56 protein-coding genes and 1 pseudogene (1 of these 57 cut by a window edge) are annotated in these 56005 nt (G+C 59.6%); 31 read left to right on the top strand and 26 right to left on the bottom strand.

Annotation, left to right across the window (positions count from 1 at the left end):
* Both BUE09_RS08200 and BUE09_RS08195 read right to left on the bottom strand, forming a co-directional pair.
* A protein-coding gene (locus BUE09_RS08200) for an AAA family ATPase (protein WP_073300463.1) crosses the window boundary here: on the bottom strand, positions 1-575 show its 5' portion. Its footprint begins 271 nt before the window's first position; the window shows 575 of its 846 coding nt (coding positions 1-575); its start codon is at positions 573-575; the stop codon falls past the left edge of the window.
* Positions 576-719: 144 nt separating this feature from the next.
* Positions 720-1793, bottom strand: coding sequence for a DUF748 domain-containing protein (locus BUE09_RS08195; RefSeq protein WP_073300461.1), 1074 nt, complete (start codon positions 1791-1793; stop codon positions 720-722).
* Positions 1794-1931: 138 nt separating this feature from the next.
* Here BUE09_RS08195 and cysK point away from each other — a divergent pair, with 138 nt between their 5' ends.
* Positions 1932-2906: a cysteine synthase A gene (gene cysK / locus BUE09_RS08190; RefSeq protein WP_073300459.1), complete on the top strand. Its 975-nt coding sequence runs from the start codon at positions 1932-1934 to the stop codon at positions 2904-2906.
* Positions 2907-2930: 24 nt separating this feature from the next.
* Here the strand turns inward: cysK and BUE09_RS08185 are convergent, their stop codons facing one another.
* Positions 2931-3896, bottom strand: a complete 966-nt coding sequence (locus BUE09_RS08185) for a DMT family transporter (RefSeq protein WP_073300457.1) — start codon at positions 3894-3896, stop codon at positions 2931-2933.
* Positions 3897-4049: 153 nt separating this feature from the next.
* On the opposite strand from BUE09_RS08185, the gene aceK reads away from it, so the two are divergent.
* A complete protein-coding gene (gene aceK / locus BUE09_RS08180; RefSeq protein WP_073300455.1) occupies positions 4050-5771 on the top strand; it encodes a bifunctional isocitrate dehydrogenase kinase/phosphatase in 1722 nt (573 codons plus the stop codon).
* 178 nt (positions 5772-5949) lie between these two features.
* Positions 5950-6075 carry a PA1414 family protein gene (locus tag BUE09_RS20815; protein WP_303622817.1) on the top strand — a complete coding sequence of 42 codons (126 nt, stop codon included), beginning with the start codon at positions 5950-5952 and terminating at the stop codon, positions 6073-6075.
* Positions 6076-6100: 25 nt separating this feature from the next.
* On the opposite strand, the gene BUE09_RS08175 is transcribed toward BUE09_RS20815, so the two are convergent.
* Positions 6101-6772: a glutathione S-transferase family protein gene (locus BUE09_RS08175; RefSeq protein WP_073300453.1), complete on the bottom strand. Its 672-nt coding sequence runs from the start codon at positions 6770-6772 to the stop codon at positions 6101-6103.
* 82 nt (positions 6773-6854) lie between these two features.
* Here BUE09_RS08175 and BUE09_RS08170 point away from each other — a divergent pair, with 82 nt between their 5' ends.
* Complete coding sequence (locus BUE09_RS08170; RefSeq protein ID WP_073300451.1) at positions 6855-7439, top strand: tRNA-uridine aminocarboxypropyltransferase; 585 nt, start codon at positions 6855-6857, stop codon at positions 7437-7439.
* Between the two features lie 7 nt (positions 7440-7446).
* Here BUE09_RS08170 and BUE09_RS08165 read toward each other — a convergent pair whose 3' ends face one another.
* Both BUE09_RS08165 and BUE09_RS08160 read right to left on the bottom strand, forming a co-directional pair.
* A complete protein-coding gene (locus tag BUE09_RS08165; RefSeq protein WP_073300449.1) occupies positions 7447-7848 on the bottom strand; it encodes a YbaN family protein in 402 nt (133 codons plus the stop codon).
* 14 nt (positions 7849-7862) lie between these two features.
* Positions 7863-8450: a UPF0149 family protein gene (locus BUE09_RS08160; RefSeq protein ID WP_073300447.1), complete on the bottom strand. Its 588-nt coding sequence runs from the start codon at positions 8448-8450 to the stop codon at positions 7863-7865.
* Between the two features lie 245 nt (positions 8451-8695).
* Between BUE09_RS08160 and recQ the strand changes: the two genes are divergently transcribed.
* From recQ to BUE09_RS08145, 3 genes are all read left to right on the top strand, one after another.
* Positions 8696-10819, top strand: coding sequence for a DNA helicase RecQ (gene recQ, locus BUE09_RS08155; RefSeq protein WP_073300445.1), 2124 nt, complete (start codon positions 8696-8698; stop codon positions 10817-10819).
* A gap of 166 nt (positions 10820-10985) precedes the next feature.
* A complete protein-coding gene (locus tag BUE09_RS08150) occupies positions 10986-11423 on the top strand; it encodes a MarR family transcriptional regulator (protein WP_073300443.1) in 438 nt (145 codons plus the stop codon).
* Positions 11424-11735: 312 nt separating this feature from the next.
* Complete coding sequence (locus BUE09_RS08145; protein WP_073300441.1) at positions 11736-13700, top strand: FimV/HubP family polar landmark protein; 1965 nt, start codon at positions 11736-11738, stop codon at positions 13698-13700.
* A gap of 46 nt (positions 13701-13746) precedes the next feature.
* Here the strand turns inward: BUE09_RS08145 and BUE09_RS08140 are convergent, their stop codons facing one another.
* On the bottom strand, positions 13747-15927 hold the full coding sequence (locus BUE09_RS08140; RefSeq protein ID WP_073300440.1) for a patatin-like phospholipase family protein: 2181 nt from the start codon (positions 15925-15927) through the stop codon (positions 13747-13749).
* 75 nt (positions 15928-16002) lie between these two features.
* Between BUE09_RS08140 and BUE09_RS08135 the strand changes: the two genes are divergently transcribed.
* On the top strand, positions 16003-16290 hold the full coding sequence (locus BUE09_RS08135) for an Rdx family protein (RefSeq protein WP_073300438.1): 288 nt from the start codon (positions 16003-16005) through the stop codon (positions 16288-16290).
* Positions 16291-16479: 189 nt separating this feature from the next.
* On the opposite strand, the gene BUE09_RS08130 is transcribed toward BUE09_RS08135, so the two are convergent.
* The 3 genes from BUE09_RS08130 to BUE09_RS08120 all read right to left on the bottom strand — a co-directional run bounded on the left by BUE09_RS08130 (position 16480) and on the right by BUE09_RS08120 (position 19423).
* Positions 16480-17370, bottom strand: a complete 891-nt coding sequence (locus BUE09_RS08130; protein WP_073300436.1) for a DMT family transporter — start codon at positions 17368-17370, stop codon at positions 16480-16482.
* Between the two features lie 177 nt (positions 17371-17547).
* Positions 17548-18936 (bottom strand): adenylate/guanylate cyclase domain-containing protein, encoded by a 1389-nt coding sequence (locus BUE09_RS08125; RefSeq protein ID WP_073300434.1) that lies wholly within the window; start codon positions 18934-18936, stop codon positions 17548-17550.
* A 169-nt stretch (positions 18937-19105) separates the two neighbouring features.
* Positions 19106-19423 (bottom strand): Mpo1-like protein, encoded by a 318-nt coding sequence (locus BUE09_RS08120; RefSeq protein WP_073300431.1) that lies wholly within the window; start codon positions 19421-19423, stop codon positions 19106-19108.
* A gap of 287 nt (positions 19424-19710) precedes the next feature.
* Between BUE09_RS08120 and BUE09_RS08115 the strand changes: the two genes are divergently transcribed.
* A complete protein-coding gene (locus tag BUE09_RS08115) occupies positions 19711-20640 on the top strand; it encodes a DUF808 domain-containing protein (protein ID WP_073300429.1) in 930 nt (309 codons plus the stop codon).
* Positions 20641-20687: 47 nt separating this feature from the next.
* Positions 20688-21128, top strand: a complete 441-nt coding sequence (locus tag BUE09_RS08110) for a nucleoside deaminase (RefSeq protein ID WP_073300427.1) — start codon at positions 20688-20690, stop codon at positions 21126-21128.
* A 5-nt stretch (positions 21129-21133) separates the two neighbouring features.
* Here the strand turns inward: BUE09_RS08110 and BUE09_RS08105 are convergent, their stop codons facing one another.
* A complete protein-coding gene (locus tag BUE09_RS08105; RefSeq protein WP_073300425.1) occupies positions 21134-22585 on the bottom strand; it encodes a TrkH family potassium uptake protein in 1452 nt (483 codons plus the stop codon).
* 189 nt (positions 22586-22774) lie between these two features.
* Between BUE09_RS08105 and BUE09_RS08100 the strand changes: the two genes are divergently transcribed.
* Positions 22775-23146: a YkgJ family cysteine cluster protein gene (locus BUE09_RS08100; protein ID WP_073300423.1), complete on the top strand. Its 372-nt coding sequence runs from the start codon at positions 22775-22777 to the stop codon at positions 23144-23146.
* A gap of 94 nt (positions 23147-23240) precedes the next feature.
* Positions 23241-23807, top strand: coding sequence for a nitroreductase family protein (locus BUE09_RS08095; protein WP_073300421.1), 567 nt, complete (start codon positions 23241-23243; stop codon positions 23805-23807).
* 1 nt (position 23808) lies between these two features.
* On the opposite strand, the gene BUE09_RS08090 is transcribed toward BUE09_RS08095, so the two are convergent.
* From BUE09_RS08090 to ispZ, 6 genes are all read right to left on the bottom strand, one after another.
* Positions 23809-25158: a sensor histidine kinase gene (locus BUE09_RS08090; RefSeq protein WP_073300420.1), complete on the bottom strand. Its 1350-nt coding sequence runs from the start codon at positions 25156-25158 to the stop codon at positions 23809-23811.
* Between the two features lie 75 nt (positions 25159-25233).
* Positions 25234-25638 (bottom strand): Spy/CpxP family protein refolding chaperone, encoded by a 405-nt coding sequence (locus BUE09_RS08085; protein WP_073301008.1) that lies wholly within the window; start codon positions 25636-25638, stop codon positions 25234-25236.
* A 145-nt stretch (positions 25639-25783) separates the two neighbouring features.
* On the bottom strand, positions 25784-26461 hold the full coding sequence (locus BUE09_RS08080) for a response regulator transcription factor (protein ID WP_073300418.1): 678 nt from the start codon (positions 26459-26461) through the stop codon (positions 25784-25786).
* A 17-nt stretch (positions 26462-26478) separates the two neighbouring features.
* Positions 26479-26874 (bottom strand): hypothetical protein, encoded by a 396-nt coding sequence (locus BUE09_RS08075; protein ID WP_073300416.1) that lies wholly within the window; start codon positions 26872-26874, stop codon positions 26479-26481.
* Between the two features lie 99 nt (positions 26875-26973).
* Positions 26974-27273, bottom strand: a complete 300-nt coding sequence (locus BUE09_RS08070; protein WP_073300414.1) for a YciI family protein — start codon at positions 27271-27273, stop codon at positions 26974-26976.
* Positions 27274-27282: 9 nt separating this feature from the next.
* Entirely contained in the window at positions 27283-27864 is a 582-nt protein-coding gene (gene ispZ, locus BUE09_RS08065; protein ID WP_073301007.1) for a septation protein IspZ, read from the bottom strand.
* Between the two features lie 172 nt (positions 27865-28036).
* Here ispZ and BUE09_RS08060 point away from each other — a divergent pair, with 172 nt between their 5' ends.
* From BUE09_RS08060 to scpB, 5 genes are all read left to right on the top strand, one after another.
* Positions 28037-28903, top strand: coding sequence for a PHP domain-containing protein (locus BUE09_RS08060; protein ID WP_073300412.1), 867 nt, complete (start codon positions 28037-28039; stop codon positions 28901-28903).
* A 13-nt stretch (positions 28904-28916) separates the two neighbouring features.
* Complete coding sequence (locus BUE09_RS08055; protein ID WP_019341671.1) at positions 28917-29540, top strand: L-threonylcarbamoyladenylate synthase; 624 nt, start codon at positions 28917-28919, stop codon at positions 29538-29540.
* A gap of 46 nt (positions 29541-29586) precedes the next feature.
* Positions 29587-30792, top strand: a complete 1206-nt coding sequence (locus BUE09_RS08050) for a tryptophan--tRNA ligase (RefSeq protein ID WP_172830743.1) — start codon at positions 29587-29589, stop codon at positions 30790-30792.
* Positions 30793-30858: 66 nt separating this feature from the next.
* Positions 30859-31719: a segregation and condensation protein A gene (locus tag BUE09_RS08045; protein WP_073300410.1), complete on the top strand. Its 861-nt coding sequence runs from the start codon at positions 30859-30861 to the stop codon at positions 31717-31719.
* Positions 31716-32483 carry an SMC-Scp complex subunit ScpB gene (gene scpB, locus BUE09_RS08040; RefSeq protein WP_073300407.1) on the top strand — a complete coding sequence of 256 codons (768 nt, stop codon included), beginning with the start codon at positions 31716-31718 and terminating at the stop codon, positions 32481-32483. The genes BUE09_RS08045 and scpB overlap by 4 nt, the downstream gene beginning before the upstream one ends.
* On the opposite strand, the gene BUE09_RS08035 is transcribed toward scpB, so the two are convergent.
* Together BUE09_RS08035 and gap are read right to left on the bottom strand one after the other, a co-directional pair.
* On the bottom strand, positions 32480-32956 hold the full coding sequence (locus tag BUE09_RS08035) for a methylglyoxal synthase (protein WP_073300406.1): 477 nt from the start codon (positions 32954-32956) through the stop codon (positions 32480-32482). The two genes, scpB and BUE09_RS08035, sit on opposite strands and share 4 nt — an antisense overlap.
* A 35-nt stretch (positions 32957-32991) precedes the next feature.
* Entirely contained in the window at positions 32992-33993 is a 1002-nt protein-coding gene (gap, locus tag BUE09_RS08030) for a type I glyceraldehyde-3-phosphate dehydrogenase (RefSeq protein WP_073300405.1), read from the bottom strand.
* A gap of 125 nt (positions 33994-34118) precedes the next feature.
* On the opposite strand from gap, the gene edd reads away from it, so the two are divergent.
* From edd to BUE09_RS07980, 10 genes are all read left to right on the top strand, one after another.
* Positions 34119-35948 carry a phosphogluconate dehydratase gene (edd, locus tag BUE09_RS08025; RefSeq protein WP_073300403.1) on the top strand — a complete coding sequence of 610 codons (1830 nt, stop codon included), beginning with the start codon at positions 34119-34121 and terminating at the stop codon, positions 35946-35948.
* Positions 35945-36913: a glucokinase gene (locus BUE09_RS08020; RefSeq protein ID WP_073300400.1), complete on the top strand. Its 969-nt coding sequence runs from the start codon at positions 35945-35947 to the stop codon at positions 36911-36913. The genes edd and BUE09_RS08020 overlap by 4 nt, the downstream gene beginning before the upstream one ends.
* 34 nt (positions 36914-36947) lie before the next feature.
* Positions 36948-37688: a response regulator gene (locus tag BUE09_RS08015; RefSeq protein WP_303622822.1), complete on the top strand. Its 741-nt coding sequence runs from the start codon at positions 36948-36950 to the stop codon at positions 37686-37688.
* On the top strand, positions 37672-39132 hold the full coding sequence (locus BUE09_RS08010) for an ATP-binding protein (RefSeq protein ID WP_073300398.1): 1461 nt from the start codon (positions 37672-37674) through the stop codon (positions 39130-39132). The genes BUE09_RS08015 and BUE09_RS08010 overlap by 17 nt, the downstream gene beginning before the upstream one ends.
* A gap of 170 nt (positions 39133-39302) precedes the next feature.
* Complete coding sequence (locus BUE09_RS08005) at positions 39303-40553, top strand: ABC transporter substrate-binding protein (RefSeq protein ID WP_073300396.1); 1251 nt, start codon at positions 39303-39305, stop codon at positions 40551-40553.
* Between the two features lie 206 nt (positions 40554-40759).
* Complete coding sequence (locus BUE09_RS08000) at positions 40760-41668, top strand: carbohydrate ABC transporter permease (RefSeq protein ID WP_073300394.1); 909 nt, start codon at positions 40760-40762, stop codon at positions 41666-41668.
* Complete coding sequence (locus BUE09_RS07995; protein WP_073300392.1) at positions 41661-42506, top strand: carbohydrate ABC transporter permease; 846 nt, start codon at positions 41661-41663, stop codon at positions 42504-42506. Before BUE09_RS08000 ends, BUE09_RS07995 begins: the two co-directional genes overlap by 8 nt.
* A gap of 13 nt (positions 42507-42519) precedes the next feature.
* A complete protein-coding gene (locus tag BUE09_RS07990; protein WP_073300390.1) occupies positions 42520-43677 on the top strand; it encodes an ABC transporter ATP-binding protein in 1158 nt (385 codons plus the stop codon).
* Positions 43678-43913: 236 nt separating this feature from the next.
* Positions 43914-45137, top strand: coding sequence for a maltoporin (locus tag BUE09_RS07985; RefSeq protein ID WP_073300388.1), 1224 nt, complete (start codon positions 43914-43916; stop codon positions 45135-45137).
* Positions 45138-45224: 87 nt separating this feature from the next.
* Positions 45225-45416, top strand: a complete 192-nt coding sequence (locus BUE09_RS07980; RefSeq protein WP_073300386.1) for a DUF1289 domain-containing protein — start codon at positions 45225-45227, stop codon at positions 45414-45416.
* Here the strand turns inward: BUE09_RS07980 and BUE09_RS07975 are convergent, their stop codons facing one another.
* On the bottom strand, positions 45417-46280 hold the full coding sequence (locus BUE09_RS07975) for a MurR/RpiR family transcriptional regulator (protein WP_073300384.1): 864 nt from the start codon (positions 46278-46280) through the stop codon (positions 45417-45419).
* Positions 46281-46433: 153 nt separating this feature from the next.
* On the opposite strand from BUE09_RS07975, the gene zwf reads away from it, so the two are divergent.
* The 4 genes from zwf (at position 46434) to rluB (ending at position 50529) form a co-directional block, all read left to right on the top strand.
* Complete coding sequence (gene zwf / locus BUE09_RS07970; RefSeq protein ID WP_073300382.1) at positions 46434-47903, top strand: glucose-6-phosphate dehydrogenase; 1470 nt, start codon at positions 46434-46436, stop codon at positions 47901-47903.
* Complete coding sequence (gene pgl, locus BUE09_RS07965; RefSeq protein ID WP_073300380.1) at positions 47890-48603, top strand: 6-phosphogluconolactonase; 714 nt, start codon at positions 47890-47892, stop codon at positions 48601-48603. The genes zwf and pgl overlap by 14 nt, the downstream gene beginning before the upstream one ends.
* A 17-nt stretch (positions 48604-48620) precedes the next feature.
* Entirely contained in the window at positions 48621-49271 is a 651-nt protein-coding gene (locus tag BUE09_RS07960) for a bifunctional 4-hydroxy-2-oxoglutarate aldolase/2-dehydro-3-deoxy-phosphogluconate aldolase (RefSeq protein ID WP_073300379.1), read from the top strand.
* A 124-nt stretch (positions 49272-49395) separates the two neighbouring features.
* Positions 49396-50529, top strand: a complete 1134-nt coding sequence (gene rluB, locus BUE09_RS07955; protein WP_073300377.1) for a 23S rRNA pseudouridine(2605) synthase RluB — start codon at positions 49396-49398, stop codon at positions 50527-50529.
* An 83-nt stretch (positions 50530-50612) separates the two neighbouring features.
* Here the strand turns inward: rluB and BUE09_RS07950 are convergent, their stop codons facing one another.
* The 6 genes and pseudogenes from BUE09_RS07950 to BUE09_RS20600 all read right to left on the bottom strand — a co-directional run.
* The gene (locus BUE09_RS07950; RefSeq protein ID WP_073300375.1) at positions 50613-51545 is read right to left on the bottom strand and encodes a GGDEF domain-containing protein; all 933 of its coding nucleotides are present in this window, start codon (positions 51543-51545) and stop codon (positions 50613-50615) included.
* Positions 51546-51748: 203 nt separating this feature from the next.
* Complete coding sequence (locus tag BUE09_RS07945; protein WP_073300373.1) at positions 51749-52489, bottom strand: YciK family oxidoreductase; 741 nt, start codon at positions 52487-52489, stop codon at positions 51749-51751.
* A gap of 76 nt (positions 52490-52565) precedes the next feature.
* Positions 52566-53234 (bottom strand): N-acetylmuramic acid 6-phosphate phosphatase MupP, encoded by a 669-nt coding sequence (gene mupP / locus BUE09_RS07940; RefSeq protein ID WP_073300370.1) that lies wholly within the window; start codon positions 53232-53234, stop codon positions 52566-52568.
* Positions 53234-53932: a bifunctional 2-polyprenyl-6-hydroxyphenol methylase/3-demethylubiquinol 3-O-methyltransferase UbiG gene (gene ubiG, locus BUE09_RS07935; protein WP_073300368.1), complete on the bottom strand. Its 699-nt coding sequence runs from the start codon at positions 53930-53932 to the stop codon at positions 53234-53236. The genes mupP and ubiG overlap by 1 nt, the downstream gene beginning before the upstream one ends.
* Before the next feature lie 142 nt (positions 53933-54074).
* Positions 54075-55406 (bottom strand): TRZ/ATZ family hydrolase, encoded by a 1332-nt coding sequence (locus BUE09_RS07930; RefSeq protein WP_073300366.1) that lies wholly within the window; start codon positions 55404-55406, stop codon positions 54075-54077.
* Positions 55407-55809: 403 nt separating this feature from the next.
* A pseudogene (locus tag BUE09_RS20600) lies at positions 55810-56005 on the bottom strand (hypothetical protein); the annotation flags it as partial.

Raw genomic sequence — 56005 nt, 5'->3', positions numbered from 1 at the left:
TGCACGTCGACGATCCGCTGCAGCGTGTCGCGATCAGGGAAGGCGATGTAGTGGAAGAAACAGCGGCGCAGGAAGGCGTCGGGCAATTCCTTCTCGTTGTTCGAGGTAATGATGATGATCGGCCGCTGCTTGGCCTTGATGGTTTCGTTGGTCTCGTAAACGTAGAACTCCATCTTGTCGAGTTCTTGCAGCAGATCGTTGGGGAACTCGATATCGGCCTTGTCGATCTCGTCGATTAGCAGGATGACGCGCTGTTCGGACTCGAACGCCTCCCACAGCTTGCCCTTCTTGATGTAGTTACGTACGTCGTGGACACGGTCTGAGTCCAACTGCGAGTCGCGCAGACGACTCACCGCATCGTATTCGTAAAGGCCTTGATGGGCTTTGGTGGTGGACTTGATGTGCCAGGTGATCAACTGCGCGCCAAAAGATTCTGCGAGCTGCTCGGCCAGCATGGTTTTTCCGGTGCCCGGCTCGCCCTTCACCAGAAGCGGACGCTCGAGGGTGATGGCGGCGTTCACCGCAAGCTTCAGGTCGTCGGTGGCGACGTAGGACTGGGTGCCTTCGAACTTCATCGGAGTTTCCTTGCATCGGGCCTGGCACGCAGGCGCTTAACGTTGAATTAGGCGGTCGACTATAAGTGATGGGTGCACGAGTGTGAACGTGAGTGGATCATTCAGTCACTGAATGGGCAGCCGTTCCGTAGGTGTTCGTGCTTATTATTTATCTTCGCCAAGCGAGCGCTCGAAACGAGCTGAGAAGGCCTCGACAAAGGCATTGCGAAGAATTGCAACGAACGCCTGAAATGGGCTGACATCAGCATTTTTAGTGCTTCCATTCAGCTCAACGCGCGTAGCGAATTGTTCCTTGCGCTGGTTCTGCAGGACTTCCTCGCCACCGCCGACAACCGCTTCCCAGATGCCACGAAAAAATCCCTTGTCTTCATTCTCGATGTCCTGCTCGAAGTTGAACACTTCGACATTACGCAGCAATGGTTTGATATAGCCATCGAGCTGAGCGTCCTTGGCCTCGGCTTCTATTACCAGGTCGCCGGTACCGCCGGCGAAGTCAAAGCTTCCGTAGGCGTTGCTGAAATCATTCAGTTTGGTCAGATCGACATCTGTTACACGCAAGCTGAACTGGAAGTCTTCCCAGTCTGTATAGGGATCGAACTGCGCACTGGCCTCCATAGGGGCCTGATTGAAGAATTGAGCAGTGCCTTCGAAACGTGCGACGCGGCCCTGCTCCTGATTGGCAGTATTGGTCAGGTTGAAGAGGCTGGCATTGATGGCGCTGGCATAGACGTGGACGGGCGGGTCTGCCTGGAAGTTGCGAAACGAGACCTGTCCGTCGACCACTTTCAGTTCGTTAAGCGTGAACGGCATCAGCTCATCGAGGCGATCCCGCCATTCGACACCATCGCCGGTTTGCGAGCTTTCCTTTTCCTCACCATCCACGAAGTTCAGGTGCGGCTGTTCCAGCGTGATTTCGCCGACCAGCGCTTGGTCCTTCCAAAGCGCCTTCCAGCTCAGCCCAATATCGACGGCGTCGGTGGTGAACAGAGGCGCCTGGACCTGTTCGTTCTTTTTCTCTATCACCAGATCGTTCAGTCGATAGGCGCCACGCCACCAGGCTAGATCGACGTCTTCGATGTGGCCGCGATAGTCACCCATGTCCGCGAGCTTGCCGTTCAGGTAGTTGAGCACGACGTACGGCAGTGCAAGGTGAGCAACCAGCAGCAGTAGTGCCAGCAACAGCAAGATCCACAGCGGGCGTCGGTAACGTGTTTTCATCGGAGGCCTGGTTGGGTGGAGGCATGGGCGGCTCTGGTCCTGAATTGACCCTGCCCGCAGACCATGAGTTCGGCTGGACGAGTCGGGTGACTGCGCTTAGGCTCATCAGTCTGGTTTTTTCATCGCAGGGATACCGTCATGAGCCGCATCTTCGCTGACAACGCGCAAACCATCGGCAATACGCCACTGGTAATGATCAACCGACTGGGGCCCAAGGGCGTCAGCATCATGGCCAAGATCGAAGGTCGTAATCCCGCCTATTCAGTCAAGTGCCGGATCGGCGCGGCGATGATCTGGGATGCGGAAGAAAGCGGGCGATTGAAGCCGGGCATGACGCTGGTCGAGCCGACTTCGGGCAACACGGGCATCGGCCTGGCGTTCGTCGCAGCGGCGCGTGGCTACAAGCTGATGCTGACCATGCCGGCCTCGATGAGCCTGGAGCGCCGCAAGGTGCTGAAGGCGCTCGGCGCTGAGCTGGTGCTTACCGAGCCTGCAAAAGGCATGAACGGCGCAATCGAGAAAGCCGCCGAGATTGCAGCCTCCGATCCCGATACCTATTTCATGCCGCAACAGTTCGACAACCCATCGAACCCCGCCATTCACGAAAAGACCACCGGGCCGGAAATCTGGAACGACACCGAAGGCAGCATCGACGTGCTGGTGGCTGGCGTGGGAACGGGTGGGACTATCACCGGCGTGTCGCGCTATATCAAGAATACCCAGGGCAAGCAGATTCTTAGCGTCGCGGTGGAGCCAGTCAGCTCACCTGTGATCAGCCAGGCCATGGCCGGCGAAGAGCTCAAGCCCGGCCCGCACAAGATTCAGGGCATTGGCGCCGGCTTCATTCCGAAGAATCTGGATCTGTCGATCATCGACCAGGTTGAGCGTGTCGACGACGATGAATCGAAGGCCATGGCGCTGCGCCTGATGCGTGAGGAAGGCATCCTCTGTGGTATCTCCTGCGGTGCGGCGATGGTCGCAGCGGTACGCTTGGCCGAGAAGCCGGAAATGCAGGGCAAGAACATCGTGGTGATCCTGCCCGATTCCGGCGAACGCTACCTGTCGACCATGTTGTTTTCCGACGTGTTCGGCGAGCAGGAACTGCAACAGTAATCGGTACTGGGCGGGACTGAATCTTCAGTCCCGACGCAGCTCCAGATCAGCAGAGGATACGAGTGCCGCATTCGCCTGGTCGTGTTGGGTCTGAGGCGGCGCTATTGGGCTCGGCGCCTGCTTCAGCACGAGCCAGAGCGCCACAGCGATCAGTGCACCGCCGTAGGCATAGGCCCAGTCCAGCGGTTCGCCCAGAAACAGGGCGCCCCACAGCACACCAAATGGCGGAATGATGAACGTCACCGTCAAGGTTCGTACCGGGCCAATATCCGCAAGCAAGCGGAAGTACAGAATGTAAGCGAAGGCTGTGCAGACGATGCCGAGGCCAGCAAGGCTTAGCCAGACGGTGCTGTCGCCCCAGGAAACCGGAGGAACGATCAGCAGCGAAACGATGAACGGCGGCAGCAGACATAGGGCTGCTCCGGCCTGGCTTCCAAAGGCGACCAATTCGCTCGTCAGACCGCCATGTTGGTTGATCCAGCGTCGGGTCAGGAATCCGCCAAACCCATAGCACGCTGTTGCACCCAGGCACGCCAGTGCACCGATCAGCAATTGCAGATCGAAAGCCACCGGGCCGGTGCGCGTCAGCAAGGCTACGCCGCTCAGGCCAAACAGTACGCCGACCAGTTTCGCTGCGGTCAATGCTTCGGCGAAGAACAATGCACCGATGAGTACGCCCATCATCGGTGTGGTTGCATTGAAGATCGCCGAATAGCCAGTTGGCAGGAACTGCGCCGCCAAGGCATACAGCGCGAATGGCACGCCGGAATTTATCATCCCCAGGATCAGGCACAGCTTGAGCTTGCCGCGAAAGTCCCAGCGGGTCCGCATGATCATCAGAATCGTCAGCAGACCGATGCAGGCGAACAACACCCGAAAGAACGCCGTGGGGAGGGTGCCAAGCTCCGGCGCGATGATGCGCATGAAAAGAAAACTGGCGCCCCAGATAGCGGCAAGACTGAGCAGACGCAACAGGTCGAGAGGTCGCATGGCAGGGCTCCGGCGTACGGCTTATCAGTGTTGGCGAGGTAGGCTCTTCTGGCAACTCCGATCTGGCTTTCAAAACGCCCGTTGAGCTGTCCGGCTTTCATTGGGCATGGCCGGTGGATAAGCTCAAGGCTTTTACGCAGCGAGAGAAATGTTATGGCGCAGCATTCGCCGGACCTCGAGATCGCCCGACAGATCCTTCTGGGGTTCGATGACTACCGCGAACATTTCAGGCTAATCACCGTAGGCGCCAAGGCGCGCTTCGAACAAGCCCGGTGGCAGGAAGCTCAGCACGCATCGGCGGCGCGCATCAACCTGTACGAACAGAAGGTCGGCGAAACCGCAGCGGCCTTGCGCTCTGTTATGGACCCACAGGTTCTGCTCGACGTGAACCGTTGGCCGCAGGTCAAAGGCGAATACATTGGATTGATCAACCCGCGCTTTGACGATGAACTTTCCGAGACTTGGTACAACTCGATCTTCTGTACCTTGTTCAGCCATGACTGCATCAACGACAGCACCATGTTCATCCACACCACCCGACCCGCTAATCGCGCTCAACGGATGGCGCAGACGCGGCGCTACCAACCCGGCGGGGATCTGCATGGCGTGCTGGAGCAGATCCTCAGCGATTTCGCATTCGATGTGCCGTACGGTGACCGGGAGGGAGATCTGCGGCGGCTCGAGACGCAGCTGCAGCTGTCCTTGCCAGACTGGGTTTGCAAAGATCCGGAGCTCATCGTTGAGCTCTTCACTTCGGTGCTGTATCGCAACAAGGGCGCCTACCTTGTGGGGCGCATCTTTACCTGCGACGAGCAATGGCCGCTGGTCATCCCGCTGTTGCACCGCGAAGGTGATGGACTGGTTGCCGATGCCCTGATTACCGACGAGGCGGAAGTCTCGATCATTTTCTCCTTCACCCGTTCGTACTTCATGGTTGAAGTTCCGATCCCGGCGGAGTTTATCGGTTTCCTCAAGCGGATGTTGCCAGGCAAACACATCGCCGAGCTCTACACCTCGATCGGCTTCTACAAGCACGGCAAGTCGGAGTTCTACCGCGCGTTGATCAACCATCTGGCGACTACCGACGACAAATTTGTCATGGCGCCGGGCGTGCGCGGGATGGTCATGAGCGTGTTCACGCTGCCGGGCTTCAATACCGTGTTCAAGATCATCAAGGATCGTTTTTCCCATACCAAGAACGTCAGCCGCACGACAGTTGTAGAGAAATATCGCTTGGTGAAAAGTGTCGATCGAGTGGGGCGCATGGCTGATACCCAGGAGTTCGCAGACTTTCGCTTCCCCAAGGACAAGTTCGATCCCGAGTGCCTTGCCGAACTGCTGGAGGTTGCGCCCTCTACGGTCGAGGTTCAGGGCGATACGGTATTGGTGCGTCACTGTTGGACCGAGCGGCGGATGACGCCCTTGAACCTATATGTCGAAAACGCAAGCGAACAGCAGGTGCATGAGGCGTTGGAAGATTACGGGCTGGCCATCAAGCAACTGGCAGCCGCCAACATCTTTCCTGGAGACATGCTGCTGAAGAACTTTGGGGTGACCCGTCATGGCCGCGTCGTATTCTACGATTACGACGAGATCTGCTTTCTCACCGAAGTTAATTTCCGCCATATACCCGAGCCCCGATACCCCGAAGACGAAATGGCCTCCGAACCCTGGTATTCCGTTGGACCCAACGATGTGTTTCCCGAAGAGTTTCCTCGCTTTTTGTTTGCAGACATCCAGCAGCGCCGGCTGTTCGCAAAGCTGCACGGAGAACTCTACGACGCCAACTACTGGCAGGGCCTGCAACAGGCCATCAGCGCAGGCAAGGTGATCGACGTCTTTCCGTATCGTCGCAAGGCGCAGCCTGCCCAGTAGTCGCGCGACGCGAACGCTTCCATGCGATATGGGTCGCTATTGATAAGGGCCGGACGAACAGCGCGGCGGCTGCACACTCTGCAACACCTACCACAGGCGATGTTGCAGTTGTTGGGTTATGCTGATCTCGAAGTCCCATGGCTCCACCAAAACCCGTATCAGTAGGAGGGGTTAGACCATGAAAGCATGGCTCAATAGTGTGTGCTGGAATCTGGCAGTGGCGCTTGGGTTTGTCGAACCGCCTCGTTTGCAGCCTATCCCGGTCCGTGCGGAACGAGACAAGGTAGCGGCCCGGCGTCGCTGATCTTGGCGATGCCGGGCGTGGTGGCTTAGCGCCCCGGCATCACCGGACCACCTTTTTCAACGGCGCGCTGATAAGCGGGCCTGTCTCTTATACGTTTCAAAAACGCAGTCAAATTCGGTCGGCTGGAGTCCAGTCCTGCGCGCGACTGGGCGGCCTCCAGCGGAAAGCTCATCTGAATGTCCGCCACACTGAAGTGATCGCCGGCGAACCACTGCGTTTTGGATAACTCGTTCTCCATATAGTCCAGATGAAGTTTGAGCTGCGGGCCAATGAATGCCTGATTGGCCCCTTTTGCGATCGCCCGGGCCACGGGGCGAATGAAGAATGGCATCGGCCCGTTGGCGACGCGGTCGAAGACCAGCCGCAGCAGCAGTGGCGGCATCGCTGAGCCTTCCGCGTAGTGCATCCAGTAGCGAAAGCGATGGTGTTCCGGCGTCCCTGCAGCTGGCGCCAGCCGGCCTTCGCCATAACGCTCCATCAAATACTCCAGGACGGCTGCGGACTCGGCCAGCGCCAGATCTCCGTCTGTAATGACCGGAGACTTGCCCAAGGGGTGAACCTGCTTCAGTTCCGGCGGCGCCAGCATGGTTTTCGGGTCCCGGGCGTAACGCTTGATTTCGTACGGTACCTGCAGCTCCTCCAGCAGCCACAGCACACGTTGCGAGCGGGAGTTTTCCAGATGGTGGAGCGTGATCATTGGTGGATGTCTCCTAGGGCCCGATGAGTGCGACCAGCATAGCCTGCGGTATGGCAGACTGCTCCCTGTTATAGGAGAAGTCATGTCCCGCCCACAATGTTCTCGCTGCCAGCGTCCTGCCAGCCACTGTCTGTGCCCGTTGATCCCTTCGCTGACCAGCACGACGCGGGTACTGATCGTGCAACACCCCAGCGAAACCGCGCATGCGCTCAATACGGCTCGGTTGGCCGCCTTGGGGCTGCGCAGCGCTGAATTGTTGGTCGGTGAAATGGTCAGCCTTCCCGCTGACGAGCAGGATAACTATCTGCTGTTCCCTGGCGTCGACGCCATTCCGCTTGAGAGTCTGGCGAAAAGCGAGGCGCCGCTGCGATTGATCGTTCCTGACGGCACCTGGAAGAAAGCGCGCAAAATGCTGCATCTCAATCCAGCGTTGGCGACCTTGCCCCGCGTCTCGCTCCCTTCGGGGCTCGTTTCGCGTTACCGGCTGCGTAAGGCGCCAGCGCCGGGTGCGCTTTCAACGCTCGAGGCGATCGTCACGGCCCTGAACATGCTGGAGGGAGAAGGCCGATTCGACGGTTTGCTTCGTCCGTTCGATGCGCTGATCGAGTCGCAGATAGCTGCGATGGGTGCAGAAACTTACCAGCGCAATCATGGCCATGACGGCTGAGTGCGTCTCAGCGCGCAGGGAGCGTTTTCATGCGAAGGACATAGACGCTGACCAGGGTCGCGCTGGCCAGCATGCCGATACGCGCCCAGAACATCGGCACCAGCCAGCAGGAGACACCAATGCTGAACCACATGGTCGCGATGGCGTACACCTTGGCCTTGACCGGAATGCCGTTGCCTTCCAGGTAATCGCGGAACCAGGGGCCGAGCCGCGGATGTTTCACCAGCCAGTCGTAGAAACGTCGAGAGCTACGGACGAAGCAGGCGGCAGCGAGAAGGAGGAAAGGCGTCGTGGGCAGGACCGGCAGGAAAATCCCGATGATGCCGAGCGTGACGCTTAGCCAGCCGATCACCAGCAGTACATAGCGCGCTACTGGGTTGCGATACGTCGGAATATCGCGATGAGCCAAGAGGCTGTCCGACGTCAGTGCTTGCGCGGTTTGAGAAGCGCGGGCTTCTCTTCCGGCGCATGGCAGATCAGATACAGCGCCGTGAGGATCTCGGGAATCTGCTCGACCATCTCCGCAACCAGATCCTGGTCGGTGGCGATATCGCTGAACTCGGGTTGCTCGTCAAACAGCCCTGACCCAACCATGATTGGCAGGAGCAGCTCGCTGACTTCTTCCTCGGAATCTTCGAACCAAACCGACTCGCGCATGAACACGCCTTCCATGAAGCCGATGCACCAGCCGCGCAGGTCGGACTCGTCAGGCTCGTCACCCATGTCGAGTTCGCAAGGGAGCTCCATGTCCTCATCACTGGCCAGTTGCCGGGCAATGTGTGCCTTGAGCTGAATCAGCGTCGCCTCGATGGCTTCGCGCTCGGTGTCGTCCGCGTATTTTGGCGGCTCGGCAAACAGTGCGTCGATCCACTCGCGCTCGGGCACTTGTTCAGAGCAGATGCACAGGGCGGTCAGGTAGCCATGGGCGGCGATGTAATCGAGGGCTTCTTCGTGCAGATCATCTGCATCCAGAAACACTTGCAGGCGGGCGAGTTGCTCGGCGAAGGACATCGATGGCTACCTTGGAGAGAAAACAGCGCTGATTCTAGACGAGCTGCAGGCCTCCGGCTACCGCGCGCTTTGACGCCACGGCAGCCGAAGCCGTTTCCAGCCTCTGCGTCTTCGACTGATTGAAAAATCAGCGCGGAGTTCCGCGGCGCAAGCGTGGGTTACCCGACTATCGCGCAGCTGCGGTGTTCGGTCTGAACCGGGCGGCTGTGTCGCGTATACTCGCGCGTCTTGTTTCGGAGACCGGCATGCTCGATCAGGCACAGCGCATTCTCAAAGATGTATTCGGCTACGACGCGTTTCGTGGCAACCAGGGTGCGATCATCCAGCGCGTGGCCGACGGCGACGATGCGTTGGTATTGATGCCGACCGGCGGTGGTAAATCGCTTTGCTATCAGGTGCCGGCGTTGCTCCGCGAAGGCCTGGCTGTGGTGGTGTCGCCGCTGATCGCGTTGATGGACGATCAGGTGGCCACGCTTGAAGAGTTGGGCGTTGCGGCGGCGGCTCTCAACTCTACCCTGACGGCCGAGCAGCAGCGCGACATCGCCGACCGTTTGCGCCGAAACGAAATCAAGATGCTCTATCTGGCGCCCGAACGGCTCGTTCAATCGCGCATGCTGGCCTTCTTGCAGCGCTTGCAGATCGGTCTGTTCGCCATCGACGAGGCGCACTGTGTATCGCAGTGGGGACACGATTTTCGTCCCGAGTACCTGCAACTCGGCCAACTGGCTGAGTTTTTCCCCAGTGTCCCGCGGATTGCGCTGACTGCCACGGCTGACAAGCGCACGCGGGAGGAAATCGTTCAGCGCTTGCATCTGGGGAACGCCGAGCGATTCCTGTCGAGTTTTGATCGGCCGAACATTTTTTATCGCATCGTGCCGAAGGAACAGCCGCGCAAGCAGCTGATGGGGTTCCTTGCTGAGCGGCGTGGTGATGCCGGCATCATCTATTGCATGTCGCGCAAGAAAGTTGATGATATTGCCGCCTTCCTCACCGAGCAGGGCTTTCCGGCATTGCCTTACCACGCCGGCTTGCCGAACGATTTACGGGCTTTTCACCAGAAGCGCTTTCTCAACGAGGAAGGCCTGATCATGGTTGCGACCATCGCGTTCGGCATGGGCATTGACAAGCCCAACGTGCGTTTCGTCGCGCATCTGGATCTGCCGAAGTCGCTGGAAGCTTATTACCAGGAAACCGGCCGCGCAGGCCGGGATGGTCTGCCTGCCGATGCCTGGATGGCGTATGGGTTGCAGGACGTGATCTTCCTCAAGCAGATGCTCAACAGCTCCGAAGGTGACGAGCGACATAAACGCATCGAGCAGCACAAGCTCGACGCGATGCTCTCGCTGTGCGAAGAAACCCGCTGCCGGCGCCAGGTGTTACTGGCCTATTTCGATGAGCAGATGCCAGAGCCGTGCGGCCATTGTGACAATTGTGTCGACGGCGTGCAGACCTGGGATGCCACCGAACCGGCTCGGCAAGCACTGTCGGCGATTTACCGCAGCGGCCAGCGCTACGGTGTTGGCCACCTGGTCGATATCCTCCTCGGGCGGGACAACGAAAAGGTCCGCAGTCTCGGTCATCAGCATTTGTCGGTGTTTGGCGTAGGCAGAGCCTTTTCCGAAGGAGAGTGGCGATCGCTGTTTCGTCAGTTGGTTGCGCGGGGCCTCGTTGACGTCGATCTGGATGGTTTCGGTGGGCTGCGTCTGAGCGACACTTGCCGTACCTTGCTCCGGGGAGAGGTGACCCTTGAGCTGCGTCGCGAGCTGCCCACCAAGGCGCCAAAGTCGGCTGCCAGCGCGGCGAGTCAGTTGGTGCGCAGCGAGGAACGCGAGACCTGGGAAGCATTGCGCACACTGCGGCGCAAGCTGGCCGAGGAGCACGGCGTGCCACCTTACGTCATCTTCCCGGATGCGACCCTGCTTGAGATGCTGCGCAGCCAGCCCGCCACGCTCAGCGATATGGCGCGCATCAGCGGCGTGGGCGCGCGCAAGCTGGAGCGTTATGGCGAAGCGTTTCTCGAAGTCCTGCAGGGTACGGCACCGTTGGCCAAGTCGCCCGCGGATGTTCGTCATGAGCTGATCACGCTGGCACGTGCCGGAATGACGCCTGCTCAGATCGCACGGCAACTCGACTGCAGCGAAAAGAACGTGTACGCCATGCTTGCAGAAGCCATAGGCCAACAGCAGCTGAGCCTCGAGCAGGCGTTGGATCTGCCTGAGGAGCTGCTCGGCGAGATTCAGGAGGCCTTCCTCGACGGAGAAGGGGAGTTGCCACCGGTCGCAGCAGTCGCCGAACAGTTTGCCGGGCGTGTTCCGGAAGCGGTGCTGTTCTGCGTGCGCGCCTCGCTGCAAGCGGAATTCGAGCTCTAGCGCCAACTCTTGCGATGCGGCGCGTCGTCGCTACGCGTGCTTGCCGAGGGGCCTAGCATGGGGGCGCCGCAACACAGGGTTACGTACCGATCCGATGGTAGCCTTGCCAGTCTTTCGGTGCTGTGGTTAGCTCGCTAATAATTAGTTTTTCCGGAAAGATCGCTCCATGTATCCCGACCAACACCGCTTCGCCATGCAGCTGGCTCAACTTTCGCGTGGCTGGCGCGCTGAGCTGGACCGCCGTCTGGCAGATCTTGATCTTTCTCAAGCCCGATGGTTAGTGCTGCTGCATCTAGCCCGGTTCGATCACGACCCTACCCAACGTGAGCTTGCACAGAGCGTTGCGGTCGAGGGGCCAACATTGGCGCGGTTGCTGGACAGCCTCGAAGCACAAGGGCTGGTACATCGCCAGCCGGCTCCCGGTGATCGCCGCGCCAAGCTGATCACGCTCGGTGCCCCGGCGCGCCCGCTTATCCAGAGAATCGAGGCGATTTCCACTCAGGTTCGCCACGAGCTTTTCGACGGCATCGAGGAAGAAGACCTGCGCAAGTGCCAGCAAGTGCATGAGCGGATTCTGGCGAACCTGGTTAAAGCCAAGCGTTAACGGCAGCGCTGGCTCGCTCGCGTTTGATGCAAAGGCGACGAGGGATTTGGCCATAACCTAGGTGTGCGATGGCCGCGCCATATGCGACTTTTAAGCTCGTCTGGATAAACGCCCGATTTCAGGCACTGCCTTTCTATACCGTTTGTCTTTTGACGCTAGGCGATGCTTTGTCGATAGTGGCACAATGCCTTTGCGCGTAAACCGACGAACTGCCTCTAATTTCTGCCGCATCAGTCGATAACCGCGTCACAGTTCAGTAATCGAACCGTGGACCGGCGAGGAAGTGCGCCGAGCGCCACCAGCGGAGGTTTCATGGCACTCGGTCGTCGAGTCTTGTTCACAGTGGCCTCTGGCTCGCTGATCTATTCGGGCATGGTTTCCGCCCTGGGGATGGGCAATATCACGCTCAACTCCGCTCTGAATCAGCCACTGAGTGCCGAAATCGAGTTGCTGGACGCAGGCGATCTCAGCGCCGATGACATTCGCGTCGTATTGGCTTCCAGCACCGACTTTGCACGGGTCGGTGTCGAGAGGCTGGCGTTTCTGCAGGATCTGCGATTCACGCCGGTGATCGACGGTAACCGCAGCCGGATCCGCGTTGCGAGCAATAAGCCAGTCCGCGAGCCTTATCTGAACTTTCTCGTCGAGATCACCCGGGCGAAGAGCCGGATGCTCCGGGAATACACCGTTCTGCTCGACCCGATGCCAAGCCCGTCTGAAGTCCCCAGCAGCTTTGTCGTCGATAATTCGCAAGCCGTGGCTTCGCCGGTACCTGCCGTGCCGGTGCGTTTCGTGCCGCCTGCCGAGCTACCTCAAGCGTCTCAGGGTAAACGCCACCGGGTGACAAGTGGCGAGAGTTTGTGGACGATCGCCGGTGCGTATGCCGATGGCTCACAGACGTCACAGGCGCAGTTCATGCGCGACATTCAGGCGTTGAATCCAGATGCCTTTGCCGGTGGTAATGCGGCGCTTCTCAAAGCGGGTGCGCATCTGCTGCTGCCCGATGCAGCAACACAAGCCGCCCCGGCGCCCATCGAGCCCGCTGCGGCGGCGCCGGTCGCCGAGACCATCGTACAGAGCGAGCGGACGCCGGATGCCAATCCAGCTGAGCCCATCACTGCCGATCCGGCACGTGTTGACGATCAGGTAGCCATGCTGCGCCGTCAGCTGTTCGAAGAACTGGCCGCCAGCCGTGAAGAGAATCAGCAGCTCAAGCAGATGCTGATCGACATGCGGCTTCAGCTCGAAACCGTTACAACACAATTGGTCGAGCAGGGGCGACCGCAAGCGATTGATTCGACGGCTGCACACCAATCAGCACCGACGATTACGCCGGAAGAGCAGCCGGTTGCGCAGCCAGTGGAGTCGACCCCAGCCGGGCCTGCGTCGTCGTTCCGATGGCAGGACTGGGCATTGCCCGGCAGTGGAGTATTGATTTCCATGCTGCTGGGTGGCTTGTGGTTCGGTCGGCGTAAAAAAACACAGAGCAAATACCCAGATGCGACGCCCCTGGCCGCGGCGCAGCCGAAGCGCGTACCGCCGGTGGCGGTTGCTGTAGCCGCGGAAATGCCCCGCCAGCCGGCGCATGCATCTGTCAGCGAAACCGACGCGCTCGAAGCGGCCGCCATCTACATCACCTATGGCCGTCGTGATGAAGCGATCGACGTGCTGTCGCGCGGAATCGAGCGGGCACCCGCACAACTTGATATTCGGCTTCGCCATCTCGAGCTTCTTGCTGAGGCCGGCGACATTGCCAGTTACTGCGCGGCTGCCGATGCCTACCTGCACGCGGGTGGCGAACAGGCACAGCTCGATCGGCTGCTCGCGTTGCATCCCGCTTTGGCTTCGGCTGTTGCTGCATCCGCACCAGTAGCATCTGAGACGTTCCTGGATCCGGACATCACGTTTGTTTTGGAGGAATCATTGGCAGCAGCTTCTCTGGAAGCAGCATCCAACCCCGCCAAGAAAACGTCAGTGATGGAATCCGGGCAGGCTTACCCCGCGCAGCCGTTGATTGATGGTTTCGATGAGGTACTGACGCTTGGCGAGCTGACATCGTTGCTCGGCAATGCGGAGCCGGTGGAGTCGAAACCAACCGCGGAGGAGTTGCGACAGCTCGAGCCGAATCCCGAGCACCTGGTCCGCCTCAACCAGGCCGTTGCGTATATCAAGCAGGGCAATATGGAAAGTGCATGCGCCATTCTAGAAACCCTCGCGACTGAGGGTGATGAGGCGCAGCGGCAGCAGGTCAATGAGTTGCTGGCGCAGATTGCCTGACCGTTAGGTACGCTCTAAAAGGCCGGCCGCAGCCAGCCGCAGCGCTTCAGAAGCTGCGGCCGAGATTCATGTACAGCGCGCGCTCAGCTTCGTCATTCAGACCGTAGCTGAAGTTCAGCGGCCCGAGCGGCGTCTCGTAACCGATGAAAACGCTGCCGGCGTTGATATAACCACTGTCGAACGCGTTGTCGTTGTTCCAGGCACGACCGCGTTCCAGCGACGCCCCCAGGTACAAGGGAAAGTCCAGCGGCAGAAACGAACGGGGCGTCATTCGGCGGAAGTAGATCATGCGGGCCAGGCTGATATTCTGACCGGAGACGGCATCCTGCCTGAAGCCCGACAATTGCCGCGCACCCCCAAGTAAAAAGCTTGAGGTGACGATCTCTGCGTCATCCAGGGTGCGTCCGTAGCGTCCGCCAAACACCCACGTATCCAGTCCGAAGCTGACGGCCTTGTCCAGGCGGAACTCCCACTGGCGATAACGCCCATCAGAACCCAGGCTTGGGTCGTACTGGCGAACGGACAGACCGATATCTTCTCCCTCACGAGGGAAGTCGACGTTGTCCACCGTGTCGAACGAATACTGCAGCTGGTAGTAGCCTTCCTCGAAGGAAAAGTCCGGCAGTTGCTGGTCACCGACGCGAACATCGGCTTCACCCCAGGCCTGCCCAACACCGAAACGGATTTCACCGTTATTGGCGATCTGGCGACCCAGGCTCAGCCCATAGCCATAGCGCTGCAGCCGGTACTCGGCGATAGGGTCGTTGTCCAGGATCGCCTCGACATTTTGCGCTTCGGCAAAAAGGTTGGGCGCGACGAACCAGCGCGAACCCGCATCCAGCGGTTGATAGAACTCGCTGAAGAATTCCTGTCGGTCACCAAGTTGCAGGCGCGTCAGCCATTCGGCGCCGAGCTCGTTGATGCCGTTCTTGCGGAAGCTCGCACCGATATTGAAAGCGCTGTCACCGCGAAAATCATCCGAGAGGTTGATACCCAGGCGTAGATAGTCGGTGCCGGAGCGTTTTTCACGGGTGGTGATAACGAGCGTATTGCCTGGATTACCGTGCACGACGCGGTATTCGACCTGCTCGAAGTAGTCCAGGCCGTACAGGGTGCCCATGTCTTTCTGCAGGTCCTGAAGATCCAGCCGCTTGCCCAGCTGCTGACGGATGTGCCGGCGAATCACTGCGTCACCGACTTTCGAGTCGTTCTCGATCCGCACAGCGGTAATCAGCGGGGTACGAGGCTCGGCTGAGCGGGCAAGGCTCAGCGCAAGGCTGCCGCCGCTCTCGCTGCGCATGGCGTTCAGCCGAGCGTCCAACGCGGTGGCCGCACGATACCCGGCGTCGATTAGCGCTTCCGTGCGACCGAAATCGGTCGAACCGAATCCGGCCAGCATCGGTTGCACCAGCAGATCTTCCGGGCGGAGTGTCGCCAGCTGCGCTTCGGAGTTACGTCGGGTCATCATGGTGATCGACTGATTGAGTACATCGACGACAGTGAGCAGTTGCTCACGAGGCTGCAGTGGCGTGCCAATGTCCACCACGATCAGCCGGTCCACGCCCATTTCGCGGGCGACGTCCATGGGAATGTTGTCGACCATACCGCCATCGACCAGCAGACGGCCTTCGATTTCGACCGGGGCGAACACCGCGGGGATCGACATGCTGGCGCGAATGGCCTGAGGCAGATGGCCGCTGCGGAAGATGACTTTCTTGTCGTTGGCAATATCCGTTGCGACCGCGCGGAAGGGGATTGGCAGACGATCGAAGTCACGGGTGTCGCTGGTGTGCACGAGAAGGCGCTCGAGCAGCAGCGCGAGGTTCTGCCCCTGAATGACGCCAAGCGGCAATCCGAGACTGCCGTCGTCGCGAAAGCTGAGTTTGCGCTTGACCAGAAAGTCACGGTCGTCCTGCTTGCGTCGGAAAGGCACATCCTGCCGCGGCGGGTCGTCAGACAGTACCTGCTGCCAGTCGAGGCCGAGTGCCAGCTCTTCCAGTTCTTCCACGCTGTAGCCCGCCGCGTAGAGCCCACCGATGACTGCGCCCATACTGGTACCGGCAATCGCGTCGATGTGCACGCTGTGCTCTTCCAGCGCTTTCAGCACACCGATGTGCGCTAGCCCCCGTGCCGCACCGCCGGAAAGCACCAGCCCAGTACGTGGTTGGGTATCGGCATAGCCTGCCAGGGGCACGAGCAGGATCAGCAGAAAAAGCAGACGAGACATGAAGGCGCATACCGGGCGGAGGAACGTGAAATGGCAGCTATTATAGGCGCCCCGTCAGCTACCGAGCGCCTTGATATGACCGATACCAAACCGGAGATCGTCATCACCTACTGCACCCAATGTCTGTGGATGCTGCGCGCTGCATGGCTTGCACAGGAGCTGCTTTCGACGTTTTCGGATGACCTCGGCAAGGTGTCGCTGGTGCCTGCAACGGGCGGGACCTTTCACATCACCTGCGACGGCGTGCAGATATGGGAGCGCAAGCTGGACGGCGGCTTTCCCGAAGCCAAAGAGCTGAAACAGCGCGTTCGCGATCAGATCGATCCACAACGGGATCTCGGGCATAACGACAGGCAAAGATAGAAGAAGCACCGAATCGAACCCGCAAAGGCTAGCGCGGTTGCGCCGTGCTTTCGCGCGCAAGTATCTGGTAGTCGACGACTAAGACCTCGCGGGACTTTCTGGTGGGCTGCCGTGGCGCTGATGTACCCCGTCACTCGCATTGATGCCGGCGGTCGCCGGGTTGGCGACCGGCTTTTACGGTGTCGGCGTCTAACGTGCTTTTGCGATAGGCGAGGCGGGGTTCGTCACGGCCGGCGTTTTCAGTCGGCTGGTGATGACCGAGGCGAGGATGATCATCGCCCCGCCAGCGAGCATCCCCAGCGAAGGTTGTTCATTAAACAGCCACCAGGCTATCGCAATGCCATATACCGGCTCCAGCGCGAAGATCACCGATGTCGTCCGTGCTTTCAGCACTTTCAGGCTTGCCACGAACAGGCTGTGGGCCAGCCCAGTGCAGAGCACACCGAGCAAGGCCAGCCACAGCCAGTCCATGGCGGGCACTGCCGGCAGTGATGACCATGTAAAAGGCAGCAGGCAAAGCAGGATGATGCCGTTCTGCCAGAGCGCTGCCTGCACCGGGTCCACACCGCGGGTAACCGCACGGTTGAGCAACGAAAGCAGCGCAAACATCAGCCCCGAAAGGATGCCGTAAATCAGACCCAGCGTGCTGTCGCTGGCGAGATCGAATTGTGGCGTAACCAATAGCAGTCCAACACAGACCAGGGCCACCATGCCGAACTCAACCGGGCGGGTGCGCTCGCGGAACAGCAACCCCTCCAGTAAGACCGTAAACGCCGGAAAGCTGGCAAAACCCAATGTGGCGATACCGACACCGGCGATCTTTACGGCGATGAAGAAGGTGAGCCAATGGCCGCCGAGCAACAGACCGCCTAGCAGCAGCCCGGCCCGCTGGCGTGGGCTTGGGGCTGCGCCACCGCTACGCAGGAAATGCGCGGCCAGTAACAGCGCCACGACAGCGAAACCCGCCCGGCCGAGCGTTATGATCACGGGCGCGCTCTCGGCCAGCTTGCCGAACACACCGGACAGCCCAAACATCAGCGCGCCGAAATGGATTGCCAATAAGGCGTTGCGATGCGTCATGGCCTGGCTTCCAGCGGAGCAGGTTGGCGGAAGTTGTGCGGAAGGCGGTGGATGATCTGGTTGTGGTTGTAATGACGCAGGGAAAGAATGGGCGGCATAGTAAACCTCGACTGCATGCGGAGCGCCGGCAGGTATCGATGCGGAATGACCATGTGACCCGAGCCGGGCCAGGCGGTGCTACATGATGACTTTGTCGCGAAGTTTGTCGGCGGCCTGGTTGAGCGCCTGAATGACGCGCTCCTTGTCGAAGTTTTGCACCCCGTTGGTGTCGAGGTACATCGAGAAGCCGGGCAATTCGTGCTCGACGAAGCTGTTGGTGGCGCCCAGGTCGCGACGGAAGTCCACCACCTGGTAGATCTGCACCGGACGGGTGAAACCCTTGACGGTGATCTGGCCTTTGTCGCGGCACATGATCACATCTTTGACCAGCGAATAGGTTTCATGGGAAATGAGAATTTCCCCTGCCTCGGCGGAGCTTTCCAGTCGGCTCGCCAGATTCACTTCGCGACCGATGATGGTGTAGTCCATTCGAGTGTCGGCGCCGAAGTTGCCGACCGTGCAGTAGCCGGTGTTGATACCCATGCGGATTTCCATCGGCTTGGTAATGCCCTGGCCGCGCCACTGCTGGCGAAGGACTTTCATGTGCTTGCGCATGGCAATCGCCATCGAAACCGCTGCCACAGCATCCTTCTTGGCGCCCTGGCTGGTGGGGTCGCCGAAAAACACCATTACGCAATCTCCCACGAACTTGTCGATGGTGCCGCCGTACTTGAGGGTGATCTTCGACATCTCGTTGAGGTAGGTGTTGAGCAGGTCGGTCAGTGCTTCGGCTTCAAGTTCTTCGGACAGCTCGGTGAAGCCTTTGATATCCGAAAAGAACACCGTGAGTTTCTTGCGCTGGGTTTCCAGCCGAACAGTGCGCTTGCCGGAGAAGATCGACTCCCACACTTGTGGAGACAGGTATTTGGCGAGATTGCGCGCCAATCGTGCAGCTTTCGCCTGTTGGGCTTCGAGTTCGCTGCGTGCCTGCGCGAGGCGGATGCCTTGTTGATGCACGTAGTAAGCCGTTACGCACACGTACAGCGTGGTGAGCAGAATGCTGACGGCGGATACCAGAACCGAGCTGGCACCCGCGAAGCGCAAGGGCACCAGCAGACTGGTCAGCCCAACGCCGATGCAGGCCATCAACAACGTCATCAACAAATGACGCAGGCTGCCGACCACCAGCGCGCTGAAACTCAGTGTCAGCAGAAACATCAGGCTTGGCACGAGGCTGCATCCGAGCAGCACGATGCCCGCACCCGCGTTCAGGGCGTCCAGACACAGCAGGGTCTGGGAGGTTGCCTCAGGGTGTTCCCGCTTGAAGCGGTAGCTCAGGTGATAGGCGAAGTGCGGATACAGGAGCGTATAAGGCACCATCCACAAGAGATCGAGCGAAAACTGCTGGGTATAGACACCGGCAGCGAGCGTGGCGGCACAGATCAGATAGGCGAAGACTCGGGCGTAATACTCGCGCAGTGGACGAGTCGCGAGTCCGTTACGTCGTTCACCGCTCACGGTTGACATGATTGCTATCCCTGAAAGATGCCGACGCTCTGGAACGCGCCGTAGGAGGCTGCAGCGCATCGACCAGCGCTGGCGGGTGATCATAACCAAGTCGCCAACACTGCGCCAAACCGCCGATCCATTCCGTGACCGACAGCCGGTGCGGCGCGGCACCGGCTGAGCGACCAGCTTAGAATCGGATCTTTCCGGTGAGCATGTCTTTCAGCATCACCCAGTCGCCGAGAAAGCTGTAGACCGGGTACTGAAATGTCGCGGGACGGTTCTTCTCGAAAATGAAATGGCCGATCCAGGCAAACCCGTAGCCCGCCAATGGCATCGCCAGCAACCATAGCCACTGCTGGCTGATCAAGGCGTAGGCCAGAATTGCCAGGACCAACGAGCTGCCGATGTAATGCAAACGTCTGCAGGTTGGGTTGCTGTGCTCGGCCAGGTAGAACGGATAGAAATCGGCAAAGCGGGTAAAACGTTCGGCGGTTTGCGTGCTCATGCCGCACCTCCTGTCATTGTTGTCGTTGCAGTCTATAACCTTTGGCGCGCCAGGCTACTGACTTCGCGTGCCAGTTTAGTACCCTATCTGCTGACCTTTGCCTGACTGGGTAACTTTGTTTTCCGCGGCTTCAAGCGCTGGTAAGCAATGACAACCGTAAACACCGCGCACAGCGATGAAATGGAGCACGCGGAACTTGTGCTTTCCTGTCATAGCCTTAGCTTGCACATATATGAGCGTGGCGCACCTGCGCCGTTTTCTTGCCGATACCCAAAGGATGACCCGCATTGGCCAGTAGCCTTCTTGCCCTGATCGACGATATCGCTTCGATTCTGGACGACGTTTCCCTGATGACCAAGGTCGCAGCGAAGAAAACCGCCGGCGTGCTCGGAGACGATCTTGCACTCAATGCTCAGCAGGTTACCGGCGTCAATGCGGACCGCGAGCTGCCTGTGGTCTGGGCCGTGGCCAAGGGGTCCATGCGCAACAAGCTGATTTTGGTGCCCGCTGCGCTGCTGATCAGCGCGTTCATTCCCTGGGCCGTCACGCCGCTGCTGATGTTGGGCGGCGCATTTCTCTGTTTCGAAGGGTTTGAGAAGCTGGCGCACCGGTTCCTGCACCGCGATCAGGACCATCATGCGCAGCAAATGCAGGCGTTAGCCGATGAGAACGTCGACATGGTGGCGTTCGAGCGCGACAAGATCAGCGGCGCGGTACGCACCGATTTCATCCTGTCCGCCGAGATCATCGCCATCACGCTGGGTACGGTCGCTGCTGCGAGCTTCGTCGAGCAGATTGCCGTGCTCGCAGGTATCGCAATCATCATGACCATTGGCGTCTACGGTTTGGTTGCCGGCATCGTCAAACTCGACGACGCCGGCCTGGCGCTTAGCAAACGCACCAGTTCTGTGGCGCAATCGATAGGCCGCGGCATTCTCACGGTTGCGCCCTGGTTGATGAAATCTTTGTCGGTGATTGGCACGGCCGCGATGTTCATGGTCGGCGGCGGCATCCTGACCCACGGCTTCAAGGCCATTCACCACTTCATCGAGAACAGCGCAGAGCACACGGTTGCGCTGCCGTACATCGGCTCGGTTCTGGCCGGGCTGTTGCCGACGCTGCTGGACGCCGCCTTCGGTATATTGGCCGGCGGTCTGGTGTTTGCATGCGTCGAGCTGGGCAAGCGGCTGTTCAAGCGCCGCTCCGAAGCCGCCTGATGACGAACCATTACTATCTGGCTAACAAGACCGAAGGAGCGCAGTGAATGAACGAATTCATGCAGGCAGCGATCGAGGAAGCGGAGAAGGGACTCGCCGAGGGTGGCATTCCGATCGGGTCGGTAATCGTCCACCGGGGTCGAATCATTGGCCGCGGCCACAACCGGCGCGTTCAGCAGGGCAGCGCGGTGCTGCACGGGGAGATGGACGCCTTCGAAAACGCTGGTCGGCAACCGGCCAGCGTCTACGCCGAGTCGATCCTCTATACTACGCTGTCGCCCTGTCCCATGTGCAGCGGGGCGATCCTGCTGTACGGCATACCCAAGGTCGTGATCGGTGAGAATCGGACCTTCATGGGCGAGGAGCTGCTCCTACGTGGCCGCGGTGTTGAGGTCGAAGTGCTGCAGGAGGCACGCTGTGTTGAGATGATGCGCGGCTTTATCGCCGAAAGCCCCGAACTGTGGAACGAGGACATCGGCGAAACCTGATCCGGTCAGTGGCGCCAGAATGAAGGGGTCAGCATTACCAGCACGGTGATGATTTCCAGCCGGCCCAGCAACATGCCGAACGACAGCAGCCATTTTGCGGAATCCGGCAAGGTGGAAAAATTGCCGGCCGGACCGATGATCGGTCCGAGGCCGGGACCCACGTTACACACCGCTGAAGCCGCGCCAGTAAGCGCGGTGATCGGATCCAGGCCAAGCAGCGCCAGGCATAGCGCAAGTACGCCGATCGTCATGGTGATAAAGAAAGAAAAGGTCAGAATCGAACGAACAATTTCCTCGTCGAGGTTATGCCCGTTGTACTGCTGGCGGATCACTGCGCGTGGGTGGACTAGTTGCTTCAGGTTCGAGCGCAGCAGGGTGTAAGCGACCTGAAAACGAAACATCTTCAGGCCGCCGGAGGTTGACCCCGAGCAACCGCCGAGGAATGTGAGATAGAAGAACACCATGACTGCGAACCCACCCCATTGGGTGTAGTCACTCACCGCATAACCGGTGGTCGTGATGACCGATACAACGCTGAATGTCACGATCCGCAGCGAGTCGAGAAGATTGTCATCGTGTTTGAACCAATACCACAGACTGAATAACAGGCTCGTTCCGGCGAGCATTACCAGAAACCCACGAACCTGCTGATCCCCAAACAGCGCCCGACGGTCGCCACGAGCGGTGGCCACGTACAGGGTGAACGGCAAACTGCCCAAAATCATGAAGACGATTGCGACCCAGTGCGTGGCTGGACCGAATTTGCCAAGCGACGCGTCGGAGGTCGAATAGCCGCCGGTTGCGACGGTGGACATCGCATGGTTGATCGCATCGAACCCGCTCATTCCTGCCAGCCAGAATGCAACGAAGGCTGCCAGCGTAAACGCAAGGTAGATAACGATCAGGTACTTGCCGGCCATGTGCGAACGCGGCATGACTTTTTCTGACCAATCGGAGGATTCGGTCTGGAACAGCCGCATACCACCAACGCGTAGCAGCGGCAGAATGGCCACGGCCATGCCGATGAATCCAATGCCGCCAAGCCAATGCAGCAGTGATCGCCAAATAAGCAGGCCCGGTGACGCACTGTCGAGTCCCGAGAGCACGGTCGCACCGGTAGTGGTGATACCGGACATGGTTTCGAAGAACGCATCGGTATAGCTGATGTGTTGAATGAGCATGAGCGGCAGGGCGGCGAAGCAGCACACGATCACCCAACTGACGGTAGTCAGGAAATACATGTCGCGCGGACGCAGATTTGTATTGGCTGGGCGGCCGGGGGCAACCAGTGCAAAACCGCAGCCGAAGGTGATCAGGCTGGCCCAGAGAAACGCTTGCAGATCGTCGGTGCGATCAAAGGCGAACAGCGTGATCATCGGAATGACCATGCTGACTGCGAGTGTGATCAGAAAAATGCCGAGAATGAAACCGATGATGCGCAGGGTCGGCAAGGCCATGTGTGTTTGCTGCTCGGCTCGAAAATTGAGGTCGCCATTCTACCCCTGTCGCTGCGGCAGTAAACCGGCGATCGGCGTGCAGAAAAATCTTTTACCGGGCGCCCTGTAGGCCTCTTCCCAAGTTCGCTGCGATGAATAGAATAGCCGCCCGGTGCCGGCCCTTTGCCGGTTTCTGAGTGTTCAGCTCCCATGTCCATCGACAATCCCTGCCTCACGTGCGGCGCCTGCTGCGCGTATTTTCGTGTGTCTTTCTTTTGGGGCGAATGCGCCTCATCCGGTGGTGCAGTTCCCGACAGCGCAACCGTGCAGGTCAGTCCGTTTCACGTCGCCATGCTCGGGACGGAAGCCAAGCCGGCGCGTTGTGTAGGCTTGATGGGCGACGTGGGATGTGGCGTGCGCTGCACCCTGTATGAGCAACGTTCGAGTACCTGCCGCGAATTCGAGGCCTCTTGGGTAGATGGTCAGCACAATGCGCATTGCGACACGGCTCGGGCCGCCCATGGGTTGCCGCCGCTGATGCCGCCACTGGAGCCGCAGCTTTCGCCTGATCGAGTGGCGTAAGACGAACCAGCCAGCGTGGCGATTGCCACGCTACCACTGCCAAACGAACGGCTCGGGGCTCTAGAATGTCCGATTCGTTTTCGGAGGTAGTCGGATGGAAGCTCTCGACCTGTTGCTCAAGCGCGTGTCTGTCACGCGGCTTACCGATCCTGCGCCAACGTCGGCTCAGCTGGACGTGATGTTTCGTGCTGCCTTGCGCGCGCCGGACCACGGCCAGCTGCGTCCTTGGCGGTTCCTGACCATTCAGGGCGAAGCCCGCGAGCAGTTGGGCAAGTTGATGGCTGAGTCGCTGCGTGTGCGCTTGCCTGAGGCGAGCGATGATGCCTTGCTGAAAGCCCGCAAGATGCCGTTGCGCGCGCCGCTGCTGGTGGTGGTCATTGCGCATGTGCAGCCGCACCCGAAGGTGCCTGCTTCCGAGCAGGTGCTGGCTGTGTCATGTGCTGCACACGGCTTGTTGCTGGCTGCGCATGCGCAAGGTCTTGGCGCCGTCTGGCGTACAGGTGATTTCGCTTACGACCCGTATCTGGCCAAAGCGCTGGGATTGACCGGTGATGAGCAGATCCTGGGGTTCATCTACACCGGCTCCCCGGAGGGGACTCTGCGGACCCCGCCGGACGTAGAACCGCAGCATTTTGTGAGTGAGTGGACCGGCGCACGCTAGGTCACTCCGCGTATTGCAGATTCTCGATAGCTGGGTTCAGTGGCAGCTTCAATGTGGCGATGAAACCGCCGTCCGGGTGATTGCCCAGCAGAAGCTCGCCGTTATGCCGTTCGGCGGCTCGGCGGGCAATCGCCAGCCCTAAGCCGTGTCCAGCGGTGGTTTGTCCCGGTGCGCGGAAGAAGGGTTCGCTCAGTTGCGCGAGATGGGCCTCGTCGACTCCAGGCCCTTGGTCGCGGATGCTCAGCAGCAGGTGCTGCGTGTCGCTGCTGGCTCGCAGCTCTATCGGCGCGCCTTCAGGGTTGAAGCGCAGCGCGTTGCGTAACAGGTTGTCCAGCGCGCGCTCGAGCATGTCCGGCCAGCCTTGCAGTTGGGCTTCGGTTTCGACGTAGCTGTCGATGCGCTGATTGGGCGAGACGATGCGAGCATTCTCCTCAAGCTGCTCGAATATCGAGCGCAAGTTGATGGGGTTCGGCGCCCCTGGGTCGGCGTCCAGCCTCGCGAGCTCTAGAATCTCGCTAATCAGGGCTTCCAGACGATCACACTCCTTGGCCAGCCGAGGCCAGATGACCTCACGTTCGGCCGGCGTGGCCCGCTCCGCCAGTGCCAATGCTATGCGCAGGCGTGCCAGCGGCGAACGCAGCTCGTGAGAAACGTCACGCAGCAGTTGTCGCTGGCTGCCGATCAGGCTTTGCAGCCGAGCGCCCATGCGGTTGAAATCCTTGGCAAGCACGCCCAGTTCGTCGCGTCGCGTTGCGAGGCGCGCCAGTGAATTTTGCTGGTAGGTGGTTTGGCCAAGGTCGTGAACAGCGCCGCGAAGTCGATCGAGCGGACGGGTAATGGAAAGGGTCAGTAACAGGCTGAATCCAGTCAGGACTATTAAGGCGATGGCCAGCGCGCTCAGTGGCCAGAACAGGCTGCCTCGGTGCCAGGCCTGCAACTCTTGATTGGGGATGCGATAGATGAACAGGTAGGTATTACCGGTCTCGGGGCTGGTGTAGTCGGTGGTCAGCCGTCGCCAGGGTAGGCGACCGTCACGGTGTTCCTGACGTGCTTCGAAAGCAGCGGCGCGAGCCGGGAAAGTGCCGCGAATAATCGGTTGGCCGTTCTCAGCCAGAACCTGAACATCGACCCCGTAGCGGTTGCGGTGCCGCTCGAGAAGAAACTGTGCAGTGATTGGCCCCTGGCGCTCATAAACCTTGGTCCATACTTCCGCCAGGCCGCTGACGCCAGGGTGACGGTTGAGAATCCATGTGTCCTGGTTGAGCGCATGACCAAGTAGCATGGCCAAGCCTGCTACCAGCGCAATGGCTAGCCAAAAGGTGGCGAGGATGCGCCAGAACAGTGATCGCACCGGTCAGATACTCCAAGGAAAACCCGGTACGCTCCAGGCCAGGGGCGTGCCGGGCGGGTTTGCTGGGTGTGTGGATCAGTTGTTCTGATCGCGTTCGGCTTTCCACTGCTGGAACTCAGCGCGGTCGGCACGCTTGGCTGCCATCTTCTTGTGTAGCTCGTCGAACTTCTTCTGCTGTTCAGGCTTGAGTAGATCACGTATCTGCTTTTGAGTTTTTTCCTGGCTGGCTTTCAGCTCTTCCTGCATGGCTTTGCGTTCGGCTTCGGGCAGCTTGCCCAGGTACTGCTGAGTGATCTCGCGATGACTTTTCATCTGCTCACCCATCAGTTGGCGCATCTCGTTCCGTTGCTCCTTGGTCAGGTCGAGCTGCTCGAAGGGCGAGTGCTTACCACCATGATGGCGCTGGCCATCGTCTGGCATGGCCATGGCAATGGTGGGCAGGGTGGCGGCGAACAGTACTGTGATTAGCGTTTTGCGCATCATGAGTTTCTCCTTGAGATCGAAACCGGTCACCGGTCGGGCGCCTGTCGAGGGCGCCTCAGTTGGCTTCTGACCGGATGAGCTCAGTCTAGGGCGCGCAAGGTCAAGGGCGGTCAGGGCTGGGTAAAGGCTGGGTAAAGGCCGGTCAGGATGCGTAAAGGTAGCCACGGCTGCGCAAGGCGACGATGCGCTGGCGGCCGTCTGGATGGGGGCCGAGCTTGCGGCGCAGGTTGCTGACGTGCATGTCCAGGCTGCGGTCGTAGAGAGTGAGCTTGCGGCCCAGGGCCAGTTGCGCCAATGCCTGTTTTTCCAGCGGTTCGCCTGGCTGGCTGAGGAGTGCTTCGAGGATGCGTCCTTCGGAAAGGGTAAGCGTGACCTCATGATTGCCAACGCTGGCCACGCCACGCGCGGGGCTGTACCAGAGATCGCCTAACTCCAACTGTGTCGGTGCGCTGGCCGGCTGGCTGCGGCGCAGAACGGCCTTCAGGCGAGCGGTCAGTTCGCGTGGATCACAGGGTTTGGCAAGATAATCGTCCGCACCCAGCTCCAGCCCGAGAATACGGTCGAGTGGCTCGCCGCGGCCAGAAAGCATCAATACCGGCAGGTCGGGATGCTCGCTGCGCAGTTGCTTCAACAGGTCCAATCCACTGCCGTCAGGCAGCATTACGTCGAGCACGACTGCTGCGGGTTGGTGTTCGGCCAACGCAGCGCGGGCGCTCTGACCGTCATGGCAGGCACGGGCGACAAAGCCTTCCTGGGCCAGCCAGCTGACCAGTAGCTCGCAGAGCTCCTGGTCGTCGTCTATCAGTAGCAGTTCGCTCATGGTTCGCTCGTGTCGATTCAGTTCAGCCATTGCCGACGACGGCGGCCGCGGGTAGTCAGGACGCCAAGCAGAAAGCCCAGCACGCCAACTCCACCGCCGACCGCGAACCATTGTTGCTGGTCGTTGAGCAGTGGTAGCTGCACCTGCGTTTGCGCTTGCTCTTGCTCTTGTTCAAGCTGTAGGCGCAGTCGTTGGTTTTCCTGGCGCAGTCTTAACAGCTGGGCCTGGCCTGCTGCACTGGCCGCGGCGTCGAGGTTTTCCCTGATCGCCTCGCGTTGCTGTTGATTTTCACTGAGGCGGTGCTCCAGTTCGACCTGCCGCTCAGCGGGCGGCTCAATGGGAGCTTCTTCAGCCTGCAGCGAGGGGGTGGCGAGACCTAGAACAAGCAGCAGGGACAGCGAACTTTGGCGCATCGGAACTCCTTTTTCCTCAACGTTTTTAACTTTGTGCTTGGCCGTGGCAGAGCGACGGCCCAGCACCAGCAGCTGTATGGCGAATTTCAGCCGATCAAATCAGGGGTAGACCTGTTTGAACGGTTTGACGATGACATCGCCATAGACGCCCGCGGCTTTGTATGGATCGGCCGCAGCCCACTGTTCTGCAGTCTGCAGCGAGTCGAATTCGGCGACAACCAGGCTGCCGGTAAAGCCGGCCGCGCCCGGGTCGTTGCTGTCCACTGCCGGATGTGGGCCAGCCAGAACGAGTCGGCCTTCGCTTTTGAGCTGGTCGAGACGTGCCAGGTGCGCAGGGCGCGAGGCCAAACGGTCTCGCAGCGAGTTGGGTACATCAGTAGCGATAATGGCGTAGAGCATGATGATCTCCTAGGATTCTTCAGGTTCGGGTTGCATGTGGCGCACCAGATAAAGCGCCTGGCCAGCCATGAACAGTAGCGTCAGAGCGAGACTGCCGAAGACCTTGAAGTCTACCCAGATCGAGGGATAGACGAAGGCAACGAAGAGATTCGCAAAGCCGCAGACGAGAAAGAACAGGATCCAGGCGACATTGAGCTGCGACCACTGCGCTGCCGGCAAGCGGACGGCATGGCCCATCATCCGCTGGATCAGTGGCTTGTCGCCGATGAAGTGGCTAGCGGTAAATGCCAGGGCGAACAGCCAATTGAGTACGGGTGCTTTCCACTTGAGAATCGCTTCGCTGTGCAACGCCAAGGTCAACCCGCCGAACAACAGGCAAGCTGCCAATGTCAGCGACTGGTTCTTTTCGAGCCGGCGCTGATGGACGAACAAAACGCCGTAGATAATGACAGAGCTGATAATTAGCACTGCTGTTGCGCTGAATATGCCCCCAACGCCTAGGCTGAAGCCTCCGAATTCTACCGTGGCAGGCTCGACTTTGTAGGCGATGAAGAACAGCAGCAGAGGAACGAAGTCGATGATTTGTTTCACGAGGCGCGCCAGAGGGCAGATGTGCCCGGCATAATAACAAACCGCGCTTTTGGCGGAACGTTGTCCGCCTGCCGTTTCCAGGACATTGCGCAAGCTTGGCAAACTCAACGACGGCACGAGCGCTGGCGCTGACGGTCACACGCTGTACTCCCCTTTGGAGAATTTGTCCCGAATGATTGTTGATCTGCATTGCCATAGCACCGCCTCAGACGGAGTGCTCGCGCCTGGCGTGCTGGTGCAGCGAGCCCATGCGCGCGGGATCGAGCTGCTTGCCCTGACCGATCACGACACCCTCGAAGGGCTCGATGAGGCGCGCGCCGCTGCTGATTCCCTCGGTGTCCGGCTAGTCAATGGCATCGAGCTGTCCTGTGTCTGGAACGGCGCCACCATCCATGTGCTTGGTTATGCGTTTCGCCGCGATGCGGTTGCGCTGCAGCAGGCCATCGCCGATTTGCACGCGGGCCGGTGGCAGCGCGCCGAGACGATTGCTCAGCGCCTGGAGGCGAAAGGGATGCCGGGTGCGCTGGCGGGCGCACGGGCGGTTCAGCAAGAGTTGGGTGACAGTGGCAACGCGCCCGCGCGCCCGCATTTTGCTGATTACCTTGTGCGTGCCGGCCACGTACGCGACCGCGCCGAAGCGTTTCGCAAGTGGCTTGGTTCGGGGAAGCTGGGCGACGTCAAGCAGCATTGGCCGACGCTTGAGCAGACCGTGAGTACCTTGCGTGATGCCGGCGCCTGGATCAGTCTTGCGCACCCATGGCAGTACGATTTCACCCGTAGCAAACGACGTCGGCTGGTGAGCGAATTCGCCCAGGCGGGCGGCCATGCGCTGGAAGTGGTTAACGGCATGCAGCCGTTGGAGCAGGTCGGCGGCTTATCGATTCTGGCGCGGGAGTTTGGTCTGATGGCCAGCATCGGCAGTGATTTCCATGCGCCGGGCGACTGGTCGGAGTTGGGGATGTATCGAACTCTGCCTGACGACTTGCGACCACTGTGGAGGTCTTTCGATCATGAACCCGGCGAGTCTGTGGCCCGCTGAACAGGGAGTTCCCATGAGCCAGTTTTTTCAGATACACCCGGACAACCCACAGGCCAGGCTGATCAAGCAGGCCGTAGAGATCATTCGCAGCGGCGGAGTGGTGGTTTACCCCACGGACTCTTCTTATGCTGTGGGTTGCTCGATGGGAAACAAAACCGGCATTGAGCGGATTCGGCGGCTGCGTCAGTTGGACGATAAGCATAACTTCACCCTGGTCTGCCGCGACCTATCCCAACTGGGACTGTTCGCCAAGGTGGATACCGCCGCTTTCCGCTTGCTCAAGACACATCTTCCGGGGCCATACACCATCATTCTCAGTGCCACGCGGGAGGTGCCGCGAATGCTGCTGCATCCAAAGCGCCGTACCATTGGCCTGCGCGTACCTGCACAGCCGATCGCCCAGGCGTTGCTCGCCGAACTGGGGGAGCCATTGATGAGCGTCAGCCTGATCCTGCCCGGTCAAACCGAGCCGATGAGCGACCCTTACGAAATGCGCGATGCACTGGAGCATCAGGTAGACCTGATCATCGACGGCGGTTACGGTGGCGTCGAAGCGTCAACCGTCATCAGCCTGGTGGATGGCGACCCGGAAGTGGTGCGGGTTGGCTGCGGCGATCCTGCACCGTTCGCCGGCTGAACCGTTCACCTTTTTCAAACCCACGAAGGAAACCCTTTTGAGCGCCATGGATTCGCAGCGACGCGTAGTCTCCGGAATGCGGCCTAGCGGCCGCCTCCACCTTGGTCACTATCACGGCGTGTTGAAGAGCTGGGTCAGGATGCAGCATGAATACCAGTGTTTTTTCAGCATCGTTGACTGGCATGCATTGACCACTGACTACGCTGCAGGCGCCGGTATCGCGCGCAACGTCCAGGAAATGGCAATCGATTGGCTGGCAGCCGGCGTAAGCCCGAGCTCTGCCACCTTGTTCGTCCAGTCCCAGGTACCCGAACACGCCGAGCTGCACCTTCTGCTTTCGATGATCTGTCCCTTGGCGTGGCTGGAGCGCGTACCGTCCTACAAGGAGCTGCAGCTCGATTCGCAGCACAAGGATCTCGGCACTTACGGCTTTCTCGGTTATCCGTTGTTGCAGGCCGCGGACATCCTCGCCTATCGCGCCGGTGTCGTGCCCGTTGGCGCCGATCAGTTGCCGCATATCGAGTTCGCCCGCGATGTCGCCAGGCGTTTCAACCACCTGTATGGCAGCGAAGGGGATTTCGAGGTCAAGGCCGAAGCGGCGATACGCAAGCTTGGCAAGAAAAGCTCCAAGCTCTACGCCAGTCTGCGCAAGAGCTACCAGGAACAAGGTGATCTCGAAGCGCTGAACACCGCCCGCGCGCTGCTCAAGGATCAGCAGACCATTACCATTGGCGACCAGGAGCGCCTGTTTGGTTATCTGGAGGGGAGTGGCAGGTTGTTGCTGCCAGAGCCGCAGGCACTGCTCAGCGATTCACCCAGGGTGTCGGGTCTGGATGGCGGCAAAATGGCCAAGTCGTCTAGTAACTCCATCTTTCTGCGCGACACGCCGGACGAGGTTGATGAAAAAATCAAGCGCATGCCAACCGATCCGGCACGCGTTCATCGCCACGATCCGGGTGAGCCGACGCGCTGCCCGGTATGGCAAATGCACCAGGCGCATTCGGCAGAAGACATCTGTCAGTGGGCTGAACAGGGCTGCCGCACCGCCGGTATTGGCTGCCTGGAGTGCAAAGCACCCCTCATCGATGCAATCAAGCTTGAGCTGACCCCGCTGCAGGAGCGGGCCCAAGACTACGAGTCGAACCCGGATCTGGTGCGCAGCATATTGGCCGAGGGCGCTGAACAGGCCCGCGACGAAGCACGCGAAACGCTGGTCGTCGTGCGGCAGGCCATGGGTCTGAATTACCGCTAGAGCCATCGTGCGTACAGCCTGTTGAGGCAGTCGCCGCTTCCACTATTTGTTCGTTTCGGAGAGAGCATGCAGGACACCCAGGCCGAGGCGATCATCAAGGCGCCCGGCGAGCAGCTGCGGCTGGCGCTGGTCTACGGCGAGGCTTTCAATAACCTGCCGCAGGATCTCTATATTCCCCCGGATGCGCTGGAGGTGTTCCTCGAGGCATTCGAGGGGCCGCTGGATTTGCTGCTCTACCTGATCCGCAAGCAGAACATCGATATTCTCGATATCCCCGTCGCGGAAATCACTCGTCAGTACATGGGCTATGTCGAGTTGATGAAGGCCGTGCGCCTGGAGCTGGCGGCCGAATATCTGGTGATGGCGGCCATGCTGGCTGAGATCAAGTCGCGCATGCTGCTACCTCGCTCGGCCGAGGTGGAGGAGGACGAACTCGATCCGCGTGCCGAGTTGATCCGTAGGCTTCAGGAGTACGAGCGGTTCAAGGCGGCGTCGGAAGATATCGACCAGCTGCCGCGGGTGGGTCGTGATCTTCACGTGCCGAAACTCGACGCACCTGAAGCTCGCGCGCGCAAGCTGCTGCCTCAGGTCAGCCTGGAGGAATTGTTGATTTCCATGGCGGAGGTGTTGCGTCGTGCCGACATGTTCGAAAGCCATCAGGTCACGCGTGAGACGCTGTCGACCCGCGAGCGCATGAGCGATGTGCTCGAGCGGCTCAAGGGCGGAGGCTTTGTACCGTTTGTTGCGCTGTTTACCGCCGAGGAGGGACGACTCGGTGTGGTGGTGACCTTCATGGCGGTGCTTGAGCTGATCAAGGAATCGCTGGTCGAGCTGGTGCAGAACGAGCCGTTCGCACCGATTCATGTCAGGGCCCGCAGCGATGAGTCCGCGTTGCAGCTGGAAGAGCTACGGGAGCCGAGCCTGTGAATCTGTCCGATCCCAAGGATCTTGCCTCGCTGCTTGAAGCCTTCTTGTTGGCCTCCGGCAAGCCGATGTCGATTGAGCGAATGGCCGAGCTGTTCGATGAACTTGAGCGGCCGTCCCCCAGCTTGCTGCGCAAGGCACTCGAGGTGCTGGACAAGTCATGCAAGGGGCGAGCGTTCGAACTGAAAGAAGTCGCCAGTGGTTATCGCCTGCAGGTGCGCGAGCGTTTTTCGCCCTGGGTGGGCCGGCTGTGGGAAGAGCGACCGCAGCGTTATTCCCGAGCATTTCTGGAGACGCTGGTATTGATCGCCTACCGCCAGCCAATCACCCGGGGCGAGATCGAGGATATTCGCGGGGTGGCGGTCAACAGTCAGATCGTGAAGACGCTCCTGGAGCGGGAGTGGGTGCGGGTGGTCGGTCATCGCGATGTGCCAGGGCGACCGGCCATGTTCGCCACTACCAAGCAATTCCTCGATCATTTCAATCTGAAGAACCTCGACGAGCTGCCCCCTCTGGCAGTCTTGCGTGAAATGGAGCCCGAACCCCAGCAGGTCGATGTCGAAGAGGCTCCGGTGCCAGCGGCGCTGCAGGCGCGCGCCGATCTCGAAGGGGAGCCGGAGACGCCGCGTGAACAAACCAGTTTCCGCAGCCTGCTGGCCGAGCTGGATAGCATGGAAACCGGATTGAAGACCGATTTTGACGACCTGCGTGACGAAACTGAGCGTGAGGAAGATCAACCCGTTTCGGACGAAGACCGCCGCTACTAGTGATCCGCTGTTTGACGGTCTGCCAGGTAACTGGCGTAGTTCGGAATGCTCAGCGTATGCGCCTGGTCCAGCAGAGGACTGGATAGCAGGTAGTCAGCGCTGCTTTCGTTGGCTGCCAGTGGAATGTTCCACACTGCTGCGACCCGTAGAAGGGCCTTCACATCCGGGTCATGCGGTTGTGGCTCGAAGGGGTCCCAGAAGAACACCAGCATGTCGATCCGGCGCTCGGCAATACGTGCGCCAATCTGCTGGTCACCGCCCAGCGGGCCGCTGATCATGCACTCGACCGGCAACTTCAAGCGCCGTTCGAGTAGCAATCCCGTGGTCCCGGTGGCCAGCAACTCATGTGGCTCCAGTTTTGATTTCTGCCGCTCAGCCCAGGCCAGCAGACGCTCCTTGCAGTGATCGTGCGCGACCAGTGCGATACGTTTGCGGGCCGGGAGTGTCGCGCTCACAAAATCGATGCGGTTCATGCTCTTCCTTGAAAACAGGGGGTGGGCTGCAAATCTTACGACGCTTCGTGCAGCGCGCGGCATGTGTCGAGCATCCGGTTGGAAAAACCCCACTCGTTGTCATACCAGGCCATCACTTTCAACAGGCGTCCGCTAACCTTGGTGTGGTTGGTGTCGAGGATCGAGGACATCGGGTTGTGGTTGAAGTCGCAGGAAACCAGCGGCAAAGAGTTGCACGCCAGGATCGGCGAACGCTGACTGGCGTCGAGCATCAGTGCGTTGACTTCCTCAGCGGTGGTCTCGCGGCCCAGCTCAAGCGTCAGGTCGACCAGCGAGACGTTGATCACCGGAACGCGCACGGCCATGCCGGTCAGCTTGCCAGCTAGCTCTGGCAGAACCAGACCCACCGCTTCCGCGGCGCCAGTCTTGGTCGGGATCATCGACTGGGTTGCTGAGCGCGCTCGGAACGGGTCGCTGTGATAGACGTCCGACAGGTTTTGGTCATTGGTATAGGCATGGATGGTGGTCATCAGGCCGTGTTCGATGCCGTATTCGCGCGACAGCGCCTGGGCAACCGGCGCCAGGCAGTTGGTAGTACAGGAGGCGTTGGAGATGATCTGGTGCGACTGACGCAATGTGTCATGGTTAACGCCGTAAACGATGGTGGCGTCAACGTTGGATGCCGGGGCAGAAATGATCACTTTGCCGGCACCGGCCTGTAGATGCGCGCTGGCTTTTTCGCGGGAGGTGAACAGCCCGGTACACTCAAACACCACATCGACGTTGTGCTGGCGCCACGGCAGCTCGGCAGGATTGCGGATCGCCGTCACGGCAATCGGGTCACCGTTGACCCGCAGCTGGTTGTCCGCTACTTCAACCTTTGCGTCGAAATGGCCATGGACGCTGTCGTACTGCAACAGGTGGGCGTTCATCGCCGGGCTGCCGAGGTCGTTGATCGCCACGACCTGCAAGTGCTCGCGATAGCTCTGGCTGTACAGGGCACGAAGGACGTTGCGTCCGATACGGCCGAAGCCGTTGATGGCGATGCGAATAGTCATAACGAGGTTCCTGGGCAGAATTTGTTGTAGGAATTACAAGATTATTCCTGTCAAAATAGAAATCAAGCCCAAATCCATGTTGTTTTGTTGGTAAAACCTACAGATTTTCGAGCAGGAGTGATGGCATGCACCCGCGAATTCAAGAAGTTACCGAGCGATTGATCGAACGCAGCCGGCCGACACGCCAGCGTTATCTTGCGCAGATGGCCGGGGCGGCGAGCGACGGCCCGCAACGTGGCAAGCTGCAGTGCGCAAACTTCGCCCATGGCGTTGCGGGTTGCAATTCGCCGGACGACAAGCAGCGCTTGCGATTGATGAACGAGGCCAACGTGGCAATCGTCTCGGCGTACAACGACATGCTTTCGGCACACCAGCCGTACCATTACTTTCCAGACGTGATCAAGGAAGCGCTGCGCGAAGTAGGCTCGATCGGCCAGTTTGCCGGTGGCGTGCCGGCAATGTGTGACGGTGTCACCCAAGGCGAAGCCGGGATGGAGCTCAGCCTGGCCAGCCGCGAAGTAATCGCGATGGCGACGGCGGTCGCGCTGTCGCACAACATGTTTGATGGGGCGCTTTATCTCGGTATTTGCGACAAGATCATCCCGGGCCTGATGATTGGCGCGCTGCGCTTCGGTCACCTGCCGTCGGTGTTCGTGCCCGGCGGCCCGATGACCTCGGGCATCCCCAACAAGCAGAAAGCGGAGGTGCGCCAACGCTACGCAGAGGGCAAGGCCAGCCGCGAGGAGCTGCTGGAATCGGAAATGCTGTCCTACCACAGTCCTGGCACCTGTACCTTTTACGGCACCGCCAATACCAATCAGGTGGTGATGGAGATCATGGGCCTTCATTTGCCGGGATCGTCGTTCGTCAATCCCTATACTCCACTGCGCGACGAACTCACCCGTGAAGCAGCGCGGCAGGTGACCCGCTTGACGCCGCAGTCGGGCAATTACCTGCCGCTGTGCAAGATCGTCGACGAAAAGTCGATCATCAATTCGGTCGTAGCCCTCAATGCGACTGGCGGCTCGACCAACCATACCCTGCATATCCCGGCGTTCGCCCAGGCCGCAGGCATTCAGCTCACCTGGCAGGATATGGCCGATATATCGGCAGTGACGCCAACGCTCGCCAAGGTCTACCCGAACGGTCAGGCGGACGTTAACCATTTCCACGCGTGCGGCGGCGTTCCGTTCATGGTGCGTACGCTGCTTGAGGCAGGCTTGCTGCATGAAGACGTTCATACAGTCATCGGCAAGGGCCTGCGCCAATACACCAAAGAACCCTTCCTTGAAGAGGGCAAGCTCGTCTGGCGCGAAGGACCGGAAAACAGTCTGGACGAGGCGATCCTATGCCCGGTCGAGCGCGCGTTTTCGCCTGAAGGCGGGCTGCGCGTCCTGGAAGGGAACCTCGGACGCGGTGTTACGAAGATCTCCGCCGTCGCGCCGGAACACCGCGTGGTTGAAGCGCCTGCGCGAGTCTTCAGTGACCAGAGTGAGCTCGCTCAAGCGTTCAAAAATGGCGAATTGGAAAAAGACTTTGTCGCGGTGGTGCGTTTTCAGGGGCCGAAAGCAAACGGCATGCCTGAACTGCACAAGCTGACCCCATTCCTCGGCGTCCTGCAGGATCGCGGCTACAAGGTTGCATTGGTAACCGACGGACGCATGTCCGGTGCGTCAGGAAAAGTCCCTGCCGCGATTCATGTGAGCCCGGAAGCGCTCGACGGCGGTCCTCTGTGTCGGGTGCGCGATGGTGATGTCATTCGCGTCGATGGTGAAGTGGGCACACTGCGTGTATTGGTCGATCAGGCCGAGTTCGACAGCCGCGAGGCCATATCAGCCCCGAGCGATTTGGGGATTGGCTGTGGACGCGAGCTGTTCGGTTTCCTGCGAGCGGCCTTCAGTCCGGCAGAGAAGGGCGCAAGTGTATTCACCGAGGAGTTGGAGGCACTCAAGTGACAGCACTGGTCGGTGATATCGGCGGCACCAATGCGCGCTTTGCATTGTGGCGCAACCAGCAGATCGAGTCGGTACGGGTGTTGCCGACCGTTGATTATCCGCGCCCGGAAGATGCCATTCGTGCATACCTGCAAGGTGTTGGGCAAAGCGTCGAAGCTCTGCAGGCGGTGTGTCTCGCCTGTGCTGGCCCCGTTTCGGGCGATGAGTTCGCGTTTACCAACAACCATTGGCGTTTGAGCCGCAAGGCCTTCTGTGAAGAACTGGGGCTGAGCGATCTGCTGCTGGTCAATGATTTCACCGCGATGGCGCTGGGCATGACCCGGTTACGCGAAGGCGAGCTGATCGAAGTCTGTCCGGGTCGGTCCGAGCCGGGGGCGGCGCGTCTGGTTATCGGCCCGGGTACTGGCCTTGGCGTTGCTACGCTTCTTCCCGTGCCAGGCGGCTGGAAGGCGCTACCGGGGGAGGGTGGTCATGTTTGCTTGCCGATCGGCACCGCGCGCGAGGCTGCGCTCTGGGCGCGGTTGCACGACAAGTTCGGCCATGTAAATGCCGAGGCGATCCTCAGTGGCGGTGGACTGCTCGAACTCTATCGAACCAGCTGCGCGCTTGATGGCGAGCAGCCAAAGCTGACCACGCCAGCAGAAGTCACCGCAGCGGCATTGAGTGGCGATGCGTATGCGGCATCGGTACTGGAACAATTCTGCGTCTGGTTGGGTCGGATCGCCGGCGACAATGTGCTGACTACGGGTTCGCGTGGCGGCGTATACATCGCCGGCGGAATCGTGCCGCGCTTCGTCGAGTTTTTCATGCGCAGCGGGTTCAGCCAGAGTTTGCGCGACAAGGGCTGCATGAGCCGGTATTTTGACGAGATTCCGGTCTGGGTGGTGACGGCTGAGTACCCTGGGCTGGAAGGCGCGGGCGTAGCGTTGCAGCACTTGCTGGAGGGCCCACCCAGCGGGGGCTGACCCGCTTCGATACACCTACCTAACAAGAGAATGGATGCCAGTGACCCAGGTTGGAAGATCGATTCTGCTGGTCGACGACGATCAGGAAATCCGCGAACTGCTTGATACCTACCTCAGCCGATCCGGATTCCACGTGCGCACCGTTGCCGACGGTGCGCAATTTCGCCATGCCATGGCCAGCGATCCGGCGGACCTGGTCATCCTCGATGTCATGTTGCCCGACGAAGATGGATTCAGCCTGTGCCGCTGGGTCAGAGGCCATCAGCGTCTCGCTCAGATGCCTATCATCATGTTGACCGCCAGTTCGGATGAGGCTGATCGGGTGATCGGGCTTGAGTTGGGCGCGGACGATTATCTGGGCAAGCCATTCAGTCCACGCGAACTCCTGGCGCGGATCAAGGCGCTGCTGCGCCGGGTCAACTTTGGCCAGGAGCGCGTCAGCGACGTACTGGCATTCGATGAATGGCGACTGGATATGGTCAGCCATCGACTGTTTCACCAGGACGGTGAAGAAGTGCTGCTGTCTGGGGCGGATTTCGCGTTGCTCAAACTGTTTCTCGACCATCCGCAGCAGATCCTCGACCGCGATACCATCGCCAACGCCACGCGTGGTCGCGAAGTGATGCCGCTCGAGCGCATCGTCGACATGGCGGTCAGTCGTCTGCGTCAGCGGCTACGCGATACAGGCAAGTGCCCCCGGTTGATTCGTACCGTTCGCGGTAGCGGCTATCTACTCGCCGCGCAGGTAGCGCCGCACTATGACTCGCTCGGTTAAGCGTCGCTGGTTGCCAGTCCCACGCTCGCTGCTCGGCCGAATGCTCTTGCTGACGCTTCTGGTCGTGCTGATGGCGCAGGCGCTTTCGAGCTTCATCTGGGTGTCCCAACTTCGCGCGAGCCAGATGGAAGGGTTGCTGACCAGCGCGCGTAGCCTGGCGCATTCGATGGCCGCCAGCGTCAGCTATTTCCGTTCCCTACCGCTGGGGTATCGACCGCTGGTGCTCGATCAGTTACGCAGTATGGGCGGCACGCGCTTTTTCGTTTCGTTGAATGACAAGCCACTCGAGATGCAGATCCTGCCGCCAACCGAGCGCAAGCAGGCGGTGTTGGCGGACGTGGACGAGGTACTGCGTGAGCGCCTTGGCAAGGATGTTGACATGTCGGTGAGCTTCGTCAGTCCCGATGACCTGCGCATCTTCAACGGTGGCCTGAAACTCGATGAATTGCCCAGGTCCTGGGCGCATTACGCTCTGAGCCTGGAGCCGCTGAATCCGCCGGTGCTGGTAACGCAGATTCAGATCGCACCGGACGAGTGGCTCTATCTCGCCTCGTTGATGCCTGCGCCCTACGTCAGCCTCGAAGACGAGGGCATACCCAGGCAGCAACTCTGGTTTATCTTCCTCACCAGCAGCTTTCTGCTGTTATTCATCGGCATTCTGGTGCACTGGCAGAGCCGGCCGCTCAAGCAACTGGCGCAGGCGGCACGAGAGATGTCGCTGGGCAGCGAAGTGGAGCTGTTGCCTGAGGCGGGTGGTAGCGAAGTCGTCGAGGTCAGCCGTGCCTTCAATACGATGCGCGAGCGCATCGGACGATACCTGACCGAGCGCAGCCAGCTGTTCAGTGCGATCTCCCATGATTTGCGCACGCCGATAACGCGGCTGCGGTTGCGTGTGGAGCTGCTGGAAGATGAAGCCTTGCAGCGGAAGTTCAGCCGCGACCTGGACGAACTGGAGTTATTGGTCAAAGGTGCGTTGCAATGCGTCAAGGACACCGATATCCACGAAAACATCGAACCGCTGGATCTCAACCACCTGCTCGATTGCGTCACCGAGCCGTACCTGGCGACCGGGGGCAACGGTCGCGTCACGGTTCTGGGCAGGGCTTGCGCGCCCTACGCCGGAAAACCACTGGCGCTCAAGCGCTGCATCGGCAATTTGCTGGATAACGCGTTGAAGTACGGCGAACGCGCCCATCTGCTCATCGAAGACGATAACGGTGCCTTCGTTCTGCATGTCGATGATGAAGGCCCTGGCGTGCCGGAAACCTGGTTGACGCACGTGTTCGAGCCCAACTTTCGCCTCGCCGCCAAGCAACCCGGTTACGGGCTTGGCCTCGGTATCGCACGCAACATCGCGCATGCGCATGGTGGTGAAGTCAGCCTGCGCAATCTGCCTGCCGGTGGTTTGCGCGTAACCTTGAGTTTGCCACGCACGACCGAATGAAGCCCCTCCGCACCAGACAACTCTCTCAAGTTGTTACAAAACCCGAGCTTTGTAACGAAACGGTGACCAATCACTATCCCTTCGTTACCCGGCGCAAAGGTTGGCGCGCCTAGAATCGGTGCAGCGCAAGCAAAGACTTGCATCGATAAAAACAAGAAAAGGAACCCCCAATGAACGCGATTCATCGCTTGGTTACTGCTGTTTCCCTCGCCTCTCTCGTTCCGTTTGCCCAGGCCGGCGAAGTGGAAGTGCTGCACTGGTGGACATCCGGCGGCGAGAAGCGCGCCGCCGACACGCTGCAGCGACTGGTCGAGGAAGAGGGGCACACCTGGAAGGATTTCGCCGTTGCCGGTGGTGGTGGCGAAGCGGCCATGACCGTTCTCAAGACCCGCGCCGTTTCCGGTAACGCACCTGCTGCTGCTCAGATCAAAGGTCCTGACATTCAGGAGTGGGGCGAGCTGGGCTTGCTGACCGACCTCAACGCTGTGGCTGAAAAAGCCAATTGGGACGAATTGCTTCCCAAGCAGGTGTCGGCTGCAATGAAGTATGACGGGGACTACGTTGCCGTACCGGTCAACGTTCACCGCGTCAACTGGTTGTGGATCAACCCGGACGTGTTCGAGAAGGCCGGTGTTGAACCGCCGAAAACACTCGACGAATTTTTCGCAGTGGCCGACAAGCTGAAAGAAGCGGGCTTCATGCCACTGGCTCACGGTGGCCAACCCTGGCAGGACGGGACCGTCTTCGAAGATCTGGCCCTGGCCATCCTTGGCCCGGAGGACTTCCGTAAGGCATTCGTCGAACTCGATCGTGGCGTGCTGACCGGCGACAAGATGGTCAAGACCTTCGAGGCACTGAAGAAGCTGCGCAGCTACGTCGACAACAACGCAGCAGGCCGCGACTGGAACAGCGCGACGGCCATGGTCATGAACGGCAAGGCCGGCATGCAGATCATGGGCGACTGGGCCAAGAGCGAGTGGAGCGCGGCCAAGAAAATCGCTGGCGAAGACTATACGTGCGTGCCGTTCCCGAGCACCCAGGGCAGCTTCGCCTACAACATCGACTCACTGGCAATGTTCAAGCTGAACAACGATGACAATCGCAAGGCCCAGCAGGATTTGGCGCGGATTGTCATGGAGCCGGAATTCCAGCAGTTCTTCAATCAGAACAAAGGCTCCATTCCAGTCCGTCTGGATCAGGACATGAGTGAGTTCGATGCCTGTGCCCAACAATCCATGAAGGACTTCAAGGAAGCGGCACAAGGCCCGGGGCTGGTGCCTAGCCTTGCTCACGGCATGGCCGCATCGAGCTATGTGCAGGGCGCTGTGTTCGACGTCGTGACCAATTTCTTCAACGACCCGGATGCCGATCCGAAGAAAGCTGCCCAGCAGCTGGCCGCTGCGATTCAGGCGGTCCAGTAACGCTTGCGGGGTACGAACCCTCGTGCCCCGCCCGACAACAAACAACCGGATGCTCTAGGCATCGATTCCCTGCGGTCAGGCCTGTCGGCTGACCGCAACGGGATCGGCTTGCTCGAAAACCTTTGGGGTCTGTCGGCTTCTGGCCGTCGCATCCGGGATTTCTGTAACGGGACTGTGATGGAACCTGAACTCAATCGGAGCCAACCATGAGCTCAACGGCTGTATTCACCAAGGCTTCGCCGCTGGATGCGCTGCAGAACTGGCTGCCCAAGCTGGTGCTAGCACCCAGCATGCTGATCGTTCTGGTCGGCTTCTATGGCTACATCCTGTGGACCTTTCTGCTTTCGTTCACCAATTCAAGCTTCATGCCCAGCTATAAATGGGTCGGGCTGCTGCAGTACGAACGCCTCTGGAACAACGATCGCTGGTGGGTAGCCAGCAAGAACCTGCTGGTATTCGGTGGTCTGTTCATTGCGATCAGCCTGGCGATTGGCGTGCTGCTGGCCGTCCTGCTTGACCAACGCATTCGCCGCGAAGGCTTTATCCGCACCGTCTATCTCTACCCGATGGCGCTGTCGATGATCGTCACCGGCACCGCCTGGAAGTGGCTGCTCAACCCGGGCCTGGGTATCGACAAGATGCTGCGAGACTGGGGCTGGGAGGGCTTTCGTTTCGACTGGCTGGTGGACCCGGACCGCGTGGTCTACTGCCTGGTGATCGCTGCCGTATGGCAGGCGTCGGGTTTTGTCATGGCGCTGTTTCTCGCCGGCTTGCGCGGGGTCGACCAATCCATCGTACGTGCGGCACAGATCGATGGTGCCAGCCTGCCGAGCATCTACCTACGCATCGTCCTGCCCAGCCTGCGGCCGGTGTTTTTCAGCGCGCTGATGATCCTTGCGCATATTGCCATCAAGGCGTTCGACCTCGTGGCGGCAATGACCGCGGGTGGGCCGGGCTACGCCTCCGACCTGCCGGCCATGTTCATGTACACGCACACCTTCACTCGCGGGCAGATGGGGCTCGGCGCGGCGAGCGCGATTCTCATGCTGGGCGCGGTGATGGCGATCGTCGTGCCGTATCTGTATTCGGAACTGAGGAACAAGCGCCATGACTAGCCATGTAGGGCAAAAGCGCCTGACGTTCAGCCGCGTAGCGATCTACACAACGCTACTGGTCGCCGTTGCGGTGTATCTCATACCGCTGGTGGTCATGCTGCTGACCAGCTTGAAGACGCCCGCTGACATCCGCACCGGCAACCTGCTGTCCTGGCCTGAGGTCACGACTGTGATTGGTTGGGTCAAGGCATGGGATGCCGTCGGCGGCTACTTCTGGAACTCGGTGAAGATCACCGTTCCGGCCGTCATCATCTCGACACTGCTCGGCGCACTGAATGGCTACGTGCTGGCCATGTGGCGTTTTCGCGGCTCGCAGCTGTTCTTCGGCTTGTTGCTGTTCGGCTGCTTCCTGCCGTTTCAGGTGATCCTGTTGCCAGCGTCGTTCACTCTAGGTCAGCTGGGGTTGGCTAATACCACGCCAGGACTGGTGTTGGTGCACCTGGTTTATGGCCTGGCCTTTACCACGCTGTTCTTTCGCAACTTCTATGTGAGCGTGCCGGACGCATTGATTCGCGCAGCACGGTTGGACGGTGCGGGGTTCTTTACCATCTTTGCGCGGATCCTGCTGCCGATGTCGATCCCCACGATCATGGTCTGCCTGATCTGGCAGTTCACGCAGATCTGGAACGACTTCCTCTTCGGTGTGGTGTTCGCCAGTGGCGATACGCAGCCGATTACCGTGGCGCTGAACAACCTGGTGAACACCAGTACGGGCGTCAAGGAATACAACGTCGATATGGCCGCGGCGATGATCGCCGGGCTGCCAACGCTGGTGGTGTACATCCTCGCCGGCAAGTATTTCCTGCGTGGGCTCACAGCCGGCGCGGTCAAGGGGTAGGAGAATAACAATCATGGCTGCACTCGAACTTTGTAACGTCCGCAAGAGCTATCCCGGAAGCAACCACGACACGTTGAAAGACATCGATCTGAAAATTGACGATGGCGAGTTTCTGATCCTTGTCGGGCCGTCCGGCTGCGGTAAATCCACCTTGATGAACTGCATCGCAGGGCTGGAAGAGATCACCGGTGGCGAGATCCGCCTGGACGGCGGTGATATCAGCGGCGCCAGCCCGAAGGATCGTGACATCGCCATGGTGTTTCAGTCCTACGCCCTGTACCCGACCATGACCGTGCAGGAGAACATCGCCTTCGGCTTGAAGATGCGCAAAGTGCCGGCGTCGAAGATTGACGAGGAGGTATCGCGTGTCGCCAAGCTGCTGCAGATCGAGCACCTGCTCGGTCGCAAGCCCGCTCAACTGTCCGGCGGTCAGCAGCAGCGCGTTGCCATGGGGCGGGCGCTGGCGCGGCGACCGAAGATCTATCTATTCGACGAGCCGCTTTCCAACCTCGATGCCAAGCTGCGGGTGGAAATGCGCACCGAAATCAAGCTGATGCATCAGCGCCTGAAAACCACCACGGTCTACGTCACCCATGACCAGATCGAGGCGATGACCCTGGGCGATAAGGTCGCCGTGATGAAGGACGGCATCGTCCAGCAGTTCGGCACGCCCAAGGAGATCTACAACAACCCGGCCAACCTGTTTGTCGCGAGCTTTATCGGATCACCGCCGATGAACTTCATCCCGCTGCGGCTGATCCGTCAGGCCGATGGCTGGCGCGCGCTGCTGGAGAGCGGACAGGATCGCTGCGAATTGCCGCTGAACCTGGCAGACGGGCAATCGCTGGAAGGCCGAGAGGTCATCCTTGGTATCCGCCCGGAGCAGATCAGTGTGGGGACCGAAGCCGATCTGCCTTCGCTACGTGCCGAAGTTCAGGTCATCGAGCCGACAGGGCCTGACACCATGATCTTCGTCAGTCTCAACCAGACCAAGGTGTGTTGCCGGCTGGCGCCGGACGCGGCGCCGAATCCCGGCGAGAGCCTGACGCTGCAATTCGAGCCGGACAAGGTGCTGCTGTTCGATGCGCAGACCGGTGAGCGCCTGGGCGTCACGCCCGGAAACGGCTCCTCGGGTCGCAACGGCACCGTGACCCGGTTGGTCGCGCGGTGAGTCGCTGACCAAGCAAAGAGTGGGAAAAAGGCGGGGTTGCCGTGTATTTGCGTACCGGCGCCTGACGCCCAGGAATGTTATTGATATTTCAGGTTTTTTTGCAGGTAGTGGCCAGTGCCGTTGCTAGCGAAAAATCGAGACGCAACACGCAGCGAAGCTGACCTGCGGATCGAGAGGAGAGCCGTACCGGCTCAATCCAAGAGCAGTAACAACAATAAGAGCTAATTGGAGCGGATATGAAGAAAACGACACGCCTGGGCCTCGCAGTTTCGCTGGCCGGTCTCGCTATGCCATTGGCTGCGCAGGCTTTGGACTTCAACGGCTATGTGCGCAGTGGTATTGGTGAATCGACTGCAAGCGAATCGCAGGCCTGCTTCCAGCTGCCGGGCGCACCGTCCAAGTTCAGACTCGGGAACGAGTGCGAGCAGTACGCCGAGCTGGGGTTGCGTCAGGACCTGTTCACCATGGACGACGGCTCCGTCCTCAGCGTCGAGGGCATGGCTGCGCTGTACAACGAATACGATCACACCCCGAAGTTCACCGGTGACCACGGTTTTGCCCGCTTGGTGCAGGCCTACGCCGAATGGAGCAACGTTGCGGCGCTGAACAACGGGTCGTTGTGGGCCGGCCGGCGGTTTTACAAGCGGAATGACATTCATATCTCCGACTTCTACTACTGGAACCAGAGTGCTACCGGCGCCGGTATCGAGGACGTCGAAATCGGCGGGTTGAAATACAGCTATGCCTTCTCGCGAAAGGACAGCGTCTTTCAGGAAAACTACACCAATCGCCATGATTTCAACGTCGGCGGCTTCGATACCAACGCCGGTGGGGAGCTGCAGCTCGGCGTCAGCTACATCGCCGATCCAGACCGAGGCGACTCCAACAGCGGCTGGTCGGTGACGGCTCAACACGAACAGGCCGATTTCCTCGGTGGCAGCAATACCTTCGCCGTGCAGTATGGAGAAGGACCGGGTACAGGGCTTGGCTATACGGGCGACGTGTCACTGGACGAAAGCGCCAAGAGCTGGCGGGTGGTGGAGTTCTTCGACTGGCAGGTGACGCCGCGTTTTGGCGGGCAGTTCCAGGTCGTGTATCAGAAGGACAAGCGTCCGGATGGTGGCGAGCAGGACTGGATCTCGGTCGGTGTGCGCCCGGTTTATGCATTGACCGAGGAGTTCAAGCTGGTTGCCGAGCTGGGGCACGATCAGATCGATGCTGACGCCGGAACCCGCAAGCTGACCAAATTCACCATCGCCCCAACCTGGTCCCCTGCAGGCCCGGAATTCTGGACGCGTCCCGAGTTCCGCCTGTATTACACCTATGCTCAGTGGAACGACGCTGCGCAAGACGCTGCCAATCTGATGGCGGCTGGCAGCGCACTGTCGGAAACCGGCGCCTTTGGCAGCGCACAGCATGGTTCCAACTTTGGCGTTCAGGTCGAGTACTGGTGGGACTGATCGGTGCGATAGCCTAATTCGCTTAGAACCTCCCGCCAGCCGAGGCCTCTACTAGCCATAGGTGCCGTGGCTGACCGGGAGGTGGTTTTGGGCGACAAGGCGAAGAATCCTTGCATCAGTATCTGCAAGCTCAAGGATGACATCTGCATTGGCTGCGGTCGCAGCCGGGACGAGATGAAGGCCTGGAAGGGCATGAAGAACAAGGAGCGCAAAGCGGTCAATGAAGTAGCGGCCCAGCGGCTGAAACAGCTGGGCAAGGCGAAGAAGAAAAAGAAGTGATCAGTGCTCTTCGCTTGGGTAGCGGGTCGCCATCAGGCTTTCTTTTATCTTGCGCAGATGAGGCTGGAAATCCACACCTCGCTTCAATGTCACGCCTGCAGCCAACGCGTCGAGTACGGTCAGCTGGATGATTCGAGACGTCATTGGCATGTAGATATCGGTGTCTTCCGGCAGCGGTATATCCAGGCTCAACGTGGAAACCTTGGCCAGCGGCGAGTCTGCTGCGGTTAAGCCGAGAACAGAGGCACCGTTGTCGCGAGCGATGGTTGCAGCTTCCACCAACTCACGGGTGCGTCCGGTATAGGAAATGATCACGAACAGATCGCCGGTATGCGCAACCGAAGCCAGCATCCGCTGCATCAGCACGTCGCTGTGTGCGGTCACCGGCAGGTTGAACCGGAAGAACTTGTGCTGAGCGTCCAGCGCCACCGATGCCGAAGCGCCAAGGCCGAAGAAGTGAATCTGCCGTGCCTGAATCATCAAATCCACGGCATGGCTGATCGCCTGCGGGTCGATTGCCTGGCAAGCGCTGTCCAACGACGCAATGGCGCTGCCAAATATCTTTCTCGTATAGGCTTCTGGGCCGTCATCGGCCTCTACGGCCCGGCTGACATAGGCAGCACCACTGGCGAGACTCTGTGCCAGTTGGATCTTTAGGGCCGGATAGCCCGCCGCACCGAATGAGCGACAGAAGCGATTCACCGTTGGCTCGCTAACCTTTGCCGCTTGCGCCAGCGCCGCAATGCTGTAGCGCGTTGCTTCCTGGGGGTCGCGAAGGATGACTTCGGCTACCTTGCGTTCTGCCTTGTTCAGCTCATCAAGCCGATTTTTTATCTGTTCCAAGAGATTTTTCATGCGATCCATGTCTCTTCCTTCAGGGACTCGTGCCCGAGGCTACGGATAGTAGCGAACCCGGTGCACGAAAAAATCGGGTAATGTTGTTTTAATAACAACATTTTGTGCTTAAACTGCGCCGATAAACCTGTCACGCAGCCTAATTTGGTTAGTATAAAAATCATGCCTGCTATTACTGTTGATGCAACTACCTTCGCCTTGTTTGGCGCCCTTGGTGATTTGGCGCTGCGCAAGCTGTTTCCGGCACTTTATCAGCTTGATCGAGCGGGGCTGCTTAACAGCGACACGCGCATTCTGGGGCTTTCACGCGATCAGGGTGAGCCGGCTGGTCATCTTGAGCGTATCGATCAGGCGCTGCGCCGCTATGTGCCTGCTGCCCAGCTGGACGAAGCTGTTCTCAATCGATTCCAGGAGCGGTTGAGCTATCTGACCATGGACTTCCGTAACGCGGAAGACTACGCAGCGTTGGCTGATAATGTCGCGCCCGAGATGCCGCTGATCGCTTACTTCGCGACGCCGGCTGCTGTTTACGGCTCCATCTGTGAAAACCTGGCGGCGGCTGGTCTGGCCGAACAGACGCGGGTCGTTCTGGAGAAGCCAATCGGGCACGATCTCGACTCGTCGCGACTGGTCAACGATGCCGTTGCGCAGTATTTCCCCGAGACGCGCATTTACCGGATCGACCACTACCTCGGTAAGGAAACGGTTCAGAACCTGATCGCGCTGCGTTTTGCCAACAGCCTGTTCGAGACCCAGTGGAATCAGCACCACATCTCCCACGTCGAAATAACAGTCGCGGAGACGGTTGGTATTGAAGGGCGCTGGGGCTACTTCGATCAGGCTGGCCAGTTGCGCGACATGATCCAGAATCACCTGTTGCAGCTGCTGTGTCTGATCGCCATGGACCCACCCAGCGATCTGACTGCCGACAGTATCCGCGACGAAAAGGTGAAGGTGCTCAAGGCACTGGCGCCGATCACACCAGAGCGCTTATCTCGCCAAGTTGTGCGTGGCCAATATATTGGCGGGTCGGTGGGTGGCAAACAGGTACCCGGTTACTTGGAGGAAGAGAACTCCAACGCTGAGAGCAGCACCGAAACCTTCGTTGCGCTGCGGGCTGATATCTGCAACTGGCGCTGGTCCGGTGTCCCGTTTTACCTGCGCACCGGCAAGCGAATGGCGGAAAAGGTTTCGCAAATCGTCATTCACTTCAAAGAACCGCCTTTCTATATCTTTGCGCCTGAGCAGCGGTCGTTGATCAGTAACCGACTGATCATTCGGTTGCAGCCGGACGAAGGCATTTCGTTGCAGGTCATGACCAAGGAGCAGGGCCTGGACAAGGGCATGCACTTGCGTAGCGGCCCGCTGCAGCTGAACTTCTCCGAGACCTACAAGAGCTCGCGTATTCCGGATGCTTATGAGCGTCTGCTGCTCGAAGTGATGCAGGGCAACCAGAACCTGTTCGTTCGCAAGGATGAAATTGAATACGCCTGGAAATGGTGCGATCAGCTGATTGATGGCTGGTCGCGGATCGGTGACGCACCCAAGCCGTATCCAGCGGGTTCATGGGGGCCTGTGGCATCAATTGCATTGATTACCCGCGATGGGAGGTCCTGGTATGGCGATCTCTGAACTCGAATTGCCGTCCGATGTGGTCGCGCACAGTCTGCCGGGGCCTGCTCAGTTGGCACAGGCGCTGGCCGATCGGGTTGCGGGAGCGTTGCAGTACGCCGTCGCCAATCATGGTCGGGCAAGCTTGGTCGTATCAGGCGGCCGCAGCCCGATAGCGTTTCTCGAAGCGCTGTCCATGCGCGAGTTGCCGTGGGCAAAGGTTCAGGTCAGCTTGGCTGACGAACGCTGGGTCGAACCTGAAAACCCGGACAGTAACGAAGGCTTGCTCCGCCGGCATCTCCTGCAAAACGCCGCAGCGGATGCCCAGCTTGTTGGTCTGTATCAAGCAGCTCAGACACTCGAGCAAGCGGCAGAGCGGGCAAGCGAGAAGCTGGCTGGCTTCGCTCAGCCGATCGATGTGCTGGTGCTTGGAATGGGCAACGATGGACACACCGCATCGCTGTTTCCGAACAGCCCGCTGTTGGCGAAAGGGCTGGATGAAAACGGTACTGACCTTTGCCTGCCAATGCTGGCGCCTGTCAGCCCTGAGCAGCGCATCAGCATGACCTACCCGCTGCTGGCCTCTGCTCGCGTCCAATGCCTGGCGATTCAGGGCTCCGCCAAGCTGGAAACGCTGCGTCAAGCCATGCGGCTCGAACCTACGCAGATGCCGATTCGCGCATTTCTGCATTCCCCTCTAGAGATCTACTGGTGCCCGTGAGGCCCGAGGACTTTTCCATGACCATGGACCAGAAAAACGCGCTGATCGAGAAGATTTGTACCGAAGCCCGCATCCTGCCGGTGATCACCATTGGCAGCGAGGAGCAAATCCTGCCGTTGGCTGACGCACTCGTCGCTGGTGGGTTGACGGCGCTTGAGATAACCCTGCGTTCGGCACATGGGCTGACTGCCATTCGCCGCCTGCGCCAGGAGCGGCCGAACCTGTGTGTTGGTGCCGGGACGGTGTTGGACAAGCGCATGATGGACGAGGTCGAGGCTGCCGGTGCTCAATTCATCGTCTCACCGGGTTGCACCGATGAACTGTTGCAAGCCGGCGTCAATTGCTCAGTGCCCCTACTGGCCGGCATCAGCAATGCATCCGACATCATGCGTGGCTACGCGCTCGGGTACCGGCGCTTCAAGCTCTTTCCGGCCGAGGTGTGTGGTGGCGTCGCCGCGATCAAGGCACTTGGAGGACCGTTCGCTGACGTTCGTTTTTGTCCCACAGGTGGCGTCAATGCAGGCAATGCCGCTCAGTACCTGTCGCTCCCTAACGTCATGTGTGTCGGCGGGACCTGGATGATCGACGGTGCCGCGTTGAAAAACGGCGACTGGGCGGCGATTCAGCGAGCCACGGCTGAAGCCCTCGCATCCTTGAGTAAAGGCTGACTGCAACCTGAGGCGCGCCGGGCGCGCCTCCTGTTTGGCTGCTAACCTTCTCGTGCTTCAGCATTCCGTTGCGCGTATAGTGCGCGGCCTTTCAATCGGAACTGCCACACCGGGAGGTGCCCAGATGACCGAGCACGAAGATACAACCCCTCATATTGCCCACGGCGAAAAACTGCAGAAGGTACTGGCCCGTCTTGGCCTTGCCTCTCGACGCGACGTGGAAAACTGGATCGCGGCTGGCCGAGTCAAGGTTAACGGATCCGTTGCAACGCTGGGCCAGCGTGTCGATTTGCACGATGCGATCGCGGTCGATGGCCGCCTGCTCAAGCGCGAAGAAGCGGCCGAAACGGTCCGTCGCGTGCTGATCTACAACAAGCCCGATGGTGAGATCTGCACCCGCGACGATCCTGAAGGTCGTCCGACTGTATTTGATCGACTACCGCGCCCGAAAGAGGGCCGCTGGATCAACATTGGTCGCCTCGACATCAACACGACAGGCTTGCTGCTGTTCACCACCGATGGTGAACTGGCGAATCGTCTAATGCATCCCTCGTACGAAATGGACCGTGAATACGCGGTGCGTGTGCGTGGCGAAGTCGACGAGGAAATAATTGAGCGCCTGAAGACGGGCGTCATGCTTGAAGACGGCCCGGCCCGTTTCACCGACATTCAGGAAGCACCTGGCGGGGAGGGCTTCAACCATTGGTATCACTGCGTGGTAATGGAAGGGCGTAACCGCGAAGTCCGGCGCCTGTGGGAGTCACAGGGACTGGTGGTCAGCCGTCTGAAGCGTGTGCGTTTTGGTCCTGTATTCATGACATCAGACCTTCCAATGGGTCGCTGGCGCGAGATGTCGCAAAGCGAAGTCGATATCCTCAGTGAAGAGGTTGGCCTCAAGTCAGTGGCGTTGCCGGGCATGAAAGCCAAGGCCAAGGACAAGCTCGATCGCATGCAGCGCAAGGTGGCCAAGCCCATCGGCCGCGGTGATCGCAAGCCTCGTGTGTTGCGCTCCTCGCATGAAGCTGACGTACCCGGAGATGCCGGTCGCGGTCGTGGCGCTCGCGGTGACAAGCCTGCACGCAAGCCGCGCGACACAGACGAGCGCAGCAAACCAAGCCGCGGCACACCGGTGGCGGAGCGGCCTGGTGCTGTTAGCCGCGAGCGTGGCAAGCCGGCGCCTTCCAAGCGTGGTGGACCGGCAGCGACCGACGGACAGCGTCCTGGTTTCGGACGTGGTGATCGCTCCAAGCGGCCTTGACGGTGTAGCGAGAAGCGATAAGCAAGAAGGGCGAGGCACTATGGTCTCGCCCTTTTGTTTAGCCGACTTAGGGAGCTTTGCCGCTATAGCGACGCCATGCGGGTCCGATTGCGACCTTCTTTTTTGGCTTGATACAGCGCCTGGTCGGCGCGATGCAGCAGATCGTCCTGCGACTCGCAAGGTTGGTATGTAGCGCAGCCGAGGCTGGCTGATAGTCGGACCTGTTGGTCCCCGACCAAGAAGCAGAGATTCTGGACGGCGGCTCTGATCCGTTCCGCTACAACAGCCGCAGCCTGTGGCCCACTGTTGGACAACACCAGGACGAACTCCTCGCCGCCAAAGCGAAACACCATGTCGACGTTGCGTAGCTGTTCTCTGAGCAATAGCGCGGTGGCTTTCAGTGCGGCGTCGCCCGCCTGGTGTCCGTAGATGTCGTTAAGGCGTTTGAAGTGGTCCATGTCCAGCATGATGATCGACATGGGTTGGCAATGGCGGCGGGACAGTTCGGTTTCGCGCGACAATGCCTGGACCATCGCTGTGCGATTCCCTGCACCGGTCAACGAATCTTTGAGCGAGGCTTGAACGGCCTGGCGGTAAAGCAACGCATTGCGCAACGGGAAAAGTAGGCAGTCGAGGGCGTTTTCGAGCTGCTCCAATACCGAGTCAGGGACGTAGTTCGAGCTGAACAGGCGCAGCTCGCCAAGGCAATCCCCGCTGTGGGAGAGCGAGTAGCTGACGTCGAAGCCGTTGGCTTCGCCAATTTGTAGTTGAAAATCCGTGCCTGAGTGGCAGTAGGAAAGGGCTTGCAATGGAGTCAGATTGCTGACTTCTTCGAAGAAAAACTCCAGTAGCCGGTCGAGCTCCAGGCTGGTTTGTAAGCGCAACGTCAGATGCCTTAACCGTTCGGAAAAGCCATGCTGGCCTGTTGATAAAGTCTTGCTGCAACTGATCTCCAATCGTCGAAGTCGGGCGGTGCTGATGTCGATTGTCGAAGGGGGCTGCTTGTCTGCCAGCATGGGTATGAACCTCAGAACGCTGCCTGCGTTGATAGAGGTTCTATAGCGAATATGATGCCAACTTTAAAAGCTTATTGAAAACAAGCAGTTAGTGGTTCTGGTCGAGGGTGGCGGCAACAGGATGCCAGCGAAACGGCAGCCTGATGCCAATTTGACATGCACGCCGCCGTCGCTGCGCCAGGAAACAGGCGCTGGGCTGGGGCTTACTGGGCGTCCATTGCCTGGCCATTGACGTCGTGACTGTCTGGCCCCATCAGGTACAGGTAGACAGGCATGATTTCAGCAGGCAAAGGGTTAGCTTCAGGATTTTCGCCGGGATACGCCTTGGCGCGCATGTCGGTCCGGGTCGCGCCTGGATTGATGCTGTTGCTGCGCACGGAACTGCCGACGTCCAGCTCATCAGCCAGCACCTGCATCAAGCCCTCGGTAGCGAACTTGGAGACGGCATACCCGCCCCAGTAGGCCCGACCTTTCCGGCCGACACTGCTCGACGTGAAGATCACCGAAGCGTCATTCGCCAGTTTCAGCAGTGGCAGTAGGGTGCTGGCGAGCATGAAGGTAGCGTTGACGTTTACCTGCATTACGCGCATGAAGTTGTCGCCGGACAGCTGTTCAATCGGTGAGCGAGGGCCCACGATACTGGCGTTGAGAAGAAGCCCGTCCAGTCGCCCGAACTCGCGCTCAACAGTCGCGGCCAGTTCATCGTATTGATGTGGCAGGGCGGTTTCGAGGTTGAGCGGGATTACCGCAGGTTGCGGCCACCCGGCTGCTTCAATCTCATCGTAAACCCGGTTGAGGTTGTCCTCGTTTTTGCCCAGCAGGAGCACGGTCGCCCCATGTGCTGCGTAGGCTTTAGCGGCGGCTTCGCCAATTCCTCGGCCTGCGCCGGTGACCATGATGATCCGACCCTTGAGCAGGTCGGGGCGGGCTGAATACTCGAACATCTGAAGCCTCGTAAGCAGAGAGGGGCGATCGCCCACTGACGATTATCGTAAAAAGTATGCTGATGACCGTTGACGGTCAGTCGAGCCTTCGCGACTCGAGAAACCTGCGCAGTTCAAGCGGGTGGTTGACCACCACATCCGCGCCCCAGGTATCCGGGTTGTCATCAGGATGGATATAGCCGTAACGCACCGCGGCCGTGCGGCTCCCCGCTGCGCGTCCGGATTCGATATCCCGAAGATCGTCTCCAACGAACAGAACCGTTGAAGGGTCGAGGTCCAGCTGGCTACAGGCCAGCAGCATCGGCTCCGGATCGGGTTTGCTTTTGCTGACGTGATCGGGGCAGACCAGAACAGCTGAACGAGCAGCGAGCCCCAATTGCTGCATGATCGGCTCGGCGAAACGCACCGGCTTGTTGGTGACCACACCCCAGATCAGGTCGGCTTGTTCGATCTCGGAAAGCAACTCTGCCATCCCGTCGTATAGCCGACTCTCGACTGCACAGTGCTGTTGATAGCGCTCGAGAAACTCCAGGCGCAGTAACTCGAACTCATCGGAAAGTGGATCGACATCGAAAGCGCTGAGCACCATCGCCCGAGCACCGCCGGAAACGACGTCACGCACCTGCTGGTCCGGAATGCGAGCAAGACCGCGCGCCAGGCGCATGGCCTGAGCCACCGCGATAAAGTCCGGTGCGGTGTCAAGTAGCGTGCCGTCCATATCGAATAAAACCGCGCGCAGAGGCATCACGCCTCCCGCAGTGTCTGGATCATGTAGTTCACATCCACGTCAGACGACAGCTTGTAGTGTTTCGTCAGGGGGTTGTAGGTCAGGCCGACGATGTCCTTTACCTGAAACCCGACTTCGCGGCTCCAGGCGCCAAGTTCCGATGGGCAAATGAACTTCCGGTAATCGTGCGTGCCTCGCGGCAATAGTTGCAGCAGATATTCCGCGCCGATGATGGCGAACGCATAGGCCTTTGGGTTGCGGTTGATCGTCGAAAAGAACACCTGTCCGCCAGGCTTCACCATTTTGTAGCAAGCGCGAATGACCGAAGCGGGATCCGGGACATGTTCGAGCATCTCGAGGCATGTCACTACATCGAACTGCGCAGGCATTTCCTCGGCCAGCGCCTCGGTCGTGATTTGCCGGTAATCGATCTCCAGTTCTGACTCAAGCAAATGCAGGCGGGCAACGGACAGAGGCGCCTCGCCCATGTCGATCCCTGTCACAGTGGCGCCACGCTGAGCCATGGCTTCGCTGAGAATCCCGCCTCCACAGCCCACGTCCAAGACCTTCTTGCCGGCCAACGAAACGTGCTCATCAATCCAGTTGACCCTGAGCGGGTTGATCTCATGGAGCGGTTTGAACTCGCTTTCGCGGTCCCACCACCGATGGGCGAGGGCTTCGAATTTGGCGATTTCGGCGTGATCGACGTTGCTCATGGTTTGTTCCATTTATAAGCCTGAAGGGGAAGCTTGAGCTGCAAATGCCCATGTTGCCAGCTTTGCCCAGGTGCGGGACACCCGATAGGACGCTTCGTATACGTCAGTTTGTCGCGGAGCTTCGGTTGAGGGTAGCCTCGTCTCAGTGTTTGGAGCCGATCTTCCTTCCCCACTCCTGCGCGCTGGCGATAAGCTGTTCCTCGTCCATACGGGTCAGTTGACGATCATCCAGCAGATGCTTGCCGGCCACCCATACGTGTCGCACGCAGTCTCGGCCGCAGGAATAGATCAGTTGAGATACCGGATCATAGACGGGTTGCTGGGCAAGGCGCGATAGATCGAAGGCCACCAAGTCGGCAAACTTCCCGACTTCAAGCGATCCGGTATGGTCATCCAGCCCGAGCGCCCGTGCACCGTTGAGCGTTGCCATGCGCAGCGCACGATGGGCATTGAGTGCGGTCGCAGAACCCGAAACGGCTTTTGCAATCAGCGCCGCGGTTCGGGTTTCTCCCAGCAGGTCGAGATCGTTGTTGCTGGCCGCGCCGTCGGTACCGATGCCTACATTGACGCCGGCTTCCCATAAACGCTCCACTGGACAAAAGCCGCTGGCCAATTTCAGGTTGGACTCAGGGCAATGGATCACGCTGCAGTTGTGCTCGACTAGCAGAGCGATGTCGTCGTCGTTTACCTGTGTCATGTGCACGGCTTGGAAGCGTGGCCCCAAAAGCTGAAGGCGGGCCAAGCGAGCCAGTGGGCGTTCGCCATGCTCGCGCAGCGCTTCCTCTACCTCATTCGCCGTTTCGTGGACGTGCATATGAATGCCGATATCCATTTCCGCGACCAGCGTGCGGATGCTTTCCAGCTTATCGTCGCTAACCGAATAGGGCGCATGGGGACCAAAGGCAATACTCAAGCGTGGATGGTGTTTGAGGTCGTCGAATAGCGCGACGCCTTTACGGAGCGCTTCGTCGGCGTCGCGCGCGCCCGGTATGGGGAAGTTCAGCACCGGAATCGTTATTTGCGCGCGAATCCCGTGCTTGTGGGCGAGCTGGCTGACAACCTCAGGAAAGAAGTACATATCAGAGAAGCAGGTAATGCCGCTTTGCAGCTGTTCCGCGATAGCCAGCTCGGTGCCTGCTTTGATGAACGCCTCATCGACCCACCGGCTTTCTGCTGGCCAAACATGCTCGCGTAGCCAGGCCATCAGCGGCAGATCATCGGCAAGCCCGCGGAAAAGGGTCATGGCTGCGTGACCGTGAGCATTTACAAGCCCTGGGGCAAGAAGCATTCCGGAGAGGTCACGCGTTTCTTTAGCAATGAGCTGATCGGCCTCTTCACGAGGAGCGATCAGCACAATGCGCCCGTCACGGATTCCCAGCGCATGGTTCTTCAGCACAACACCAGCTGGTTCGACTGGGACAAGCCAGGTTGGAAGTAACAGCAGGTCGAGCGGCTCTGCAGGGGGACGCGGCATATCGATCTTCGGGTAATTGAGACGGGTGTTCAGTGTAAGGCCTGTCGGACTCAGTTTGAAGGAAGCCAGGGGTAAGCATGAGGCCTATACATATATAAGCAGCGTCGACAGGCCCGGTCCCTTAATTCATATCAAAGTAAAAACAACGGTTGACGCGAGTTTCTGAGTGCCTATAATACGCACCTTCTCCGGCGCAGGCCTTTAGCGAAAACTCTTGTAAATCAAGAAGTTAGCGAAAATAAAAGCTTGCACGGATGGCGAATTCGAGTAGAATGCGCCGGGCTGACAGGGTGGCGGTTTCGCGCTGTTGGCAGCTTCGGTCAGGTTGATCGGAGGCGGTTGAAAGAGGTGGTTGACAGCGGTTTTAGACGCTGTATGATTCGCCTCCCGCTGACGAGAGACGCTAGGTTGATCGGAAGCGCAAGCGGTTGAGAAGAAAGAAAAACTTCTTCAAAAACAGCTTGACGAGACACAAGGCTGCTGTAGAATGCGCGGCCTCGGTTAAGACGAAAGACTTGATCGAAACGCTCTTTAACAACTGAATCAAGCAATTCGTGTGGGTGCTTGTGAGGTAAGACTGGTAGTCAGCAAGATTATCA

Origin of the sequence: Stutzerimonas xanthomarina DSM 18231 (assembly GCF_900129835.1) — a bacterium.
Taxonomy (GTDB): domain Bacteria; phylum Pseudomonadota; class Gammaproteobacteria; order Pseudomonadales; family Pseudomonadaceae; genus Stutzerimonas; species Stutzerimonas xanthomarina.
Note: the sequence above shows the minus strand (reverse complement) of the source record. Positions and strands in the feature narration are given on the sequence as shown.

Excerpts from the sequence above, each read along its gene's own strand:
- BUE09_RS08195 (WP_073300461.1), bottom strand. The coding sequence starts at position 1,793 with ATGAAAACACGTTACCGACGCCCGCTGTGGATCTTGCTGTTGCTGGCA.
- cysK (WP_073300459.1), top strand. The coding sequence starts at position 1,932 with ATGAGCCGCATCTTCGCTGACAACGCGCAAACCATCGGCAATACGCCA.
- BUE09_RS08185 (WP_073300457.1), bottom strand. The coding sequence starts at position 3,896 with ATGCGACCTCTCGACCTGTTGCGTCTGCTCAGTCTTGCCGCTATCTGG.
- aceK (WP_073300455.1), top strand. The coding sequence starts at position 4,050 with ATGGCGCAGCATTCGCCGGACCTCGAGATCGCCCGACAGATCCTTCTG.
- BUE09_RS20815 (WP_303622817.1), top strand. The coding sequence starts at position 5,950 with ATGAAAGCATGGCTCAATAGTGTGTGCTGGAATCTGGCAGTGGCGCTT.
- BUE09_RS08175 (WP_073300453.1), bottom strand. The coding sequence starts at position 6,772 with ATGATCACGCTCCACCATCTGGAAAACTCCCGCTCGCAACGTGTGCTG.
- BUE09_RS08170 (WP_073300451.1), top strand. The coding sequence starts at position 6,855 with ATGTCCCGCCCACAATGTTCTCGCTGCCAGCGTCCTGCCAGCCACTGT.
- BUE09_RS08160 (WP_073300447.1), bottom strand. The coding sequence starts at position 8,450 with ATGTCCTTCGCCGAGCAACTCGCCCGCCTGCAAGTGTTTCTGGATGCA.
- recQ (WP_073300445.1), top strand. The coding sequence starts at position 8,696 with ATGCTCGATCAGGCACAGCGCATTCTCAAAGATGTATTCGGCTACGAC.
- BUE09_RS08150 (WP_073300443.1), top strand. The coding sequence starts at position 10,986 with ATGTATCCCGACCAACACCGCTTCGCCATGCAGCTGGCTCAACTTTCG.
- BUE09_RS08145 (WP_073300441.1), top strand. The coding sequence starts at position 11,736 with ATGGCACTCGGTCGTCGAGTCTTGTTCACAGTGGCCTCTGGCTCGCTG.
- BUE09_RS08140 (WP_073300440.1), bottom strand. The coding sequence starts at position 15,927 with ATGTCTCGTCTGCTTTTTCTGCTGATCCTGCTCGTGCCCCTGGCAGGC.
- BUE09_RS08135 (WP_073300438.1), top strand. The coding sequence starts at position 16,003 with ATGACCGATACCAAACCGGAGATCGTCATCACCTACTGCACCCAATGT.
- BUE09_RS08130 (WP_073300436.1), bottom strand. The coding sequence starts at position 17,370 with ATGACGCATCGCAACGCCTTATTGGCAATCCATTTCGGCGCGCTGATG.
- BUE09_RS08125 (WP_073300434.1), bottom strand. The coding sequence starts at position 18,936 with ATGTCAACCGTGAGCGGTGAACGACGTAACGGACTCGCGACTCGTCCA.
- BUE09_RS08120 (WP_073300431.1), bottom strand. The coding sequence starts at position 19,423 with ATGAGCACGCAAACCGCCGAACGTTTTACCCGCTTTGCCGATTTCTAT.
- BUE09_RS08110 (WP_073300427.1), top strand. The coding sequence starts at position 20,688 with ATGAACGAATTCATGCAGGCAGCGATCGAGGAAGCGGAGAAGGGACTC.
- BUE09_RS08105 (WP_073300425.1), bottom strand. The coding sequence starts at position 22,585 with ATGGCCTTGCCGACCCTGCGCATCATCGGTTTCATTCTCGGCATTTTT.
- BUE09_RS08100 (WP_073300423.1), top strand. The coding sequence starts at position 22,775 with ATGTCCATCGACAATCCCTGCCTCACGTGCGGCGCCTGCTGCGCGTAT.
- BUE09_RS08095 (WP_073300421.1), top strand. The coding sequence starts at position 23,241 with ATGGAAGCTCTCGACCTGTTGCTCAAGCGCGTGTCTGTCACGCGGCTT.
- BUE09_RS08085 (WP_073301008.1), bottom strand. The coding sequence starts at position 25,638 with ATGCGCAAAACGCTAATCACAGTACTGTTCGCCGCCACCCTGCCCACC.
- BUE09_RS08080 (WP_073300418.1), bottom strand. The coding sequence starts at position 26,461 with ATGAGCGAACTGCTACTGATAGACGACGACCAGGAGCTCTGCGAGCTA.
- BUE09_RS08075 (WP_073300416.1), bottom strand. The coding sequence starts at position 26,874 with ATGCGCCAAAGTTCGCTGTCCCTGCTGCTTGTTCTAGGTCTCGCCACC.
- BUE09_RS08070 (WP_073300414.1), bottom strand. The coding sequence starts at position 27,273 with ATGCTCTACGCCATTATCGCTACTGATGTACCCAACTCGCTGCGAGAC.
- BUE09_RS08060 (WP_073300412.1), top strand. The coding sequence starts at position 28,037 with ATGATTGTTGATCTGCATTGCCATAGCACCGCCTCAGACGGAGTGCTC.
- BUE09_RS08055 (WP_019341671.1), top strand. The coding sequence starts at position 28,917 with ATGAGCCAGTTTTTTCAGATACACCCGGACAACCCACAGGCCAGGCTG.
- BUE09_RS08050 (WP_172830743.1), top strand. The coding sequence starts at position 29,587 with ATGGATTCGCAGCGACGCGTAGTCTCCGGAATGCGGCCTAGCGGCCGC.
- BUE09_RS08045 (WP_073300410.1), top strand. The coding sequence starts at position 30,859 with ATGCAGGACACCCAGGCCGAGGCGATCATCAAGGCGCCCGGCGAGCAG.
- BUE09_RS08035 (WP_073300406.1), bottom strand. The coding sequence starts at position 32,956 with ATGAACCGCATCGATTTTGTGAGCGCGACACTCCCGGCCCGCAAACGT.
- gap (WP_073300405.1), bottom strand. The coding sequence starts at position 33,993 with ATGACTATTCGCATCGCCATCAACGGCTTCGGCCGTATCGGACGCAAC.
- edd (WP_073300403.1), top strand. The coding sequence starts at position 34,119 with ATGCACCCGCGAATTCAAGAAGTTACCGAGCGATTGATCGAACGCAGC.
- BUE09_RS08015 (WP_303622822.1), top strand. The coding sequence starts at position 36,948 with ATGCCAGTGACCCAGGTTGGAAGATCGATTCTGCTGGTCGACGACGAT.
- BUE09_RS08010 (WP_073300398.1), top strand. The coding sequence starts at position 37,672 with ATGACTCGCTCGGTTAAGCGTCGCTGGTTGCCAGTCCCACGCTCGCTG.
- BUE09_RS08005 (WP_073300396.1), top strand. The coding sequence starts at position 39,303 with ATGAACGCGATTCATCGCTTGGTTACTGCTGTTTCCCTCGCCTCTCTC.
- BUE09_RS08000 (WP_073300394.1), top strand. The coding sequence starts at position 40,760 with ATGAGCTCAACGGCTGTATTCACCAAGGCTTCGCCGCTGGATGCGCTG.
- BUE09_RS07995 (WP_073300392.1), top strand. The coding sequence starts at position 41,661 with ATGACTAGCCATGTAGGGCAAAAGCGCCTGACGTTCAGCCGCGTAGCG.
- BUE09_RS07990 (WP_073300390.1), top strand. The coding sequence starts at position 42,520 with ATGGCTGCACTCGAACTTTGTAACGTCCGCAAGAGCTATCCCGGAAGC.
- BUE09_RS07985 (WP_073300388.1), top strand. The coding sequence starts at position 43,914 with ATGAAGAAAACGACACGCCTGGGCCTCGCAGTTTCGCTGGCCGGTCTC.
- BUE09_RS07975 (WP_073300384.1), bottom strand. The coding sequence starts at position 46,280 with ATGGATCGCATGAAAAATCTCTTGGAACAGATAAAAAATCGGCTTGAT.
- zwf (WP_073300382.1), top strand. The coding sequence starts at position 46,434 with ATGCCTGCTATTACTGTTGATGCAACTACCTTCGCCTTGTTTGGCGCC.
- pgl (WP_073300380.1), top strand. The coding sequence starts at position 47,890 with ATGGCGATCTCTGAACTCGAATTGCCGTCCGATGTGGTCGCGCACAGT.
- BUE09_RS07960 (WP_073300379.1), top strand. The coding sequence starts at position 48,621 with ATGACCATGGACCAGAAAAACGCGCTGATCGAGAAGATTTGTACCGAA.
- rluB (WP_073300377.1), top strand. The coding sequence starts at position 49,396 with ATGACCGAGCACGAAGATACAACCCCTCATATTGCCCACGGCGAAAAA.
- BUE09_RS07950 (WP_073300375.1), bottom strand. The coding sequence starts at position 51,545 with ATGCTGGCAGACAAGCAGCCCCCTTCGACAATCGACATCAGCACCGCC.
- BUE09_RS07945 (WP_073300373.1), bottom strand. The coding sequence starts at position 52,489 with ATGTTCGAGTATTCAGCCCGCCCCGACCTGCTCAAGGGTCGGATCATC.
- mupP (WP_073300370.1), bottom strand. The coding sequence starts at position 53,234 with ATGCCTCTGCGCGCGGTTTTATTCGATATGGACGGCACGCTACTTGAC.
- ubiG (WP_073300368.1), bottom strand. The coding sequence starts at position 53,932 with ATGAGCAACGTCGATCACGCCGAAATCGCCAAATTCGAAGCCCTCGCC.
- BUE09_RS07930 (WP_073300366.1), bottom strand. The coding sequence starts at position 55,406 with ATGCCGCGTCCCCCTGCAGAGCCGCTCGACCTGCTGTTACTTCCAACC.